Origin of the sequence: Xanthomonas prunicola (assembly GCF_002846205.1) — a bacterium.
Taxonomy (GTDB): domain Bacteria; phylum Pseudomonadota; class Gammaproteobacteria; order Xanthomonadales; family Xanthomonadaceae; genus Xanthomonas; species Xanthomonas prunicola.
Genome location: NZ_PHKV01000002.1, coordinates 280,991 through 338,661, shown reverse-complemented (window position 1 = coordinate 338,661; position 57,671 = coordinate 280,991). Strand labels below are relative to the sequence as shown.

The following is a 57,671-nucleotide window of genomic DNA, read 5'->3' as shown; positions in this document are numbered from 1 at the left end:
CTGCTCGACCGTAACCCGCGCACGCCGTATGCCATCGACCTGACCTTGCACAATCTGCGCACCACCTTGTACTGGCGCTGGGTCGACTGGCAGCTGCAGCAATGCAGCGCCGCCACCGCAGCGGAACAATCCATTGAGAATTCCGCCACGCCAGCGTACGCCGGGCGTGGCACCCTGCACTGATCAACGCATGAGGAGCGATTATGGAACTGGGTATGGTGGGACTGGGCCGCATGGGCGCCAACATGGCCGAGCGCTTGGTCAACGGCGGGCATCGCGTGCATGGCTACGACCCCGGCGCGAACGCGCGCACCAGCGCGCAGGCCAAGGGCATCGTCACGGCCGATGCCTTGGCGGCGCTGGTGTCCGCGCTGCCTAGCCCGCGCGTGGTGTGGCTGATGGTGCCGGCGGGCAAGATCGTCGATGACACCCTGACGCAGCTGTTGCCGTTGCTGCAGGCCGGCGACATCGTCATCGATGGCGGTAATTCGTATTACAAGGATTCGCAACGCCGCGCGGCGCAGTTGCAGGAAAGCGGTATCGCGTTCGTCGACTGCGGCACCAGCGGTGGCGTCTGGGGCTTGAAGGAAGGCTATAGCCTGATGGTCGGCGGCGAAGAGGCTGCGGTGACCACGCTGCATCCGATCCTGGCCACGCTGGCGCCTGCGCCGGACAAGGGGTGGGGACGGGTGGGTCCGAGCGGTGCCGGCCACTTCACCAAGATGGTCCACAACGGCATCGAGTACGGAATGATGCAGGCCTATGCCGAAGGCTTCGCGCTGATGCAGCACAAGACCGATTTCGCGCTGGACCTGCACCAAGTTGCCGAAATCTGGCGCGACGGCAGCGTGGTGCGGTCATGGCTGCTGGATCTCACGGCCGATGCGCTGACGCATAACCCGACCATGGCCGGCATCGCGCCGTTCGTGGCCGATTCGGGCGAAGGCCGCTGGACGGTGGCCGAAGCGATCGATCTGGAAGTCTCGGCACCGGTCATCACGCTGTCGCTGATGGAGCGGCTGCGCTCGCGCGACAAGGATTCGTTCACCGACAAACTGCTGGCGGCGATGCGCAACCAGTTCGGTGGCCACGCAGTGATGACCACGACCTCTGCAGCGCCCACGATCGGCAGCAAGGACGCCTAAGCGGTTCGATGCAAGGGCGGTGCGCGCCCGGGCGAAGGCGCGCACTGTCGGTCTTGCAGAACGTTTCGCATTGCATGCGAACGCACGATTGCGTTTGCATCATTGAGCGGGGTCAGCTCGTCGCCCGTTTGTTGCGCGGCCGATGCAGCGCGACGGCATTGCTGCCAAGCACCGAGCAGCGTGCTTTACATACGGAATGCAGATCGCTTCGCGCTAAGCGGCCAGCATTAAGTAGGGTACTTGCAAAGCACGACGCATCTGGCACATAGCGAACAGGATCGCTCACGTGCAGACGCAGGCAAGCAATCACCACGCACATGCATCCCGCCGTGCCGACTCTCAAGCACTACAGCCCGTGCGCAGCATCCAACCACTGCACCTGCCCACGCGCAGCGCTGCGTTGCGCAAGTTCCACCAGCTGCATCAGCTGTATCGCGTCGCTGCCGCTGACCGGTGCCGGGCCGGTGCCGGCCAGCGCGTCGCGAAAGGCGGCGTAGGACTGCCGGTAGTCACCCGGCAGGTTGTCGGGCTGATGCGTGTGGACACGGCCTTCGTCATCGATGCGGGTCAGCGTTCCCGCGAATGGGTCGACGCCCCAGCCGACCGTGCCGGGGCGACGGCCGGCGCGCAGCTGATCTTCCTGAGTATCCAGGCCGTGCTTGAGGTAACTGCCGCGCGTGCCGTGCACGGCGAAGCGCAGGCTGCCATCGGCCACCAGCGACCCCGCATGCAGAATCACGCGCAGCCGCGGGTAGTGCAGGGTGACGTGGAAGTAATCGATGCTGCGTGCCTGATCGCGCTGACGTTGCAGGTCCGCGCCGATGCCCTGCGGCATACCGAATAACTGCAGCGCCTGATCGAGCAAGTGCGGGCCCAAGTCGTACCAGAGTCCGGCGCCGGGGCTATCGCTCTCGCGCCAACGGTCGCGTACTTGCGGGCGGTAACGGTCGAAGTGCGAATGGAATTCCATCACCTCGCCGAGCTGGCCTTCTGCAATCAAGCGGCGCACGGTGAGAAAATCCGCATCCCAACGGCGATTCTGGAACACGCTGATGATGCGTCCCGCTGCGTTGGCGGCATCGACCATTTGCTGCGCCTGGGCAACGTCTAGTGCGAACGGCTTGTCCACCAGCACATGCTTGCCGGCGGCCAAGGCCTGCAGCGCGAAAGGCGCATGGGTCTGGTTCGGGGTGGCAAGTACCACTGCATCCAATGCGGGATCGGCCAGCGCACTGTCGAGGTCGGCAACCACGTTGATGCCGGGAAAGTCGGCCTGCGGCTGTTGCGGCTTGGACGACACCACGCTGTGTAACTGCAGGCCTGGCGTGCTTGCAATCAGCGGTGCATGAAACGTGCGGCCGACATAGCCGTAGCCGACGACGGCCAGATTGAACGGTTTAGGCATTGAAAACGGTTCATCGCAACGACGAAGGGAACCCGCATGGTATTGCACCTGTGCGTGTGCGCAGGGTTCACACCCTCTCCATGCAACGGTCACGTCTGCTCGACGAGCGCCGCCGCAAGCTGCGCCCACGCTCAACAGTGAGGTACTTGGTATGAAGAACATGATCAATGCACGTAAGTTGCTGGCTCTGTCGCTGTCGCTCGGCCTGACGCTCGGCGCGTCGCAGGCATTCGCGGCCCCGCAGGAACATGCCGACCACAAGGACCACGCTGCTGGCATGAATGAGTCCAAGAAGCCGGTCACCGACACCTGGATCACCACCAAGGTCAAGGCCGATCTGCTGGCCACCGATAACGTCTCCGGCACCGATGTGAAGGTCGAGACCAGGAACGGTATCGTGACCCTGACCGGCGCAGTTGCCACTCAGGCCGAGCACGACAAGGCTGTGGCTGTTGCCAAGGGCATCGAAGGCGTCAAGAGCGTCAAGTCGACCGGCCTGAAGGTCACTGCTGCGAAGAAGTAAGCGCAGCCGCTGCGAATGCCGGGGGCGCCGAGGCGAGGCGGCGCACCCGAGCACAAGGCGCACTCCACGGAGTGCGCCTTTTTTCGTCTGCAGGGACCGGCCGGCGGGCCGATGGACGGCAGGGCACTCGCACCATTTTCACATTTACTGCACGTATGCTATGCCCATTCAGCTATGTCACGGGCGAGTGTGACTTCTCTGAATCATTAATCTGGAAATATGCGCGATCGGAGACAATGCCGACTTGTGCTTGGCCCCCCGTAGCGAGCGGAAACCGATCTAGCAATGCAAACAACGGTCCAAGCAGACAAGTGGGATCGCTGGCGCCTGCCTCTGTTGGCGGTTGCCGTGTGTCTGATCGTGGTGGTGCCGTCGTTGTTGCTGCAGCAGATGGCGCGTAACGCCAACCGCGCTGCGGTGTGGGTCTCGCATAGCCAGGAAGTGCAGGAGACCTCGCAGCGGCTTGAAGCGGCGATGCGCGACACCGAATCGGCGGCGTTGATGCGCGCGTACGGTGTGGAACGCGAGGCGCTGCATGAGCGCATGCGTCGCGGGCGGCGCGAGTCGCTGGCCGCGGTGAATCGGTTGATTGAATTGACCAGGGACAACCCCGCGCAATTGGTGCGCATCGGGCGCATCCAGAGCACCATCGAACGGCGTTTGCTGCTGGCCGAGCGCATTGCGGGGACCACTGCGCCGGAGCAGATCCGCGTACTCATCAACGACATGACCGTGAACAACCCGATCCGTGTGCTGATCGACGACCTGCAAAGCGCCGAAGGCCGTTTGTTGGCGCTGCGTCATGCGCGGGCCGAGACCGAACGCATGCATTACGCCGTGCTGAGCTGGACGGCGCTTGCGGTGCAACTGCTATTGCTGAGCACGGTGACCTGGCTGCTGCAACGGCAGATCCGGCGCCGGCTGGCGGCCGAGCAGGAATACCTGCGCGCCAACGGCCGCGCCAGCTCGGTGCTGCAGACTGTGCGCGAGCCGATTGTGTTGCTGGATGCCAACCAACGCATCGTGTTACACAACCCCGCCTTCGCCGAGCTGTATTGCCTGGAAGAGCGCGGCAACGAATCGATGGCGCTGGAGGATGTGGGCGAGGGCGTGTGGCGCGATACCCAGGTCCATCAGCGGCTGGCCGACGTATTGCTGCGTGGTCGTGAACTGTGGGATTACGAACACGAGCAGCGTGGCGCCGATGGCGTACTACGCACCATGTTGATCAACGCACGCCGCATGCCCCTGCCCGACACCACCGATGAAGATGTGGTGCTGATGACGGTGAGCGACATCAGCCTGCAAAAGAGCGCGCAGATGCGTATCCAGGAGCTCAACCGGCAGATGGAAGGCAAGGTGGAGCAGGTGTCCGAAGTGAACCGCGAGCTGGAAGCCTTCAGCTATTCGGTCTCGCACGATCTGCGCGCGCCGTTGCGGCACGTGGCCGGATTCTCGGACAAGCTGGCGCGCCATCTGGGCGATGCGGCCGACGAGAAGTCGCGTCACTACATGGAAGTGATCAGCAGCTCGGCGCGGCGCATGGCCTCGCTGATCGACGATCTGCTGGTGTACTCGCGCCTGGGCCGCGGAGCGCTGCGCCTGCAGGCGGTGGACATGCAATCGCTGGTGGCCGAAACGCGTGCGATTCTGGATTCCAACGTGCAGAGCGAAAACACCGGTCACCGGGTGGAATGGCATATCGCGGCGCTGCCGGTACTGGTTGCCGACGAAAACATGATGCGCCAGCTGTGGATGAACCTGCTCGGCAATGCAGTCAAATACAGCGCCAAGCGCGAGGTGGCCAAAATCGAGGTCAGCTACACGCCGATGGCCGACGGCGGCCACCAGTTCAGCGTGCGCGACAACGGCGCCGGTTTCGATATGGAATACAGCGGCAAATTGTTCGGTGTGTTCCAACGCTTGCACAAGGCCAGCGAATACGCCGGTACCGGCATAGGCCTGGCCAGCGTGCGGCGCGTATTGACGCGTCACGGCGGCCGGGTCTGGGCCGAAGGCGTCGTCGACGAAGGCGCCACGTTTTATTTCGTGTTACCACCTGCGCTTGAAGCGCCCAACCAAGAGTTCAGTGTATGACCGCCATCCGTACCATTCTTCTGGCAGAAGACAGCCCGGCCGATGCGGAAATGGCGGTCGACGCCTTGCGCGAAGCCCGCCTTGCCAACCCCATCGTGCACGTCGAAGATGGCGTGGAAGCCATGGACTATCTGTTGCGCCGGGGCATGTTCGCCGACCGCGAGGAAGGCCTGCCGGCAGTGCTGCTGCTGGACATCAAGATGCCGCGCCTGGACGGGCTGGAAGTGCTCAAGCAGGTGCGCAGCGACGAGACACTCAAGCGCCTGCCGGTGGTGATCTTGTCGTCCTCGCGCGAAGAAAGCGATCTGGCCCGCAGCTGGGACTTGGGCGTGAATGCCTATGTGGTCAAGCCGGTGGATGTGGATCAGTTCTTCAACGCGGTCAAAACGCTCGGCACGTTCTGGGCGGTCATCAACCAGGCACCGGAGCTGGACTGACCCATGCCGCATGAGGGTGGCAATCTGGAGCAGCTGAAGATCCTTCTGGTGGAAGATTCACCGGAAGACGCCGAGCTGTTGTCCGACCAGTTGCTGGATGCCGGGCTGGATGCGGCATTCGAGCGCGTGGACAGCGAGCCGTCGCTACGCTCCGCGCTGGAGACCTTCCAGCCGGACATTGTGCTGTCGGACCTGAGCATGCCGGGCTTTTCCGGCCATCAGGCGCTGCGTCTGGTGCGCCAGAACGGTGCCACGCCTTTCATTTTTGTTTCCGGCACCATGGGTGAGGAGACCGCGGTCAAGGCGCTGCAGGATGGCGCCAACGACTACATCATCAAGCACAACCCCACGCGCTTGCCGAGCGCGGTGATTCGCGCGATTCGCGAGGCGCGCGCCGATCTGGAACGCCAGCGCGTGGAAAGCGAGCTGATGCGCGCGCAGCGTCTGGAGAGCCTGGCGATGCTGGCAGCCGGCCTGAGCCATGACCTTCGCAATATCCTGCAGCCGCTATTGATCGTGCCCGACCTGCTGGCCGGGCGCACCGACGACCCGCAGCTGCGTCAGTTGGCCAACGTAGTGGCCGAGTGCGGCCGGCGCGGACATGAGATGGCCGAGTCGATGTTGTCGTTCGTGCGGGGGTCCAATAAGCCGCGCGAGCAGGTATCCGTCGCCAGTCTGTTTCAGGCCGTGCAGATGCTGCTCAAGAGCAGCCTGCCTGATGGCGTGCGTCTGCAGATGGACACCATTGCCCCGGATCTGACCATCGAGGCCAACTACACCGAATTGCAGCAATGCCTGCTCAACCTTGGCTTGAACGCGATCCAGGCGATGCCGGCTGGCGGCATCCTGATCCTGGCGGCCGATCGTTATGATGCCACGCGCGTGCGCATGAGCGTGGTCGACACTGGCGTGGGCATGAGCGATGAAACCCGCGCGCGCCTGTTCAGCCCGTTCTTCACCACCAAGGCCGATGGCACCGGGCTGGGGCTGATTTCGTGCAAGCGCATCATTGAGAGCTATGGCGGCAGCATCGTGGTCGATAGCCGGCTGGGCGAAGGCACGCGTTTCGACATGATCGTGCCGATGCGCGCGGTGTCGGTGGCAGTGACGGAAACCGAGCTGCCGCTCGCACTCGGCCGTGGGCAGCGTATTTTGCTGGTGGACGGCGAAGCCACGCGCCTGTCGCTGTTGGGCAATGCACTTTCCAGTCAGGGCTATCAGCCGCAGTTGGCCAGCGATGGTGCCGCGGCCCTGCAGTTGGTGCAGCAGCACGCGATGCCGGACCTGGTGATCATCGACAGCGATATCATCCTGCTCTCGGCAGTGAGCGTGCTGTTGAGCATGCAGGAGCTGGGGTACCAGGGCCCGGCGATCGTGCTGGAAGATGCTGGCGCGCCGCTGCAGCGGGCGCATTTTCCGTCGGATCTTCCGGTGCATGTATTGCGCAAACCGTTGGAAATGCGCCGGGTCTTTCGCGCCGTTTCGCATGCGCTGGAAGTGGCCTGACACCACGTGTCTGCGCACTCGGTGCGGTGCCATGCGATTGCAACAGTTGACGCCCACGCCGGCCGCATGCCCGAATAACGTATGACCACCGTGCTTCTCAGCCTCGGCAGCAACGTCCAGCCGACCTACTACCTGCGCTTGGCGGTCGCCGCCCTGCGTACGCGCTTTGGCCAGATTGACGTTTCCCCCGCGTACCGCACGCCGGCGGTGGGCTTCGATGGTCCCGACTTCGTCAATAACGCGGTGGTATTGCAGACCGATCTGGAGCTGGACGCGCTGGATCACTGGCTGCATGCGCTGGAAGATGCGCACGGGCGCGATCGCAGCGGCCCGCGTTTCAGCGACCGCACGCTGGATGTGGATGTGGTGTTCTTCGGCGATTGCATCGTCGAAGGCCCCAGGCACCTGCGTATCCCGCGGCCCGAGCTCAAGCACGCATTCGTGCTCAAGCCGCTGGCCGATATCGCGCCGGATTTTATCGACCCGCTGAGCGGGAAGAGGTTGGCAGCGTTGTGGCAGGCGCATCCGCAGTACGGCAGCGCGTTTACGACGGTGGAACTGGACACGGCTGCGCAGGAGTTGCGTGCGGCGCAGTAGCATCCTCTAGCGGCGCGGGTGAGCGTGGCTGAGCAAGCGTGCGAGCAGCCATGCGCCGTGCGAAACCTGTATGGCAGTGGCAGCTGGCGATGTGTCGGCCGAACCGACGCGCGCGACCGAGATAGTGAGTCTCCGCGGCGGAAGCACGCGGAGCCGACAAGCGCCGCTCAACTGAGTTGACGGCCACCATCGACGTGCAGGGTATGGCCGGTGACGAAGCTGGCGTCGTCCAACAACCAGCGCACGGCTTCGGCAATTTCCTCGGGCGTGCCGATGCGCGCCAGCGGCGTGCGTGCGAGCAGCGCCTGCTTGGCCTCGGAGGGCTTTCCTTCTTCCGGCCACAGGATCGCCCCAGGCGCGACTGCGTTGACGCGGACGTGCGGCGCCAGTTCCAGCGCGAGCGAGCGGGTCAACATTTCCAGCGCGCTCTTGGACGCGCCGTACAGCGGATGATTGCGCATCGGCTGCTGTGAGTGCAGGTCGGTGAGGTTGACGATGGCACCGCGGTGCTGACGCAACTGGGCGGCAGCGGCCTGGGCAATGAAGAATGGCGCGCGTGCGTTGACTGCAAACAATTCGTCCCATTGCGCTGTGGTGGCCTCACCGATGGGGGTGGGGTAGAACGCCGAGGCATTGTTGACCACCCCGTCCAGGCGACCAAAGGCGGCAATGCAGTCGGCCACCAATTGCGCGGATGCGTCGGGCAGGCACAGATCGGCGTGCAAGGCGTGGGCGCTGCCGGCACGCTGTGCGCATAGCTCCGCCACGCGCGCGTCCAGCACCTCAGCGGAACGGTGTGCATGCAGCGCAACGCGGTGGCCGGCGGCGTGCAGCGTGGTGGCGATCTGCGCGCCGATGCGGCGGGCGGCACCGGTGATCAACACCACCTTGGAACTGTCTGTCATGGCGTACTCGCTCGGCGTTGCAAAGGGCTCGGCTATCCTGTGCATTGTCCCCGCAACCGGTGCCCGCATGCACGCCGACCTTCCCACCCCCGATCCGGACGCGCTGGCGCACAGCGACCGGCTGGCTGCGCATGTGCGCGCCGAAATCCAGGCCGCCGGCGGTGCGATTCCGTTTTCGCGCTTCATGGAGCTGGCACTGTATGCGCCGGGCCTGGGGTATTACAGCGCCGGCGCGAGCAAGTTCGGCGAGGCCGGCGATTTCGTCACTGCCCCGGAATTGGGGCCGTTGTTCGCGGCCACCGTCTCCGGCGCGTTGGCGCCCGTGTTGCAGCAGCTTGGACCACAGGCGCGTGTGCTGGAAGTGGGCGGCGGCAGCGGTGCGTTTGCCGAAGTCACGCTCAAGCGGCTGCTGGAGCTGGATGCACTGCCCGAGCGTTACGCGATCCTGGAACCCAGCGCCGACCTGCGCGAGCGTCAGCGCGAGCGGCTGGGGCGCAGTCTGATCCCGCCGGTGTTCGATCTGGTGGAATGGCTGGATGCGCCGTTCCCGGACGATTGGGATGGCGTGCTGTTCGCCAATGAAGTCATCGACGCATTGCCCACGCCGCGCTTCGCACTGCGCGATGGGCAGGTGTATGAAGAAACGGTAGTGCTGGATGCGCAGCAGCGCTTCGCACGTGGCGAGCAACCGGCCGATGCATTGCTGAGCGCGGCCGTGCGCCACCTTGAGCGTTATCTGGAGCAGCCGTTCGCCGATGGCTATCGCTCCGAGTTGTTGCCGCAGTTGCCATACTGGATCCAAGCGGTGGCTGGCGGTTTGAAGCGCGGCGCGATGTTGTTCGTCGACTACGGTTACCCGCGGGGCGAGTTCTATCGTGCGCAGCGCGAGGACGGCACGCTACGCGCGTTCTATCGGCATCGCATGCATGAAGATCTGTACCGTTGGCCGGGTCTACAGGATCTGACCGCATCGGTGGACTTCACCGCGTTGGCCGAGGCAGGCACCGGCGCAGGTTTCGAGCTGGCCGGTTACTGCACGCAGGCGAGCTTTTTACTCGGTAATGGGCTGGATACATTGTTGGCGCAAGCCGATACGCGCACTGATGAAGTAGGACGCATGCGTCTGCGCGAGCAGATCAAGCGGCTGACCCTACCCAGCGAGATGGGCGAGCGTTTTCAGGTGATGGGCTTCTCGCGCGATGTCGACTTTGCACCTGCTTTCCTGGCCGGCGATCTCACATGGCGGCTGTAACGCAGACGCTGCGCCCGTTTCATCGGCCGCGGTTGTGGGTGGGGTTATGGATCGCTGCGATCGTGGTGGTGATTGCGGTCTGCCTGGGGCCGCCTCCGGAGATTCCGGAGTTGCCGGATAACAGCGACAAGGCCGAGCACTTTTTGACCTTCGCGCTGTTGTGCTGGGGCGCGGTGCAGTTGTTTGCCACCCGTCGCGCGCAGGTCGTTGCGGCTATCGGTCTGGTGGCTCTAGGTATCGGCATCGAGATCGCGCAAGGCGCACTGACGACCAATCGGAGCGCCGACCCCTACGATGCGCTGGCCGACACGCTGGGCATTGCTGCCGGCTTGTGCCTGGCGTGGACGCCGTTGCGTTTTGTGATGTTGCGGATCGATCAGCGCCTGTTTGCGCGGCGTTGAGTTGCGTGTGCGGTGCATGCGTGTACGAACGCACGCCTGTGCCAGGCATTGGCGCTATCGGGCGATGTGCTTGCGATGGCGCACGAGGCGTCGGTAGCGAGCACTGTGTCGTTGTGGTAGCCGACTGCGGTGTCTGACGTCCCAGATCAGGCGCATGCTGGCATCGAGTGGCAGCCATGCGCACATCCTCGGATGAGGCGTCGGTCGCCGCCCGTGGATGGGCGAATTACAGCTTCATGTTCAAGCCAAGATAGAGCTGGCGCCCTGCCGCTGGCGAAAACATTGGCTGCGCCTGCGTCCAGAAGAAGCTGTCGTACCACACGTAGGCATATTCGCGGCCGGTGGCGTTGCGGACCTGCAGATCCACGCTCCAGGCGGGATTGAGGGTGTATCTGGCGGTGAGATCCAGGGTGGCGAAGCCGCCGTATTTGCCGGCCAGGTTGCGCTCCTCCAGATAGTAATCGCCTTGCGCGCGGCCCTGCATGCCGAGGCGCAGCGCAGCGGTCGGGCGGTACTCGACGCCGATGTTGCTGATGTAGCGCGGTGTTGCGGCCACTTCGCGGCCGGCCAGCGACAGGCTGGCATCGCGGTCGTCGCGTTCGATCTTCGCTTCCTGGTACGCGTGCGATGCCCATAGCGTCCACCTGTCGCCCAGCTGCGCATTGATCTGCGCATCCACGCCGCGCCGGCGTGTCTTGCCCAGGGTGACGGTGGTACCGGTGGCGGGCATGTTGGAGACTTCGTTGGCCGCGTCCTGTTGCCAGACCGCGATGCGCGCCTGGCTCCCCTGGAACGGGCTGAATTTCATGCCCAGTTCCATGCCGGTGTTGGTGGAAGGCCGCACGTCCGGCTGCCCGGCGGTGAGGTAAGCCGGCGCCGTGGAGCCGGTCAGCACCTGGAAGCTGCGGCCCCAGTTGGCATAGACGTTGGTGGTCGGGGTGAAGGCGTAGACCAGGCTCAGTTTGGGCTGCTCGATGGTGCCGTAGCGCTGCAGCGGTGCGCGAACGCCGCCCGGCAGTTGGGTGTGGCCATCGAAGCGGTCCACGCGGTAGGCCGGCACGATCTTCAGCGCCTCGATCGGCTGATAGATCGCCTGCACGTAAGCGCCCCAGTTGTCGAAGGTATGGCGGTCGTCGTTCTGGATGCGTGCCGGAGTGGCATTGAAATCGGTGGGCTCGGCGTAGCTGAAGCGCTCGCGTCGGTAGGCGTTGTCCTGATGCTCGTAGTTGACGCCGCCTTCCAGAGTGAGCGTGTCGCTGCTGCGCCAGGTCAGCGTGTTGAGCATGCCGACCTGGGTCTCGTCCCAGATGCGGCGCTGGCGTGGCGCATTGCCGGTGGGCAGGTCGCTGAAGGTCACCTGGCGGTCGTCCAGATAGCGGTTGGAGTAAAGCTTGGTGCCAAAGAACAGTCCTTCTGCCAGCTTCAGATCCAGATGGACGCCGAACTGGCGCATGTCGCGGTCGTCGCCGTCGTTGCGGTTGCGCAGGTCCGAGCTGCGACGGTCTGCCTGCATTTCCGCTGCGGTCATGAAACCGGGTTCGTCGGCCTGGTTGTGATAGACGCGTGCGGTCAGGCCGATGCGCATGCCGTCGTCGAGGTTGCCGTAGAACCATTTGCCGCCCAACGAATACTTGCTGGAGGTGTCGTGCTCGCGGTAGCCATCGGAGGCCTGCACGCCGACGAAATAGTTCTGCGCAAACCCGTCGCGTTCGCGGCCCACGGCCAGCTGCGCATCGCGGGTGTTGAAGCTGCCATAGGTCAGGCGCGCGTCGGTGTAATTGCCGCCCTGACGCGTGCCGAAATTGATGTTGCCGCCGATATTGTGCAAGCCGTAGCGCGGATCATTGGTGCCGCGCACCACCTCGATGTAGCTGATGTCCAGCGGGAACAGCATGTCGATGAAGCGCTGATTGCCGCTGTTGACGTTGCTGGGAATGCCGTCGATCAGGGTCTTGATCGCATTGAGGTAACCCTCGCCGTTGAAAGCGCGAAAGCTGACCTTGCCCGATTCGGCGCCTTGCCGGGTTTCGGTGAGCTGGATGCCGGGCATCTGCCCGAGCAGCTCCCAGCTATAGGACACGTTCTTGTCCTCGATCTGGTCGGCGCCCAGCACGTCCACCGAGGTCAGTACCTGATGCGCGGTGAGTTGGCCTTCGTCATGCTGATGGACATCGACCTTGCCGAGCGTCAGCGCCGAATCGGACGACTGCGCATGCGCTTGGCCGGCCAACAGGACGGCAGCCATTGCCGCCACGAGAATGTGGATCTTCATGGATCGAACGACACCGATGCGACGGAGCTGATCACCCTATGTGTCAGCTAATGCAACATTATAACATATATGAATCGCGTCTCTGTTTCTTGCTGAAGCTGGACAGCGCAGCATGTGTTGCACGCCCGTCTGGGCATGCGAGCGGCACGTCGAGCGCGCTTTGCCCGGGCGCGTAGCCTGGTCAGCCAGGCATGCGCACCGGGCGTTCGCGCAACCACTTCGTAGCCACCCACTTTTCGCCGGCCAGCACCGGTGCCCCAGCATGCAGGCTGCGCGTCATCGGGTGTGGGCGGTCATAGCTGAAAAACACCGCGTTGCCCTTGACCGCTGCAATGTCCAGATGCACATCGGGAAAGCGCGTGGCCCCGCCGCGGTCGGGCGTGTTGAGATACATCACCAGTGAGGCGACGCGTTGCCCGCCGGCCTGCAGCAATACCGGCGTGCCCGCTGCGTCGGGGTCGAAGTAATCGTAGTGCGGCTGATATTCGGCACCCGTGCCGTAGCGCAGAACCTGCAAGCCCTCGCCGTGATCCATCGGCCAGTCGAGCAAGCGCGCGATACGCGCTTCGATGCGTTGGCACAGCACATCCTGGCCAACGCGCAGACACATGCTGTCGCTGGTGCGCGCTGCATGCACCACGTACTCCCCGTTCGCATTGTCCACGGTGCGCGAACGCGCCAGGCACGGTTGTGCCAAGGCGATCAATGCATCGCATTCGTCGTCGGAGAGAAAGCCGCCGAGCACCACCACGCGCGGTAGCAACAGGCTGATCAGCACGCGCACGTCGCGGTCGCCCAGTGCCAGCAGCGATGCATCGTTGTCCTGTTGCAGCGACGGCACGCGCACCGGCACCGGCAGGCCGTGTGCCAGCGCGTGTTGCTGGATGTGGGCACGGACCAGTGCCTCGACTGCATCGATAGCGTCCTGCGCGTTCCAGCCCTGATCCAGTAGCGGCTGTAGCGCTTGCTCGGGCGGATGGCCGGCCACGGCCTGCGCCACGATCCAGTCGGCCAGCGCCGTAGGGATATCAGTATGTGTCATCGCTCTACAGTGCATGTCGCTGTGTGGCATCCGTGTGTCAATTGTGTCGCGGTAAGACAAATGAAACAGATGGCCTCTATAAAAGTGACGGGGATCTTGAACGTGCTCGCCACTGCAGTGCGCGGAACGCCACCAATTCTTGACGACTCCTCTTCATACCGGACCCTTTGACCTGGAGATCAGCCGCATGGCCGTTCGCAACAGCAGCAAGACACTTCTCATGACGTTTGGTACCGCACTGGCGCTATCGGCCTGCGGTGGCGGTGCCGACCGTGTCGCTTCGCCGGGCGAGGGCGCGTTTCCGCCTGCACCGGCTCCCGCGCCGACGCCGGCACCCACGCCTGCGCCGACACCGGCACCGACCGGCCCGGCTGCAGATTGCCCGACCGGTTTTTCCAACGTCGGCACCATCGCCAGCAACACGCTGCGCGCCTGCCAGTTGCCGGAAACCGTCAATGGCAATCTGGTGGTGCCGGCACGCGCGGGCACCGTGTATTCGATCAGCGGTCGCGTCAATGTGGGCACCGACCGCGGCGGCAATGCCACCGCACCGGCCGCTGGCAGCACGCAGGGCATTTTGACCATCGAGCCGGGCGTGACCTTGTTCGGTTCGGCCGGTAGCGACTACATCGTGGTCAATCGCGGCTCGCAGATCTTTGCCGAAGGCAGCGCGACTGCACCGATTGTGTTCACCGCACGTCAGGCGCTGGAGGGCACGGTCAGCGCCAATACCATCGGTCTGTGGGGCGGCATCGTGGTGCTGGGTCGCGCGGCGATCAATAACTGCCCGGGGACCACGGTGTCCGGTACGCCGGAATGCCAGGCGCAGGTCGAAGGGACCAACGCGTTCTATGGCGGCAACAACGCTACCGACAACAGCGGTTCGATGCGCTACTTGCGCGTGATGTACTCGGGCTTCGAAATTTCGCCCAACAACGAATTGCAGGGCATCACGCTGGCCGGTGTGGGTAGCGGTACCAAGCTGGACTATGTGCAGATCCACAACAGCTCAGACGATGGCATCGAATGGTTCGGTGGCACGGTCAACGGTAGCCACCTGGTCATCACCGGTGCCGACGACGATTCGCTGGATACCGACGCTGGCTGGAACGGTGCACTGCAGTTCGGCATCGTGGTGCAGCGCGCCGGTGGCGGCGACCGCATGAACGAGTGGAGCAGCCTGCGTCGTCAGCCGTATTCGCGTCCTAAAGTGGCCAACTTCACATATGTGGGTAATGCGCGCGCCGGTGCGGCGATCATGCTCAACCAGGGCACCCAGGCGTCGTTCTACAACTCGGTGTTCACCCGTCCCGCCGGTGGTACCGGTGATGGCCTGGTGTGCTTGAACATGGCCGACACCGACACCGCCGGTACTTTCCACTCGGTGTTCTTTGCCTGTCCGACTGCATTCGGCAGCGACCCGCGTGCGGCTAGCCAGTTTGCGGCTGGCACCAACAACGTCGCCAACGGCGTGTCCACGCTACAGAACACCTTCGTCAACGGTGCCAACGAAACCGCCGTGCCGGCCTTCCAGGGCTTGAACGGGGTGAGCAGCTTCTTCCAGCAGGTGAACTACATCGGTGGCGTGCGTGATGCCAACGACACCTGGTGGCAGGGCTGGACCTGTGGCCTGACCGCCGACCGTCCCTGCTGAGGCATGGCATCACAAGGCGGCCATTGGTCGCCTTGTGATGCGTCCAGCTTCATCTTTCTGTTGCCAGGGCTCCCACGATGCGAACCTCAGCTGTTGCCCGTCTTTCGCGGACGGGCTTGTCTCTTTCCATTTCCACGTTGCTGATATCCGGCGCCGCCATGGCGCAGTCGACCACCAGCGCTGCCGGCGCCGGCAGCGATACCTCCAGCGCGGCCAGTACCAGTACGCCAAAGCAACTCGACCAGGTCGTGGTGCGTGGCGACTATATTCCCGAACCGATGCTGCAAACCTCCGAGGTGGCCTCGTTCGTGACGCGCGAAGACATGGAGCGCACCGGTGATGGCAGCGCTGCGGTGGCGCTGACGCGTGTCACCGGGCTGAGCCTGTCGCGTGGCAAGTATGTCTACGTGCGCGGCCTGGGCGAGCGCTATTCATCGGCGTTGTTCAACGGTTCGCCGCTGCCCAGCCCCGAGCCGATGCAGCGCGTGGTCCCGCTGGACCTGTTTCCCAGCGACGTGCTGGCCAGCGTGACCGTGCAAAAGACCTATTCGGCAGATTATCCGGGCGAATTCGGCGGTGGCGTGATCGATCTGCAATCGATGGAGATCCCCGACAAGCCGTTCCTGTCGTTCACCGTGGGTGGCGGCGCCAACAGCGTCAGCACCGGCGAAAAAGGTCTGACCTATTACGGCTCGGACGATGATGAGTGGGGCGTTGATGATGGCACCCGCAAGCAGCCTTCCGCATTGCGCGATGCGATCAAGACCGGCCGTCGCGTCGATCTGGGCAGCTTCTCGCGCGATGACATCCGCCGCATCGGGCGCAGTTTGAACAATCCCAACCTGTATGTGCTGCAGGAAAAGGACAGCATCGACCCGGACGTCAACGTCGGCGGCAGCGCCGGTTACAGCATGGATGTGGGCGAGGCGAAGCTGGGCATCATCGCCGTTGCCAGCTACGACAACGAATGGCGCACGCGCACCGGCAAACAGCAGGACGGCATCTTTGTCGGCGACAGTGTCGAGTTCAATTCCAATTACGACTTCGCCACCACCCGCAACAACGTGCGCACCAATGGCATGCTGGGGCTGGGCTGGGAATACGGCCGCCACAGCATCGGCTGGACCACACTGTACGTGCACGACACCTTGAAGGTGGCACGCAGCCGTACAGGTCGCGACGAGTTGGCCGGTTTCGATGTGCGCGACGACAACACCGAGTGGTACGCGCGGCAGTTGATCAACAACCAGCTCCGCGGCACGCATGCCTTCGGCGAATACGATGACCTGAAGATCGAATGGCGCGCTGCAGTGGCCAACGCCAGCCGCGATGTGCCTTACGAAACCGGCATTCGCTACGAACTGCTGGATGGCTATTGGACGCACGATGCGTCGCGTGTGCAGAACTACACGCGTTTCAGCAAGGTCGACGACAAGGTGGCCAGTGGTGGCGTGGATGTCACCTGGCGCCTGCCGATGGAGCACGATCTCACCATCAAGGGTGGTCTGGCCTATCTGGACAACGACCGCCGCGCGTGGAGCCGCGAATTCCGCTTCCTGGCGCTGGATGGCCCGCTGCCGTTCTTGAACCAGTATCAGCGCGTGGACTATCTGTTCTCCGATTACAACCTCAGCAACGATCTGCTGCGCCTGCGCGAAACCACCGGCAGTTTCGGTGCGGCTGCCTACGACGCCACCTTGAAGGTCAAGGCGGCGTATCTGCAGGCAGAGGGCGAAATCGTGCCGACGTTGCGGGCCACCGTCGGCGTGCGTTACGAAGACGCCACCCAGGCGGTGCATCCATACGACATCTTCAGCGGTACGCGCCAGGACGGCGTGGCACCGTTGCAGAACAGCTATGCGCTGCCGTCGGCCACGGTGACCTGGAACTTTGCCGAGAACCAGCAGCTGCGCTTGGGTGCGTCCAAGACCATCGCGCGCCCGCAATTCCGCGAGATGGCACCACAGCAGTACCTGGACCCGGACATCGACCGCCAGTTCTTCGGTAACCCGTTCCTGGTCGATAGCGAGCTGGCCAATCTGGATGCACGCTACGAATGGTTCTTCGAGCCGGGCCAGTACCTCACCGTCGGCGCGTTCTACAAGAACATCGACAAGCCGATCGAAGCCATCGTCAACGACGCGCCCGGCGGCGGCATCGTGCAGAGCTTCATCAACGCGCCCAAGGCCACGTTGTACGGCATCGAGCTGGAAGCCAAGAAGTATCTGGAGGTGCCGGTCGCGGCCGATTGGTGGGGCGACAAGCGCCTGTTCGTGTCCGGCAACTACACGCGCACCAAGTCCGAGGTGAGTGCCAGCGATGGCGACACGGTGCAGCCGTTCGGCTTCAGCGCACCGGTGCAGGCGACGTTGTTCATTCGCGATGGCTCCGCGTTGCAGGGACAGTCGGATGACATCGCCAACCTGCAGATTGGTGTGGAAAGCGAGAGCACGCGCAGCCAGGCCACGTTGATTGCCAATTACGTGGGCGAGCGGGTGTCGGCGCGTGGTCGTCCGGGGCAGCCGGATTACATCGACAAGCCGGGCACCTCGCTGGATCTGGTGATCAAGAAGGGCCTGGTGTGGTCAGGCGATACGTTGTCGGTGAATTTTGCCGCGCGCAATCTGCTCAAGACCAAATATCAGGAATATCAGAGGGTGGGCAGCCACCGGGTGGACCTGTACACCTACCAGCCCGGCATCAGCTATGACATCAGTGTGACGGCGCGTTTCTGATTTCACGTGTCGTTGGACGTAGGGCAAACGCCCGCTGTGCATCGCATGGCGGGCGTTTGCGGTTCTTGTGTGGCGCCGTGTGTCGGTCTGTGTCATCAATTTCTTCGAACTGACACATTGCCGCCGCATTCTGTCATCCAATCGAAATCCTGAGACGGATGTCTGCCTTGCAGCGCGCCTGGCCCTCGTTGAATTCCTTGTTGCTGGCGCCGGGCGTCCGCACTGCGGTGGCGTGCTGGGTGATCGCACTCCTGGTGCTACAAGGCGTGCGCTTGGTGTGGCTGATGCTCACCCCGATCGGGCCATTGGGAACTGGGCACAGTGGCTCGGTTAGCCCTGTCGACGTATCTGCACTGCGTCGCGACGTGTTCTACCGCACCGCGCCCGATGCCAATAGCGATGGCATCGTGCTGCACGGCGTGCGTGCTGGCGGGGCCCAGGCGGCCGCCTATCTCAGCGGCAGTGACGGCCGGCAAGGCGCATATCGCGTGGGCGACACGGTTGCGTCCGGCGTGGTGGTGCAGGCGATCGCGGTCGATCATGTGCTGTTGCGTGCTGGCGGCAGTGTGCGTCGCATTGCATTGAGTGAGGCAGCTGCTACGGGCGCATCGCTACCGGCTGCCGCAACCAGCGCAACCGCGCCGGTCGCCGTTGCCGCAGCAGTGCAATCGAATGTCGCGACGCCAGCAGGCGCCACCGCAGCCACCGCCGTCGACCCGCAGCAGTTGCTCGCCAGTGCCGGCCTGCGCGCCAGCGCCGATGGTGGCGGCTTCACCGTCATGCCGCGCGGCGATGGCGCACTGCTGCGGCAGGCCGGTCTGGCACCGGGCGATGTGCTGACCCAGATCAATGGCCGCACGCTCGATGCAGAACATCTGCGCGAGCTGCAGGACGAATTGCGCGATGGCCAGAGCGCCACGTTGACCTACCGCCGCAATGGCCAGACCCACACCATGACCTTGAAGCGCCCGCAATGACTGCTGTTCGCCCTCTCTGGCTGCTCTCGGCCACGTTGTTGCTCGCACTGCCTGCGCTGCCGATGACTGCACTGCATGCCGCCGATGCGCCGGCAGTCCGTCTGCAGGACGTGGATCTGCGTGCCTTCATCCAGGACGTCTCGCGTGCCACCGGCATCACCTTCATCGTGGACACGCGCGTGCAGGGTTCGGTCAACGTGGCGCGCGCGCAGGCGATGTCGGAAGCGGATCTGTTGGGCATGCTGCTGGCTGTGCTGCGTGCCAATGGATTGATTGCCGTCTCCAGCGGACCATCGACGTACCGCATCATTCCCGACGACACCGCTGCGCAACAGCCGGGTAGCGCCGCCAACGGCAACCTCGGATTCGCGACGCAAGTATTCACCCTGCAGCGCGTGGATGCGCGCAGTGCTGCAGACATTCTCAAGCCGCTGATTGGACGTGGTGGCGTCATCATGGCGATGCCGCAGGGCAATAGCCTGTTGATCGCCGACTATGCCGATAACCTGCGACGCATCCGCACGTTGGTGGCGCAGATCGACACCGACCGTGCAGCCATCGATACGGTGACGCTGCGCAATAGCTCGGCGCAAGAGCTGGCGCGTACCTTGACCTCGCTGTTCGGCCAAGTCGGGGAGCGCAGCAATGTGCTGTCGGTGTTGCCGGTGGAAAGCAGCAACTCCTTGATCGTGCGTGGCGACCCCGCGCTGGTGCAGCGTGTGGTGCGTACCGCAGTGGATCTGGACGGCCGCGCCGAGCGCCGTGGCGATGTCAGCGTGGTGCGCTTGCAACACGCCAGTGCCGAGCAGTTGTTGCCGGTGCTGCAACAGTTGGTCGGCCAGACCCCGGGCAACGAGACGCAGGCAGGGCAGGACACGCGCTCCAACGCAGTGGAGGTGGCCGCGGCCACCGGTGCTGCGCAGACGCAGGTGATCGCACCGGCGGCCGGCAAGCGCCCGGTGATCGTGCGCTACCCCGGCTCCAACGCCTTGATCATCAACGCCGACCCGGAAACCCAGCGTGCCTTGATGGATGTGATCCGGCAGTTGGACGTGCATCGCGAGCAGGTGCTGGTCGAAGCGATTGTGGTGGAAATTTCCGACACCGCCGCCAAGCGCCTGGGTGTGCAACTGCTGCTGGCAGGCCGCAACGGCACCGTGCCATTAATCGCGACACAGTACAGCGGCGCTTCGCCCGGCATCGTGCCGCTGGCTGCGGCGGCGGCCGGCACGCGCAGCAACAACGGCGAAGACGATTCGGTGCTGGAACAGGCACGTCATGTGGCTGCGCAATCGCTGCTCGGCTTGAGTGGTGGCTTGATCGGACTTGCCGGGCAAAGCAACGATGCGGTGTTCGGCATGATCATCGATGCGGTCAAGAGCGACACCGGCTCCAACCTGTTGTCCACGCCCTCGATCATGACGCTGGACAACGAGCAGGCACGCATCCTGGTAGGACAGGAAGTGCCGATCACCACCGGTGAAGTGCTCGGTGCGGCCAACGACAATCCGTTCCGCACCATCCAGCGCCAGGACGTGGGCGTGGAGCTCGAAGTGCGCCCGCAGATCAACACCGCCGGCGGCATCACACTGGCGATCAAACAAGAAGTCTCGGCGATTGCCGGGCCGGTCAGCGCGCAATCCTCGGAGCTGGTGTTCAACAAGCGCCAGATCGAAACCCGCGTGGTGGTGGAGAACGGCGCCATCGTCGCGCTCGGTGGCCTGCTCGATCAGAACGATCGCCAGACGGTAGAAAAAATACCGCTGCTTGGCGATGTCCCCGGCCTTGGCGCGTTGTTCCGGCACAAGTCGCGCAATCGCGACAAGACCAATCTGATGGTGTTCATTCGCCCAACCATCATCCGCGACGCAGCCGATGCCCAACGCATGACCGCGCCGCGCTACAACTACCTGCGCGACCGCCAGCTGGCCGATGGCGACCCGGAAGCCGCGCTCGATGCGCTGGTGCGCGACTACTTGCGTGCACAGCCACCGCAGGTGCCGACGGGCCCGTCGTCGGTTGTGCCGGCACCGGCAGCGACGCCTGCACCCACTGCACGTCCCCTGCAGCGTTGATGCCATGAACACCGCACGCGCCAGCATTTCGTATGCATTCGCCAAGCGCCACGGCGTCGTGCTGCTTGGGCGCGACACTGCTGCACAGATCGGCCTGCGAGAAGGGGGCGATGTGGAGGCGCTGATCGAGCTGCGCCGCGCATTGGGCATGCCGTTGCAGGTGCGCACACTGGCAGCGTCCGTGTTCGACCGGCATGTGTCGGAGATCTACGCCGACGCCGGGCTGGAACACGGTGTGCAGGTGGAAGCGCTGGATCTCCATGGCAGCCTGGATTCGTTGATCGATGACATCCCCACCGCCGATCTGCTCGACAGCCAGGACGATGCGCCGATCATCCGCCTGATCAACGGCATCATCGCCGAAGCCGCGCGGCTGGGTGCGTCCGACGTGCATCTTGAATCTTACGAATCGCGGCTGCGCGTGCGCCTACGCGTGGATGGCGTGATGCGCGAGGCGGCAAGGCTGCCCGGACGCATCGCGCCACTGCTGGTATCGCGCGTCAAGGTGATGGCACGGCTGGATATCGCCGAGAAACGTATCCCGCAAGACGGGCGCGTGTCGCTGGTGATGGGAGCCAAGGCGTTGGATGTGCGTGTTTCCACGTTGCCCACGCGCGGCAGCGAGCGGGTGGTGCTGCGTATTCTGGATAAAGAGCAGGGCACGCTGTCGCTGGCACAACTGGGCATGCCGCTGGCGGCGATGCACACCGTGCAGCGTGCATTGCAGGTGCCCAATGGCATCGTGCTGGTCACAGGTCCCACCGGCTCGGGCAAGACCACCACGTTGTACGCAGCGCTGAGCCTGCTCAACGATGGCTCGCGCAATATCCTCACCGTGGAAGACCCGGTGGAATACGCCATCGATGGCGTTGGTCAGACCCAGGTCAATGCACGCGTCGGCATGACCTTCGCCGCCGGCCTGCGCGCGATTCTGCGCCAGGACCCGGACGTGGTGATGATCGGCGAAATCCGCGATACCGAAACCGCGCAGATTGCGGTGCAGGCCAGCCTCACCGGCCATCTGGTGCTCTCCACCGTGCATACCAACGACGCCGTGGGTGCAGTCACGCGGTTGCGCGACATGGGCATCGAGCCGTTTCTGCTGGCATCGAGCGTGCGGCTGATTCTGGCGCAGCGGTTGGTGCGGCGCTTGTGCCCGCAGTGCCGCACGGTGCGGCCAATCGATGCCGGCACGCGTCAACTGCTGGATGCGCCAGCCGATGCAGTGATCTACACCGCCGTTGGCTGCAGCGTCTGCCACCACAGCGGCTATGCCGGGCGTGTAGGCATTTACGAAGCCATTGCGGTAGACGATGCGATGCGCCGCCTGATCGGCGATAACGCCGACGAAGACGCATTGGCTGCGGTGGCCTTCGCCCGCGCACCGCGACTGGCCGATGCGGCACGCGCTGCCGTGCTGCAAGGTCAGACCACACTGGAAGAAGCGCTGCGTGTGACCCGCCAACAGGACCACGCGCATGCCGCAGTTTGATTACACCGTCCTCGATCTGCACGGGCGCAACCGGCAGGGCGTGATCAGCGCCGACAGCGTGCACAGCGCACGTGCACAGCTGGAGCAGCGGCAATGGGTGCCGGTGCGCGTGGAAGTTGCCGCAGCGACCGCCAGCACGGCCGTGCGCGCAGCCCGCTTCAGCGGCAAGGATCTGGTGCTGTTCACCCGCCAACTCGCCACGCTGGTGGAAACCGCGCCGCTGGAAGAAGCCTTGCGCACCATCGGCACCCAGTCCGAACGCCGCGGCGTACGTCGGGTCACCAGCCAGACGCATGCGTCGGTGGTCGAAGGGTTTCGCTTGTCCGATGCGATGGCACGCCAGGGCAAGGCATTTCCCGCGTTGTACCGTGCAATGGTAGCCGCCGGCGAGAGTGCGGGCGCCTTGCCACAGGTGCTGGAACGCCTGGCCGATCTCCTCGAACGCCAAGCGCAGGTGCGCAGCAAATTGCAGTCTGCACTGGTCTATCCCGCTGCGCTCGCACTGACCGCCGGTGCGGTGGTCATCGTGCTGATGACTTTCGTGGTGCCCAAGGTGGTGGATCAGTTCGATTCGATGGGCCGCGCCTTGCCCTGGCTGACCCGTGCAGTGATTGGCGTATCGCATTTTCTGCTGCATGCAGGCATCCCGTTGTTGATCGCCTTGGTGGTCGCGGTGATTGCCGCGTTGCAGCTGCTTAAACGCCCCGCGCTGCGCCTGGCCGCGGACCGCGCGCGACTGCGTGCGCCACTGCTGGGCCGTCTGATCCGCGATCTGCATGCCGCGCGTATGGCACGCACGTTGGCGATCATGGTCAACAGCGGTTTGCCGTTGATGGAGGGCTTGATGATTGCCGCCCGCACCGTGGACAACCGCGCGTTGCGGCTGGCCACCGACAGCATGGTCACCGCGATTCGCGAAGGCGGCAGTCTGGCTGCCGCCATGAAGCGTGCGGGTGTGTTCCCGCCGACGCTGCTGTACATGGCTTCCAGCGGCGAAAACAGCGGGCGCCTGGCGCCGATGCTGGAGCGCGCTGCCGATTACCTGGAACGCGAATTCGAGTCGTTCACCACCGCCGCAATGAGCCTGTTGGAGCCGGCCATCATCGTGCTGCTGGGCGGCGTGGTTGCAGTGATCGTGTTGTCGATCCTGTTGCCCATACTGCAATTCAATACCCTCGCGCTTGGTTGAGCGCGGCCGCTTATCTCGGAGATCCTCATGCAGTCCATCCACTCCCGCGCACGCGTTGGCGCACTTACCGCACATCGACACAGGCGTGGTTTCACCCTGGTCGAACTGATGGTGGTCATCGTCATCATCGGTCTGCTCGCCACCGTGGTGATGATCAACGTGATGCCCAGCCAGGACCGCGCCATGGTGGAAAAGGCGCGCGCCGACGTCGCGGTGCTGGAACAGGCCCTGGAAACCTATCGCCTGGACAACCTCAGCTATCCGACTACCGAACAAGGCCTGCAAGCCTTGCTCAACCCGCCAAGCGGATTGACGCGCCTGGAGCGTTATCGGCAGGGCGGCTATATCCGCCGGCTGCCGGAAGATCCGTGGGGGCATGCGTATCAATATCGGCGTCCGGGGCGTCATGGCGGCTTCGACGTGTACTCGTTTGGTGCCGATGGCGCAGAAGGCGGCGATGCCGACAACGCAGATATCGGCAACTGGCGCTGAGTGCCGACAGTGTCTGCAGCCACGACCACTGCAAAGAGATCACCCATGTACATGCAAATGCATGCGGCGCGAGCACGTGCGCGCGGCTTCACACTGTTCGAAGTGCTGGCCGTCCTGGTGATGACTGCACTTGCCAGCACGCTGGTGGTGATGACCTTGCCGGATACGCGGCGTGATCTGCACGATCACGCCGACACACTGGCCAGCGCGCTGATGCGCGCGCGCGATGAGGCGATCATGAGCTTGCGCATGGTAGAGGTCAGCATCGATGCCGGCGGCTATGGGTTCCGTCGTCAGGCCCAGCAGCGCTGGATCGCGTTGGATGAAACGCCGTTCGTCGCCGTGCGTTGGCCGCAAGGCATCCAGGCGCAGCTGCCCGTCGGCAGCGAGCAACTGAGCGTGCGCTTCGACCCCACCGGTGCCGCCACGCCGCAAGGCATCGCCTTGGGGGATGGTCGGCAGCAGATGCACGTGGTGGTGGATGCGGCCGGTGTGGTGCAGGTCGATGCGCGATCTCGCTAACTCACGCGCATCGAGCGGATTCTCGCTGCTCGAACTCATGGTCGCACTGGCGATCTTCGGCATGGCCGTGGTCGGCTTATTGAATCTTTCCGGCGAGAGCGCCCGCACCGCCGTGGTGTTGGAAGAGCGCGCGCTGGCTGCGGTGGTGGCAGAAAATCAGGCGATCGAGGCTGCGCTGGCGCCGGCTGCCGCCATCCGTGCGCCTGCGAACGGGCAGGTCGTGCTCGGCGGTCGCAGTTGGGACTGGCAACGTCGGGCGCTGCCAGCCGGCGCGGCAGGCAGCGTGCGGGTCGAGGTGCGGGTGCGCGCCGCAGGCCAGGGGCAGGGGCAGGAAGTCGCCAGCCTCAGCGTCTTGCGGAGCGCCGAATGATCCGCGGGCAGCGCACGCGTGGCTTCACCTTGATTGAACTGCTGGTGGCATTGGCGGTGTTCGCATTGGTGGCCGCAGCAGCGGTCGGGGTGATGCGGCAGAGCATCGATCAACGCGATGCCGTGCGCGTGCGGTTGCATCAGATTCGCGACTTTCAGCTTGCCCACGGCCTGTTGCGCAGCGACCTGCAGCAGGCCGCCGTGCGCCGCACCCGTGCTGGCGATGGCAGCGCCGCACGTAGCGCCTTTGTCGCAAGCGCGGCCGGTACGCACGGGCCATTGCTTGGCTTTGTGCGGCGTGGCTGGAGCAATCCGGATCGGGCGCCGCGTGCATCACTGCAGTACGTGGAATACCGCGTGGTAGACGGACGGCTGGAGCGCAGTGCACGCTCCGCGCTCGACGGCGCAGCAGCCGGCACGCCGCAAGTGCTATTGCGCGGTGTGCGTTCGGCGGTGGTGGCATTCCATTACCGTGCGCAATGGAGCGATGGCTGGAGCGGCGGTCTGGAAGCATTACCCGATGCAGTCGCGCTGGAGCTGGACCTGGAGCACTGGGGGCGCGTGCGCCAATTGTTCCTGTTGCCGGAGGGACGCACATGAGGGCGCTGCATGCACCTGCGAGACAGCGCGGCGTGGCCTTGCTGACGGTGTTGCTGCTGGTTGCCGTGATGACCTTGCTGATGGCTGCCGTCCTGGACGATGTGCGCTTTGGTCTGCGCCGAAGCAGCAATGGCGAAGCGATGACACAGGCGCAGTGGTACGCCCTGGGCAGCGAGGCGGTCGCGCGACAACGGTTGCAGGCTTTGGCCAGGCGCGATCCATTGCGCACCACGCTGGACGGTGGCTGGAACGATCAGCCGATTCGCTTTCCGTTGGACAACGGTGCCGTGAGCGTGCGTGTGCGCGATCGCGGCGGCTGCTTCAATCTCAATAGCGTGGTCGTCGGTGCGCCCGAGCAATGGCAGCGTAGCGATGAGGGGGCACGTCAATATCGCGCATTGCTGGAAGTGCTCGGCATTGCCTCGCAACAGGCGCAGACGTTGACCGATGCATTGGTGGATTGGATCGACAGCGACACACAACCGGGTGCGCAAGGTGCCGAAGATGACCGCTACCTGCGGGCATCCGTGCCGCTGCGCACCGGTGCGACCTTGCTGGCAGGCGTCAGCGAACTGCGCGCCATCGTCGGCTATACGCCGCAGCTGATCGCGCAACTGCAGCCGTATGTCTGCGCATTGCCGGAGGGGCGCTTGTCGCCGGTCAATATCAACACGTTGCGGCTGGAAGACGCGCCGGTGCTGGTGGCGTTGACCGGCGGTGCATTGGCGTTGCCGGCGGCGCGACGCGTCATCGCTGCGCGGCCGGCTGGAGGGTGGCGCGACATCAGAATGTTCTTGAGCCAGCCGGCGCTGATGCAGGCTGAACTGTCCAATGCAGTATTGGAACAGCTCGAACTACGCACGCATTATTTCTCTCTCTACAGCCAGGTCGACCACGCCGGAGCGCAGGTCATGCTGGAAGCGCTGCTGCAACAGGAACCGGCTGGCCGGGTCCGACTGGTGGCGCGCCAATGGGGTTCCGACGAATGAGGACCAGCTTGCTATTGCTGCCAACCGATGCGGCCGCCGAGCCCATTGCGGCGCGCGTGGATACGCACGGGCAGGTGCAGTCGGTGGGAGCCGCCACCACGCCGCGCGCGCCGGCTGCACGCACCATCCTGGTGGTGCCGGGGGTGGATGTGCATCTACGCTGGTTGACCCTGCCTGGCCGCAGCATCGCGCAATCGGTGGCCGCTGCCCGCCTGCAGTTGGCCGAGCATCTGGCTGTCGAAACGCAGGCGTTGCATGTGGTGATTGCCGATCGTGCGGATGCCGATGGCACGCGCCTAGTCGCCGCGGTGGACAGCGGAGTCATGCAGCAGTGGTTGGCGCACGCAATGCAGTGCGGCGTCGTTCCCGATGCGGTAGTGCCAGATTGCCTGTTGCTGGAGCCTGGTGTCGATGCGGCAGCAGTGATGCACTGGGATGGCCGCTGGCTGATCCGCGGCGCAGGCTTGGCCTGCAGCCTGGAGCCGGAGGCTGCGCGCACGCTGCTGGGCGACCGCGTGCCGGCAGTGCCGCCGGCAGCCGACACTGCGCAGTCCATTGCCTGTTTTGCGCGCTGCGCGCCATATGCACCGATCAATCTCCTGCAGCACGCGTTTGCGACCAAGACGGCGGTTGTGCAAACGATCGGTCTGCGCCGGCTGGCGGCCTTGGCTGCATTGGTGTTGCTATCGCCGGTGGTGCTGTTGCTGGCGCAGACATTGCGCTACGAGATCGGTGCGCGGGTGCTGCACGCACGTGCCGCCACGCAGTTGGGTGTGCGCGATGCAGCCGCGGTGCCAGCCGCATTGCAGACGCGTCGGCAGGCCGGGACGGCGACCGATCGCTTGGCGGTGCAATTGAGCACCTTGTTCGCAGCAGTCGATACTCTTCCGGCTGCAGAACTGGATCAGCTGGACTACACCGCCACACGGCCGTTGCGCGCGACGTTGCTACACACCGATGACGCCAGTCTGCAACAGCTCTCGGCGCGGCTGGCCGAGGCAGGCTGGCACGTGGAGCCCGGCAGCAGCCAGGTCGAAGGCGACCGCCTGCGCACGCCGTTCGCACTGGAGCCGTTGCGATGAACGCAGCGTTGCAACGCGGCACGCAGTGGTGGCAGACGCGTGCGCCGCGAGAGCGGCTCATGCTGGGCGTGATGTGCGCAGCGCTGGCGGCATTCGTCGGCTGGTATGCACTTTACACCCCATTGTGGCACTGGCATGCCAGGGCCTGGGCGCACTATGCCGATGCAGCGCAGCTGGTTCTCGATGTATCTACGAAGGCGGCAACAACCAACCGCATTGCCGCACCGGGCCCGGTGGCATTGGCCGGGATCATCGCCAGCAGCGCGCGCGATGCCGGCGTCAGCATTACGTCTCAGCAACGTCGCGCTGCGGGCGGGGTAGACGTACAGATCGACGCGGTCGGGGCTGCCGCCTTGTTCGGCTGGCTCGAGCGGCTGCGGCAAGCACATGGTTTAGCGCCGACGCAGCTGAGCGTCGTGCGCGATCAGGGCCAACTCCGCGTACGCTGCAGCTTTGCGGAATCGGCACCGTGACACGTCTGCGTTGGGCCTTGATCCTCGTGCTGATGCTGGGTGTTGCCTTGATCGCGTCGCTGCCCTTGCGCCTGGTGCTGCCACGCGAAGGGCTGCCGTTCTCGGTGCTGGACGTGGAGGGCTCGATATGGGCCGGCACGTTGCGGCAGGTGCAATGGCAGGGCATCGCGTTCGGCGATGTCGCAGTCCGACCGCGCGTTTGGCCGCTATTGCGTGGCCAGCGTCAGGTGCACTTACAGTCCACGCAGCTGCAACTGCTGTTGGTGGATGGCGCGCAACACGGCATTCGCAATGCACAGGGCCAGCTGCTGTTGCATCAGCCAGGTGACGTGGCGCTGATCGATCTGGTCGTGCAGCTGCAGCAGGTCGATCTGCTATTTGATGCCACCGGCTGCGTGCAGGCGCGTGGGCGGGTCAGCCTGCAACTGCTGGCCAGCGGCACGGGCGACCTTCCTGGTCTGCCGCCGTTGCAGTTGTCCGGGCAGCCGCAGTGCATGGATGACGCCGCCATGCTGACTCTGCTGCCAGACGCGGCGTTGCCTGCCGGCGTGCAGGCCGAGGCGCAGTTGCAACTCTGGCGCGATGGACGCTGGCAACTGCAGTCGCGCGTCGATCCAGCGCAGGACGCGGTGCTGGGCATCGGACTGCAATTGCTGGGCTTTACTGCTACCCCGGAGCGCGGGTTTTTGCGCAATGACCAGGGGCAAGTGCGCTAGAAGCGGTATCACTGGCTGCGCACCATCGCATCGGCCTTCTGCACCATGAGCGTGCATGCGTCGCGGTTGGCGTGTTCGTTTCAGGCGTCTGGCTGGCAGGCTGGCTCGTCCGTTGACAACGTTGTCGTTTTGGCGCGTCACAGAGTCATCGCAGTACGCGTTCGCCTGAGCCAGGACGCGCGATACCTGCTTGGAACACACATGAGCACGCTGCAAAGGACTGTGACGCAGCCCGCACTGACTGCGAAGCTATGACTACAACGTGGATTGCACAGAATTGGTCTGGTCACCAAAAATTGATCAGTGACTGGTCCTGTGACAACGATGCCCAGTACCCACGCAATATCCTTGTGCGAACCGTTGAAGGTCAATGAAGGCAGGGATCGGGTGCGTCGTCAGGGAGCTTTCAAACACTTTCGAAAGTGACTGTTGACACGATCTTTTAGAGACCATAAGAATCAACTTCACTGAATTGGTACTTTCCAGTCAGGGCCGTTGATCAGCAATGGCATGCGGTGTCCGTCCCGGGAGGGACGCGGCATCGGCACCCACGGGGGGCCGTATGGGGTGCTCGCAGACAACAGATCGCAGGCGGTTCCGGACGGCCGGGACTGGTGACCTGTGCGCGTGTGGTTGGGTTGCCAGCCCCGGGATCTGTCATCGCTGATCGATCGGAATGCCAGTCGCGTCGTCGTCCAGCCATTCCACTTCAGGATCTCTCATGTCGCCTCTCCCGCGTGCCTCGCTGCGTTGTTGTTCGCCCTCGTCGCTGTCCCTTGCCATTGCGCTGTCGCTGCTTGCTTGCGGCGCCAACGCGCAGACACAGGACGCAGCGTCGGCAGCATCGGCACAGATCTCCCAGCTCGACACCATCAAGGTCACCAGCTCGTACCAGAAGAGCCTGATCACCGCGATGGACAACAAGCGCGACGATGTGCGCATGACCGATGGCATCTCGGCGCAGGACATCGGCAAGTTTCCTGCCGAGAACATCGCCGAGGCGATCCAGCGCATTCCCGGCGTGCAGATCTCCACCATCAACGGGCGCGGTTCCACCATCAGCGTGCGTGGCCTTGGGCCGCAGTATTCGGCCACCACGATCAACGGCCAGGTGATCAAGAGCGCCGACTTCACCGACGGGTTCCGCTACGACATCATCCAGCCGGAAGTGGCCGCCGGGATCGAGGTGATCAAATCGCCGTCGGCGGACATGGATGCCGGTGGCCTGTCCGGCACGGTCAACATCAACACCACCAAACCGCTGGACTACCAGCAGACCAAACTGTTGTTCTCGGCCAAGACCCAGTACTCCGAATTTGCCGGCGGCTCGCCAACGCCCAAGGGAGTGCTCACTTATATCGATCAGTTCAAGTTCGGTGGTGGCGATCTGGGTGTGTTTCTCAGCGCCGGCTATCAGAAGCTCAAGGACCGCGCCGATTATCTGTGGATCGACCGTTGGTATACGCAAGCCACCGACGTCGGCACGTTGTATATCCCACGCCGTCCGCGCTATCGCTCGATCGAGCGCGAGACCACGCGCAAGATGTTCAATGGCGGGTTGCAATGGAAGCCTAGCGAGCAGCTGGAGATGAACCTCACTGCGCTGTATTCGCAGGACAGGACCGCCAACGACATGAACCAGCTGGTGTACTCGTTCGAGCGCAGTCCGCTGACGGTGCTGCAGACCAACGGGCTGACCGCCACACAGGTGGCGGCGTCGGATTACTGGCTGGAAAACAACCACCAGATCGAACAGCACGATCTGTCCACCCAGTTGCTCACCTACGACTTCAAGTGGAAGGGCGATGCCTGGACGCTGAGTGGCGCGGCCAACTACACCCAGGGCAAGACCGACGAGAACGAGCGCGCCGCGATCCTGGGCCGGATTCCCTCGGCAACGCTGCTGGATACCTCCAATCCCGACGCGATCTCGCTGACCACCGATGCCGACGCCGACGACGCCAGTGCCTGGAACAAGGCCAATCTGGTGCGTAGCGAATATCCCAACGGCTCCATCCAGTCGCTCAGCAACAAGGAATGGTCGCTGCAACTGGATGCCGAACGGTATCTGGACCTGGGCGCGTTGAACGCAGTGCGCTTCGGTGGCAAATACCGCCGCGAAACCTTCGATCGCGATGTGCGCAGGCGCGATTTCCTCTATCTGCTCAGGACCGGTGCGGTCTCGGGCTTCGACATGTTCCCGGAACTGTCGGCCGCCAGCAGCACGGTCAGCAACTTCCTCGACGGACAACTGGCCTCGCAGGACAGCTGGGTCACCCCGGACGTCGCAGCGTATGCGCGCTCGCTGGCGGCCGCGGGCATCACCGTGCCGGTGCTGTTCGCACCGCAGAGCAGCTACAGCATCGAGAACGACATTTCCTCCGCCTATGCAATGGCGCGCATCGACACCGACATCGGCAGCATGCGTCTGCGCGGCAACCTCGGCATGCGCTACGAAAATACCAAGCGCACCACCGACACCTATCTGACTCAGGCGCAAGCCGCGAGCGACGACGCCAATGTGGTGGTGGGCACCGCGCGTGCGCCGTACGAATATTCCAATTGGTTGCCCAGCCTGAACCTGGTGCTGGACATGCGCGAAGACCTGCTGCTGCGTTTTGCGGCCGCCAAGGTCCTGGTGCGACCGATTCTGGACAGCAACACCGCCATCGCGTCGACGATCTCCACCGGCACCAATACCGGCGGCACCACCACCTATGTCGTCACCCAGGGTCAGACCGATCTGAAGGCGCTGACCGCCGACCAGGCCGACCTGAGTCTGGAGTGGTATTACGGCAACGGCGGCGCGCTGACCGTGGCCGGGTTCTGGAAAAACATCAAGAACGGCACCTTCAACAGCATCGTCTGCCCGGCCGCCTTCAACGGCACTGCGCTGTCCAGCAATGCAGCCGGCGACTGTGTGAGCAGTAACGGCGATATCTACGAGATCACCGCCACCACCAATGATCCGAGCAAGGTCAAGATTCGCGGTTACGAGCTGGGATGGACGCAATCGCTGGATGCCTGGTTGCCGATCGATGGCTTTGGGGTCACCACCAACTTCACCCGGGTGATTCCGCAGCGCGATACCGATTTCAAGATCCGCAACCTGTCCGAACAAACCTGGAACGCCACCGCGTACTGGGAGCGCGCGCATTACTCGGCACGCGTGTCGCTCAATCATCGCAGCGAGTACGAACAGGACAGCAGCGACAGCTTCTTCGCGCGCGAAGGCCACATCATGAAGGCGCGCACGCAATTGGATGCAGTGCTTGGCTATCAGGTCAACGACAAGCTGAGTTTCCAGCTGGGCGGCCTGAATCTCACCAACCGAAAGGAAGAAGCGTACAAGGACATCCCCAGCCGCTGGCAGATGACCGGCGTCACCGGTCGCAGCTACTACCTGTCGATGCAGTGGGACATGCTTTGATGCGGGGACGCAATGCCTCGGGCCGCCGTGCACAGCGGCGTGCGGCGGCCAGCAGTGAGGGTAACGGTGCTGGTGCAGGGCAAGCGAGCCGTGCAGTGCTGGCAATGCGTGTGCCACGTGGCGTGCATGCGACGCAGTCGACCGGGTGCTGCCATGCGCCGGCGTGAGTTCCTCGCTGGCAGCGTCTGTGCCTCATCGCTGCTTGGCGTGCCCGCGTTGGTGTCTGGCGCGGCAGCCGCGCACACCCCACGTGTCGGCAATAGCGCCACGGCGCGCCCCATGCCGCAGGCATCGGCGACAGATGTCGGCGGCCAATGGCTGGATCTTGACCAGGGGTGGCGCTTCCATGCCGGCGATGTGCCGTTTCCGCACCTGCTGGAGCAGGATGAGACCTACGCCAATGCCAAGGCTGGCCGAGCCTGGGGCGCAGCGGCGCCGGACTTCGACGATACCGCCTGGCGACAGCTGCAATTGCCGCACGATTTTGTCGTCGAGCAACCTGTGCGCGCCGACGCCAACATCGCGCAAGGCTATCGTCCGCGCGGTATCGCCTGGTACCGACGCACGCTGCGGCTGGAAGAATCCGTGCGCGGCCAGGCGGTGGAACTGCATCTGGACGGTATCGCGAGCCATGCCACGGTGTGGGTCAATGGCATGCTGATGGCGCGGAGTTGGAGCGGCTATAACGGGTTGGTCATCGACCTCACACCGGTCGCACGCTACGGCAATGCAGTGAATAGCATCGCCATCCGCGTCGATGCCGAGGCCATGGATGGGTGGTGGTACGAAGGCGGCGGCATCTATCGGCATACCTGGCTGGTGCTGCGTGCGCCCCTGCATATCGCCGGCGACGGCTTGGCAGCGGTGCCGCGCGAAGGTCCAGGCGATGTCTGGCAGGTGCCGGTGCAGTTGGACCTTGTCAACAGCGGCGAACAGCCCGCTGACGCCTGGGTAGAGGTCGTCTTGCACGATGCGCATGGCGCCGTCGTGGCGCATGGCCAGACGCAACTGCGGCTCGCTGCCTTCGCCACTGCACAGGCGGCGATCAGCATCGCCGTGCCGCAGCCGCAGCGCTGGAGCGTGGAAACACCGGTGCTGTATCGCCTGCAAGCGGAGGTGCGCAGCGCAGACGGTCGCAGTGACCGTGCTGCGTGCGACGTCGGTTTTCGTAGCCTGCACTTCGATGCCGATCTTGGTTTTTTCCTCAATGGCCGTCCGCTCAAGATCAAGGGTGTCTGCCTGCACCAGGACCATGCCGGTGTCGGCGTGGCGCTGCCTGATGCGCTGCATGTCTTTCGTCTGCAGCGGTTGAAGTCGATGGGCTGCAATGCCATCCGTTTGCACCACGCAGTGGCGCCGGAACTGCTGCAGGCCTGCGACCGGCTCGGCATGTTGGTGATGGCCGAGAACCGCTTGTTCAATCCTGCGCCCGACTATGTGGCGCTGCTGCGCAACATGGTGCGGCGCCAGCGCAATCATCCCAGCGTGTTTCTGTGGTCGCTGCTCAACGAAGAGCCGCTGCAAGGCACCGCCACCGGTTACGCGATCATGGCGCGCGCCGCCAGCGCAGTGCGTGCGCTCGACGACACCCGCCCGATCACCGCCGGCATGAACGATGGCATGTTCGCCACCCGCGGCGCAGCCGATGTGGTGGACGTGCTCGGTTTCAACTATCGGCAGTACAACTACGACCGCGTGCATGCGGCACGTCCGCGCACGCCGATGCTGTCCAGCGAAGACACCAGCGCGTTTCAGACGCGTGGTGCGTGGTTCACCGATCTGGAGGCGCACGTGGTGGCCGAAGACGACAGCCTGGCCGCGGACTGGGGCAATACCCATCGCCGCGCCTGGCAGCTGATTGCCGAACGCCCGTTCGTCGCCGGCAGTTTCGTGTGGACTGGTTTCGATTATCGCGGCGAACCCACGCCGTTCGAATGGCCATCGGTCGGGTCGTTCTTCGGCATCATGGACCAATGCGGATTTGCCAAGGGCGCCTATTGGCTGCGCCGCGCGTTGTGGATCGACGATGCGCCGGTGCTGCACCTGTTGCCACACTGGAACTGGCCGGACCATGAAGGCCGGCCCATCAACGTAATGGCGTTCTGCAATGCCGAGCAGGTGGAGGTGTGGCTCAACGGCCGCTCGCTCGGAAAACAAGCGGTGGATCGTGCGCACTCGAATCAGTGGCAAGTGGACTATGCGGCGGGTGTGCTTGAAGCGGTGGCCTGGCGCGATGGACGCGAAGTAGCGCGCACGCGCGTGGAAACCACCGGCGCGCCGGTCGCGCTCAAACTCACCCCCGACCGCAGCGGACTACGCGGCGATGGTCGCGATGCACAACCGGTGACCTTGGAAGCGGTGGACGCGCAGGGGCGTCACGTGCCTGATTGCAATGCAGTGCTGACGCTACAGATCAGCGGTGGCCGGCTGCTGGGTGTCGGCAATGGCGACCCAAATGCGCATACGCCCGATCAACGCACGCAGGTGGCCCTGTTCAACGGTCTGGCGCAGGCAATCGTGCAGGCCGGGCGCGGCGCAGGCGTGTTACGACTACAGGCGCGTAGCCCGGGATTGCGCGATGCAGCGCTTGAGATCGGCTGTACGTCGGTGCCGCTGCCGGCGTCGGTGCCGATCGCGGCGCCGGTGATGGTGGTCGAAAGCTGGCGCCACACCGCTGCATTCGCGCAGCCGCCGGCGCCAGATCTCCCGCGCCGTCCCAACGACAACAACAGCTGGAGCAATACACTGCCCGGTACGCTGGAAAGCGCTCCCGAACGTGCCGGCCATGTGTTGTACCGCACCCACTTCACGCCCTGGCAGGGCGTGCAAACCCACGGCGGCCTGCTCGACCTGGGCCGCCTCAGCGGGCCGGCGCAGGTATTTCTGGACGGCCACGCGGTTGCCCAGGGAGCGGCAGGGACACCGATCACCGTGGCGCTTGCACCCGCGGCCGGCGAGCGCACGCTGGCGGTGATTCTGCAGGTCGCTGCCGATCAACCGTTTGGATTCCACGACGTCGTCACAGTGCATTATCGGAACTCGCCATGACCGCCTCACTGTTTTTTACGTCGTCGCCTGCGCGCCTGTTCGCCGTGGTGCTGGGTGCGTTGCTCGCCACTCCCGTCACCGTGCTGGCCGCACCGCCCGCGCAGGCGGTGCTGCAACGTCTGATCGGCACGCGTGCCGATCAGTTCGAGATGACCGTGGCGCCGCGCGGCGATGGCGCGGACTGGTATCGCATCGACGCAGGCGGCGGCACGGTGCGCATTGCCGGTTCTTCGCAGGTGGCCCTGGCGCGTGGCGCCTATGCGTATCTTGGTCAGGCCGGTGCGGCGTCGATGAGTTGGGAAGGCGATCGCGTGGCACTACCGGCGCAATGGCCGGCCTACAGCAGTGGCCAAGTACGCACGCCATTTGCCCACCGCGCCTACCTCAACACCTGCACTTACGGGTACACCACGCCGTTCTGGGATTGGCCGCGCTGGCAGCGGGAGATCGATTGGATGGCCTTGCATGGCATCGACATGCCGCTGGCGATGGAGGGTCAGGAAGCGATCTGGCAGGCGCTGTGGCGGGAGTTCGATGTCAGCGATGATGCATTGGCGGAGTATTTCTCCGGTCCGGCGTTCACACCCTGGCAGCGCATGGGCAATATCGAAGGCTATCGCGCGCCGCTGCCGCAACAATGGATCGACAGCAAACGCGTGCTGCAGAAGCAGATCTTGACGCGCATGCGCGAGCTGGGCATGCAGCCGGTGCTGCCGGCATTTGCCGGCTACGTGCCCAAGGCGTTCGCGCAGGCGCATCCGCATGCGCGCATCTACCGCATGCGCGCGTGGGAAGGCTTTCACGAAACCTATTGGCTGGATCCACGCGATCCGTTGTTTGCCAAGGTCGCGCGGCGGTTCCTGGAGCTGTACACGCAGGCCTATGGTGCAGGCGAGTTCTATCTGGCCGACGCCTTCAACGAGATGCTGCCGCCGGTGGCCGACGACGGGAGCGACGTGGTCGCCGCCAAGTACGGCGACAGCATCGCCAACTCCGATGCCGCACGCGCCAAGGCAGTACCGCCAGCGCAACGCGATGCACGCCTGGCCGAGTACGGGCAGGCGTTGTATCGCTCCATCGCGCAGGTGAATCCGCAAGCCACCTGGGTGATGCAGGGCTGGCTGTTCGGTGCCGACCGCGAGTTCTGGCAACCGCAGGCGATCGCTGCGTTTCTCGGCAAGGTACCCGACGCGCGATTGATGGTGCTGGACATCGGCAACGACCGCTATCCCGGCACCTGGAAGGCGGCGCAGGCCTTCGACAACAAGCAGTGGATCTATGGCTACGTGCACAACTACGGCGCCAGCAATCCGCTGTATGGCGATTTCGCGTTCTATCGGCAGGATCTGCAGGCCTTGCTGGCCGATCCGGACAAGCGCAATCTGCGCGGCTTTGGCGTGTTTCCGGAAGGGCTGCACAGCAACTCGGTGGTCTACGACTATCTCTACGCGCTGGCCTGGGAGGGCCCGCAGCAATCCTGGTCGCAATGGCTCACGCAATACACCCGCGCGCGCTACGGCCGCAGCGATGCGGCCTTGCTGCAGGCTTGGTCGGATCTGGAAGCGGGCATCTACCAGACCCGCTACTGGTCGCCGCGCTGGTGGAACAAGCGCGCCGGCGCGTATCTGCTGTTCAAGCGGCCGACCGCCGACATCGTCGGCTTCGACGACCGCCCCGGCGACCCGCAACGCCTGCGCCGCGCCATCGACGCGTTGCTGCAGCAGGCCGACCGTTATGCCGACGCGCCGCTCTACCGCTACGATCTGATCGAAGACGCGCGTCACTACCTGAGCCTGCAGGCGGACCGTCAATTGCAGGCGGTGGTGCAGGCCTACAACGCCGGCGACTTCGCGCGCGGCGATGCACAACTGGCGCGTACGAAACAACTTGTACAGGGGCTGGATGCGCTGGTCGGCGGTCAACACGAAACCTTGGCCGACTGGACCGGTCAGGCCGCCGCTGCGGCCGGCAACGACGCCGGATTGCGTCGCACCTATGTCGGCAATGCGCGTGCGCAGGTCAGTGTCTGGGGCGGCGACGGCAATCTTGCCGATTACGCGTCCAAGGCGTGGCAGGGCATGTACGCGGATTTCTATCTGCAGCGCTGGACGCGCTTTCTTGGCGCGTATCGTGCTGCACGTAAGGCCGGTACGCCGTTCGACGCGCCGGCAGTGGATAAGCAGCTTGCAGCATGGGAACGTCAATGGGCCGCGCAGGACGCGTTGCCGAAGCGTCAGCCACCGCGCGATCCACTGGGCTTGCTGCATACCTTGCTGATGCAGGTGGATGCAAGCGATCCAGCGCAAAGCGCTGCGCAGGGTCACGGGCAAGGCGAGCGGCAGGTGAGTGCCTACGGGGCCGTTCAAGGCGCCATGCGAGGCGCCGCTCAATGAATACGTCTGTATTGCACCTGGTGTTGATAGGTGAGCGCAGTTGCGTCGATGTAAGCGCCCAGGCCACGAGCAGTGCGTGCACATGCCGCATCCACCTCGACGACGTGGGCGAGGGAGTGCAATGAGCGCACCCACGCCCGCGGCTGCCACTGCAACCGCGCCACCAAAGCGCGAACGCTTCCTCTCGCTGGATGTGTTCCGCGGCCTGACCATCTTCCTGATGATTCTGGTCAACACCGCCGGGCCTGGCGCCCAGGCATACGCGCAGCTGACCCACGCGGCCTGGTTTGGCTTCACGTTGGCCGATCTGGTGTTTCCTTCGTTCCTGTTCGCCGTTGGTAGCGCGATGAGTTTTGCGCTGGCAACGAACACGCCACATCTGCAGTTCCTCGGACGCGTGAGCAAACGCGCTGCGTTGATCGTGCTGTGCGGTGTACTGATGTACTGGTTTCCATTTTTCCATCTGCAGCCCGATGGTGGATGGGCGTTTACGGCGGTCGATCAACTTCGTCTGACCGGTGTATTGCAGCGGATCGGCCTGTGCTATCTGGCCGCGGCATTACTGGTGCGCTATCTGCCGCCACGCGGCATTGCGCCCGCCTGCGTAGCACTGCTGTTGGGCTATTGGGCAGTGTTGTATGTCTTCGGCCAACCTGGCGCGGAGTTGAGCAAGACCGGCAATGCGGGCACCCGCCTGGATCTGTGGCTATACGGGCGCGAGCATCTGTATCGCAAGGACGGTGGCTTTGATCCTGAGGGCCTGCTCGGCACGCTGTCGGCCACGGTCAACGTGCTGGCCGGTTATCTGTGTGGGCGCTTCCTGCAGCGATACGGCAAGACCATTGCCAGTACGCGCACTTTATTACTGGCTGGCGTGGGCCTGGTGCTGCTGGCGCTGCTTTGGGCGCCCGCCTGGCCATTGTCGAAGAAACTCTGGAGCGGGTCGTTTGTCGCTTGCACGGTCGGCCTGGATCTACTGGCGCTGGGCGTCCTGGTGTACCTGCTGGAGTTGCGTGGCTGGATCGGCGGCAGCGGCTTGTTCACCGTGCTGGGGCGCAACCCGTTGGCGATCTACCTGTTCTCCGAATTGTTCGTGGTGGTGTTGCGGCTGATCCCGGCCGGCAGCTCCGGCCTGGACCTGTATGCCTGGGCCGGGACCCGCGTGTTCCAGACCATTGCGCCGGGTCCATTGGGTTCGCTGCTGTGCGCGCTGAGCTACACGCTGGTGTGCTGCGCCGTGGGTTGGTGGATGGATCGGCGGCGCTGGTATCTGCGGCTGTGACGGCACCGCCAACCCGGCGATGCGCCGGGTTGCAATGCGCTGACCCGCTCTGTCCACGCCTGCACGACGCCGACCAGACCGATGCGGTTTAAGCGTCGCGGCACCGCAGGGCACGCTGTCGCCCACGTTCGCGGTCATCCACGGCCTAGTGCGCGCGGGGCAAATTGGTACTATATTGGACCTAACAAATCCACGTCGGTCCGGAGGACGGGCAATGGCCAAACCGAGAACCAACGCCAGGACGGACGACGACCCCAGGATGGATGCGCTGGCGCTGGATGTTTCTGCGCCGACACCGCTGTATCTGCAATTGGCCGCCAAGCTCACCGACGCCATCCGTGGCGGTCAGTGGAAAGCCGGCGAGGCGCTGCCGGCCGAGCGCCAGCTGTGCGAGCGGCTGCAAATCTCGCGGGTCACCCTGCGCCAAGCGGTGGATGTGCTGGTCGAACAGGGCCTGGTCTCGCGCCGGCAGGGCGCCGGCACCTTCGTCACCACCCAGATCCAGCATCAACTCAGCGGCTTGACCAGCTTCAGCGAAACGCTGCGCATCAAGGGCTATGAGCCCGGCACGCGCTGGCTGGAGCGGCGGCTACGCCCGGCACATGGCGAAGAGATCTTGCGGCTGGGCTTGTCGCCGGATGCGGCGGTGGCCTCGCTGACGCGTCTGCGCAGTGCCGACGACCGCGTGATGGCCTACGAACATGCGGTATTGCCGCAACGCATCGTCGTCGACCCGCAGCAGATCGGCGATTCGCTCTATAGCTATCTGGATGCACAGGGCACGCCGGTGGTACGCGCGCTGCAGTACTTCCGCGCCATCAATTTGCCGGCGCGGTTGGCCGAACACCTGCGCATGAAAACCGGCGAGGCGATTCTGCACGTAGTGCGCGTGGGCTATGCGCGCGACGGCAGCGCGATCGAATTGACCGATACCTATTGCCATAACGATTTCTACGATTTCGTCGCCGAACTGCGCCGCTGACGCCGACGGCATTCCTTACGACAACCTATAGAGCCAGCCGATCCATGACTACCGCCAGGCCTGCAAATCCCGTTGTCTCGATCGCCATCGTCGGCGTGCTGTTTTTCATCATCGGCTTTTTCACCTGGATCAACGGGCCGCTGATCACCTTCGTGCGGCTGGCGTTCGACCTAAACGAGGTCAATGCCTTCCTGGTGCTGATGGTGTTCTACCTGTCGTACTTCTTTCTGGCCTTGCCTTCGTCGTGGATTCTCAAGCGCACCGGCATGAAGAAGGGCCTGGCGCTGAGTCTGGTGGTGATGGCCGTTGGCGCAGCAGGCTTTGGCCAGTTCGCGACGCAGCGCTGGTATCCGGGCGCGCTGGGCGGCCTGTTCGTGATCGGTAGCGGCCTGGCGCTGCTACAGACGGCGATCAACCCGTACATCAGCATTCTCGGGCCAATCGAAAGCGCCGCGCGCCGCATCGCCTTGATGGGCATCTGCAACAAGATCGCCGGCATCCTGGCGCCGATCCTGATCGGCTCGCTGGTGCTGCACGGCATCGGCGATCTGTCCGCGCAGGTGGCCAGTGCCGACGCGGCAACCAAGGAAACCCTGCTGACTGCGTTTGCTGCGCAAATCCACGCACCGTATCTGGTGATGTCCGGGGTGCTGTTGCTGCTGGCCATCGGCGTCCTGTTCTCGCCGCTGCCGGAGCTCAAGGCCTCCGAAGCCAATGCCACGCCGGGCACCAAGGCCGGCGTGCAGAAATCCAGCATCTTCCAGTTCCCGCATTTGTGGCTGGGCGTGCTGTGTCTGTTCGTCTATGTGGGCGTGGAAGTGATGGCTGGCGATGCCATCGGCACCTACGGCCACGGCTTCGATCTACCGCTGGACAGCACCAAGATTTTCACCTCCTACACGTTGGGCGCGATGTTGCTGGGCTATATCGCCGGCCTGGTGCTGATTCCGCGTGTGATCTCGCAGGCGCGCTACCTGAGCGTGTCGGCCGTGCTGGGCGTGCTGTTCTCGCTCGGTGCCTTGCTCACACACGGCTATGTGTCGGTGGGCTTCGTCGCTGCGCTGGGCTTTGCCAACGCGATGATGTGGCCGGCGATCTTTCCGCTGGCCATTCGCGGCCTCGGTCGCTTTACCGAGATCGGGTCGGCACTGCTGGTGATGGGCATTGCCGGCGGCGCGATCATTCCGCAGCTGTTCGCCATTCTCAAACAGCACTACGACTTCCAGGTGGTGTTCGCTGCGCTGATGGTGCCGTGCTATCTGTACATCCTGTTCTATTCGCTGCGCGGCCATCGCGTGGGCCTGCCGGCCCAGGCCAAGTGATCACGGCGGCATGATGCGTTCCGACGGACAAGGTACATCCATGCGCAGGCCCACCATCAAAGATGTCGCCGAACGCGCCAAGGTCTCGTTGAAGACCGTGTCGCGGGTGATCAACAACGAGCCGTCGGTGATGCAGGCCACACGTGCGCGCGTGCTGCGCGCCATCGCCGATCTCGACTACGAACCCGATCCGTCCGCGCGCAATCTGCGCAGCGGCACGCCGTTCGTGATCGGTCTGGTCTACGACAACCCCAACCCGTACCACATCATCGGCATCCAGAACGGCGTGCTGGCCGCGTGCCGCGAAACCGGCTTCGGCCTGCAGATCCATCCCTGCGATTCCACCTCGCCGTTGCTGGCCGAAGAACTGGCCGAATGGGTGCAGCGCTCGCGTCTGGCCGGCGTGGTGTTGACCGCGCCGATGTCCGAACGCCCCGAACTGCTCGCCGGCCTGGCGGCACGCGGCATCAAGAGCGTGCGCATCATCGCCTCGACCGATGATCCGGGCGACGGCCCGTGCGTGTATATCGACGACCGCGATGCCGCCTATGAAATCACCGAGCATCTGATCCAGCTCGGCCATCAACGCATCGGTTTCCTGTGGGGCGGCCCGCAGCATCGCTCCAGCGGCGAGCGCTATGCCGGCTACGAGGCGGCGTTGAAGGACTATGGCATTGCGCTGGACAAGCACCTGGTGATTCCCGGCGACTACACCTTCGACGATGGCTTCCGTGGCGCGCGTCGGTTGCTGTCGTTGCGCGAGCCGCCCACCGCCATCTTCGGCAGCAACGACGAAATCGCCGCCGGCGTGCTGGCCGCGGCCAAGTCCACCGGCATGAACGTGCCGTATGAGTTGTCGATCGCCGGCTTCGAAGACAGCCCGTTCTCGCGGCAGTCGTGGCCGGCATTGACCACCGCCAAGCAGGCCACCGACGACATCGCGCGGCATGCTGCACGCCTGTTGATCAGCCAGCTGCGTAGCGATGCCTACGACGACCAACCCGCGCAATTGCAGAACCGTGGCTTCGTGCCGCAACTGGTGGTGCGCGGCTCTACCGCGCCGGCGCCTGCGTCCACCGGCAAACTCCTTCCCCCCGAATCCGCCTGAGCCACGATGAGCCTTCCCACCGAAACCGACACCTTGATGTTCCGCGAAGCGGCGCAGACCGCCGATGTGGTTGCTGCACAGTTCGCGCGTAACGCCAGCACCATCGCTGCGCTTGCGCAATCGTTGCGTGATAACCCGCCGCCGTTCGTGGTGACCTGCGCGCGCGGCAGCTCCGATCACGCCGCGACCTATGCCAAATACCTGTTCGAGACGCAGCTCGGCATCGTCACCGCCTCCGCATCGCCATCGGTGGGCTCGGTGTACGCAGCGCCGCTGCAATTGCGTGGTGCGCTGTACATCGTGATTTCGCAATCGGGCAAAAGTCCCGATCTGCTGCGCAATGCCGAAGCCGCCAAGGCCGCCGGCGCGCGCGTGGTCGCCCTGGTCAATGTGGAAGATTCGCCGCTGGCGCAGCTGGCCGAGGTGGTGATTCCGCTGGGCGCCGGCCCGGAAAAAAGCGTGGCCGCCACCAAGAGCTATCTCGCCTCGCTGGCAGCAGTCCTGCAACTGGGCGCAGTGTGGAAGAACGACCCAACGTTGCTTGCCGCGCTCGATGCATTGCCGCAGCAGTTGCGCAGCGCTTGGCAGGCCGATTGGTCGGCACTCACCGCTGGCTTGGTGCCTGCACACAACCTGTTCGTGCTCGGCCGCGGCCTGGGCCTGGGCGCGGCGCAGGAAGCGGCATTGAAGTTCAAGGAAACCTGCGGCCTGCATGCCGAGGCCTATAGCTCGGCCGAGGTCAAACACGGGCCGATGGCCCTCGTGGGGCCGGGCTTCCCGGTGCTGGTGTTCGAGCAGCCTGACGAGACCGGTGCCGGCACCCGCGCACTGGCCGAAGAATTCCGCGCGCGGGGCGCGCAGGTGTGGCTGGCCGCACCCGGCGGCGATTTGCCGCTGGCAGAGGCCGCGCACCCGGCGTGTGCGCCGCTGCTGACCGTGCAGAGCTTCTATCGTGCGATCAACGCACTGGCGCTGCAGCGCGGCAACAATCCCGATCTTCCGCCGCACTTGAACAAGGTCACGGAAACCGTTTGAACATGGATGCTTCCCGCACTCAGGCATTGTGCAATGCGCGCGTACTCACCGATGACGGCCTGCAGGATGGCCTGGTCGTGCTGCTGGACGGTGCGCAGATCCAGGCGATCGTGCCGGCCGACGACGTACGCGTTGCGCAGGCCGCAATGCGCGTGGATCTGGGCGGCGCGACCTTGCTGCCTGGCTTCATCGACATCCAGGTCAATGGCGGCGGCGGGGTGCTGTTCAACAATGCGCGCGACCCGCAGGCGCTGGCCACGATTGCCGCGGCGCATCGCCGCTTCGGCACGACGGGCATGCTGCCGACGCTGATCAGCGACACCGCGCAGGTGATGGCCGAAGCGATCGAGGCCACCCGCGCAGCCATCGCGCAAGGTGTCCCCGGCGTGCTCGGCATCCATCTGGAAGGCCCGTACCTCAGTCCTGCACGCAAGGGCACGCATGACGAACACAAGTTTCGGTTGCCGGACGCGCACGAGATTGCCGTCGACACGTCGCTGGACAACGGCATCACCTTGATCACGCTCGCACCCGAGCGCGTGCCGCTGGACGCTATTCGTGCCTTCGTTGCCGGCGGCGCGATCGTGTTCGCAGGTCACACCGCGGCGACCTACGAGCAGGCACGCGACGGCATCGCTGCCGGGGTGAGCGGATTTACGCACGTGTACAACGCGATGTCGCAGCTGGCCGGGCGCGAGCCCAACGCCGTCGGCGCCGCGTTGGAAAACCCGCAGGTGTGGTGTGGGGTCATCGTCGATGGCGTGCACGTGCATCCGGCCAGCCTGCGTGTGGCGCTGGCGGCCAAACCGCGCGGCAAGGTGCTGCTGGTCACCGATGCCATGCCGATGGTCGGCGCCGACAGCCCCAGCTTCGATCTGTATGGCCAAAGCATCACTGCTGTCGATGGGGTGGTCCGCAATGCGGACGGCGCGCTCGCAGGGTCGGCATTGGACATGGCCACGGCGGTGCGCAACAGCGTGCGCTTGCTGGGCGTGGACTTGTCTGAAGCCGCGCGCATGGCCTCGACGTATCCGGCGCAATGCATCGGCCTTGGCGAACGTCTCGGCCGCATCGCGCCAGGCTACCAGGCCGACCTAGTGCTGGTGGATGCCGACGTGCAGGTGCTGGGCACCTGGATCGCTGGGCAGCGCGACTAAGAGCAGCTAGCAAACCTACTGCGCAGCCGCCAGGCGGGCGCGGCCGGTGCTCGGAATCGGCATGTACCACGCGTACACTCCGGTTCCTGCGCGCCGTCCGCGCCCACCTGACGGCTGCTCGCTACGTTTTGTTAGCCGCTCTAAATCCGAAGGACGGACAGCTGCGCGCGCTGGCAGGCGACGCAGCCGTCGCGTACGAGCTCGCTGTCGCTCGCTCTGGTCAGTGCACCCAACACGTGGTCATAGAGCATGGACGTGCTCGGCGACGTGCTTGCTGGCGATCATGATGGTGCCGGATCAAGGAGCCGCGCGCGCCCATATCCGCCGCTATTGTTCGGACTGCACTGAGGTCGGTGCTGCCGCCGATACCGCCAATGCTGAGAAGGTGGTGCGCTGGCGGCGCGCGGCGGCGGTGATGGTGCATGCCTGCTCGTGCTGCTCCGATGCCGGAGCGCTCGGCCTGGACAACGGAGATCGGCATCCCGACTCCGCCCTTTGCACGTTACGGTCCGCTGGGTCTGGACTTCCTTGCTGCGGAGCGTTGCGGGCTGCGGCGCGATGGACTGGTGCGCCACTGAGACGGCACGACCGATCCGCTGCCGGTGCGGGGGTCGTGATGCGGTGGCGGGAGCGCCTGCATGGTCATACCGACCGGTCGTGCATGCTCGTCCATATGCAGGGTCACCGCCTTGGCTGTGGCCAGTTGCTCGGCCAGCGCCTGGCTCGCGCCAAGGGAACGGGCGATCTCGCTGCGCTCCACATTCTTCAACGCCGTACGGCGCTCCTCACCGCTGAAGCGGAGGCGGTTGTATTCGGCCCATCCGATCAGCAACGCGGGACAGCAGATCAGCAGGCCCGGTAGCGCCACGACCATGAACGGGTCCAGGTATCGATCCTGTCCGTGCGCTTGCGCCCAGGTCAGTCGTCCGTTCAACAGTTCCCAGAGCGTGGATGCCAGCGGTGCCCACAGCGAGAGATAGAAGCCCCAGCCGGCCAGGGTCAGAATGCTCCAGGCGACACGTTGCAGAAGCGACTGCTGATGCGGTTTCCGTATCAGGTGCGAATTGAAGCGCTCCGTTTCAGGCTTGGTCGCGTCCGTGTGGGGGGCTTTCATCGGATTCCCCGGTCTGGGCTGACCCAGATTGCGCGCTTGCCGCGGCGCTTGAGCAGGGTCTTGGGCAAGGCGACCACCGTCGTGCACAGGCTGAGCAACCAGTATGCGATCGGGTACCAGATCACCCAGAAATAGTTGCGGCCGATTCGTTTTTCGTAGCGACGGTCGATGATCAGGCTGCTGGCGAACTGCAACAGGCAGACCAGCACCATGGCCGCCCCGTGCCATTGCGGCAGCAGTCCGTGGATGCTTACCGCTGTCGGCAGCGCAAAGAACTGGCGTGGCGCCCACAGGACCGCGATCAACACGATGCTGTAAGCCCACAGGACGCTCAGGATGTATTCCAGCAGCACGCCCCACATGCGTCGTTTGCGCCAACTGAACAGGGAGCGGCCATGGCGCAGCAGCACCTCCACGCCTCCCTGGGCCCAGCGCAGGCGCTGCCGCCACAAGCCCTTGAGGGTTTCCGGCATCAGGATGAAGCACAGCGCATTGGGCTCGTAACGGATGTCCCAGTGATCCAGCTGCAAGCGCCAGCTGATGTCGATGTCCTCGGTCATCATGTCGTCGGCCCAGTAGCCGATGCGGTGCAGCGCGGTGCGACGGAATCCCGCGATCACGCCCGACACGGTGAAAATGCGGCCGTAGACGCGTTGCGCGCGCTTGATCATGCCGATGATCGAGGAGAACTCGGCCACCTGCAGCCGGCCTAGCAGGGTCGAGCGATTGCGGATGCGTGGATTGCCTGTCACCGCGCCCACTCGTGGACCGCTGGACAGGTGCCAGACCATCCAGTGCATGGCGAATTCTTCCAGCATCGCATCGCCATCGATGCAGATCAGGTACTCCGAGCGCGCTGCCAGCGCGCCCATGCGCAGCGCGTTGGCCTTGCCCAGGTTGCGGTCCAAGTGGATCACGCGCAGACGCGGATGCCGTGCCGCCAGTATGTCCAGGCGCGGGCCGGTATCGTCGCGGCTGCCATCGTTGATGGCGATCACCTCGAAGTCCGGGTAGCGCTGGGCCAGTGCGCTGCCGATGGTGTCGTCCAGATTGTCCGATTCGTTATGGCAGGGAATCAGCAGGCTGGCGGACGGGTACTGGCCCATTGGTGGTGGGTCGTTGCGTGGCCGCGACTTCCGTTCGCGTCGGAAGAAGTAGTACAGGCCGCCGGAGATCCAGAAGAACGCCATCATGATCGGATAGAAGAAGGCGAACTGGAACAGGCCGTACAGCCATGCGGACGTGTCCATGTCACTTGTCCGGGTAAGGGAAGTTGCGTGCGGACATCGCCGCGCGTGCGTCCTCCGTCGACGGCCTGTTGCCGATGAAGTCATCCGGATACCACGCAAAATGGCGCACGCCCTGTGACTGCAGGCGGTGGATCTGCGCGATCAGGCGCTCGCCGCTGATCGGCGTCTGGGTGTGCCAGTCCACCGTCTGCAGTTCGAACAGGGTGTGTTTCATTTCCGGGTCTTGCGCGCGGACCGCCGCGACCAGCGTGTCCAGCCAGTGCTCCGGGTCTTTGCTGCCTTCCATCCACGGCATGGCCATCAGGGCGGTACGGTCATAGGCCCGGTTGAACAGATCCAGGCGTTGGGCGAACCAGGCGGCGCTCTGCGGTTGCAGGACCGGTTGTGCGTAAAGATTGCGCACCGTGCCCAGCTTCGGCCGCCAGCGTTGCGCGCTGTCGCGCAGTTCCATGGTGAAGTCGATCAGCGCCTGGGTGCGGAGACCGTCGTGGCCTTCCGGCGGCAACTGCGGTAATTCTGTGTCGCGCAGGTAGCCATCGTCATGGAACAAGATACCCTCCATGTACGAGTTGATGGCGAGGTCTTCGTAGATGTCCTTGATGATCTGTCGCGCCTGCGGATTGGTGAAATCCAGGCGGTACATGCCGTCGCGTTCGGTACTGTGGATGCGCAGCGCCTCGCGTTGCTTCAGGTCGGGCAGTTCATAGCCCAGTACCGGCAGCCAGGCGTAGACCTTCACTCCGGCACGGGTCTTCAACTGCCAGGCGACGCGATTGAACAGATCCTCGCGCATCGGCATGTGCCGGTTGGGGAAGTACAGCGCACTGGCGGTGTTGTTACCGTCCGGATCGGCGAAGGCCTGCAGATAGACGTGGGTCGGGCCGATGCGTTTGACCCTGTCGATCAGCGTGTCCAGGTTGCGGGCCTGCTGCGCCGGATCGCTGTCGTAGAGCGAATCGAGATCGATCTGCAGCGCGCGGGTTCCATCCAGTGCAGGGTTGCGACGTAGTTCGAACGCCAGTCCTGTCACGGTCGGATTGTTGGTCACCAGCAGGCGCGCCAGGCCATGCAGGTCGTGAGTGACCGGCGTGCTACGGCCTTCCAGATCGAAGGAGACCGGCATGCCGAGTTGCTCGGCGATGTCGTTGCTCATCTGATTGTAGGCCGCATATGGCCACACGATCGCCCGTGGGCGCACGCCCAGCTCATGCTCGATGCGTTGCACGCTGCGGCCGAGGTCCTGGCGCAGGCGCTCGGCATATTGCCCGACGTCCTCGTAACGTTGTGTCGTGGGGTCGTAGATCCGGGTATTCACCGCCGGGGCCTGGTTACCGTACGGATTGGACTGCACGCCGTGATGCAGGTTGTCGGTATGGCTGGCCACTTCGATCAGGCCGCTGGCCCGCATCTCGCGCAATTGGTCCCAGGTGAGGAAATCGTCGTGGCCGAACGGGCGGTAGCCATAGTCGATGGTGCGATCAGGCGCCATGTCCACGTAGTCGGTGATCACCGCCACCAGCGCCGGATAGTGATAGGCGCGCAGTAGCGGATAGACGCGGGTGTACATGCTGCGCAGTCCGTCGTCGAAGGTGAGCAGCACCGCTCGCGGCGGCAGTGTGGCTTTGCCCTGCGAGGCCTTGATCAGTTGCGAGAGCGAAATGGGGTGGTAGTCGTGCGCCGACAGCCAGTCCAGGTGCGCGGCGAAGTTCTGGGTGCTGACTGCGTAGGCATCGGCATCGGCCTTCTCGCGCACATCGTCGCGGATGTCGTGGTAGCTCAGGACCAGCAGGCCATTGTCGACGGCATCCGGGTCGACCGGCGACTTGGCCTGCACGGGCAGGATCGACATCAGCACACCCAACACAAGTACGCGCATCAGATTGCGAAGCGTTGTTTCCATCTCACTCTCCCCAGTGCATTGCGGCATCGACGCCGAGATGACGTTCGCGCCGGCCGTCATAGACCGGACGTGACCAACTGGCACCGTATTCAAATGTCCGGCCCTGGCCGAGCTGCCATTCGTGGCGATAGCCCACGCTGGGAATCAGCGAGCTGCCGTACCGCTGCTGCCAGTAGTCTCCCACCGAGACGGTCAGGCGCTGGCGGAAACCGCGTTCGTAGTGGCGCCATAGCTGCTGGTTGATGCGCAGACCGAGCTCCATCGAGCGGTCATGCGAAGGGTTGAAATAGGGCGCATCATCGCGACTGCCGCGGCTGGCGTAGACGCTGCCCAGGCCATCGATGAGCAAGCGTGGCTGGCTCAGTAGCCGCTGCTCGATGGCGCTGCTGATGGTGTCGCGGCGGTTGCCGTCGTCGTAGCGGAACTGACTGCCGCCCAGCCGCCAGTGCATGCGTTCGTCCCGGGTGTAGTCCAGGGCCAGCGCCATAGTGTCGGCGGTGATGCCCGATATGCGTGCCTGCATGGAGGCTTCCGGATCGTTGCGTGCGGCGGCCATGCGGGCATGCCACTGGTCGTTGAACTGCCAGCCCAGACTGGCGCGCAGGCCGGTCTCTCCGATGTTGTCGCTGGGATGCGCCATGGCGGCTTCGGCATCGATGTGACCGAAGCGATAGCGCACGCCGCCACTGAGCCACAAGGGATCGATGTAGCGGCTCTGGAAGGTGACCGAGCGCCGATCGGCGGAGGCGAACAGGCGCCAGCGGTCGTCCAGGATCGGCGAGTCCGCTTCCATGCCGTAGTGCTGGTCGTTATTGCCCAGTGGCGAGTTCCCGCCGCCGCTCGAACTGTGGCTGCCTTCGGCGGCGGCCTGTAGTTGCCAGCCACCGTGGGCGCGCCAGTCGCGGTCCATGTGCAGCACGGAAGGCTGGTTGGGATAGCGGGCGAGCAGGCTGTCATGCAGGGGGCGGGCCAGGTCGTCGCGCTGCAATTGGATATAGGATTCGTACATGCCGACGCGTGGCGAGACATCGCGCGGGTCCAGCGTGTAGGCCATCTGATGCCGTTCCAGCGCCCGGCGTGGCCAACCACGCATCTGATACACACTGCCCAGTGCGGTCTGCAGGCCGCCGTTGCCGGGGCCGACCGCCAGCAGGCTTTCCAGCGCCCGCTGTGCGGTGGGCAGGTCGCCGCTGTAGGCGTGGATCATGGCCATGTTCAGGTCGGCTTCGTAACGGGCCCAGTTGGCATAGCGGCTCTTGCCGCCGCCCCAGCGCCACGCTGGCTCGTCCTTCTTCCAGGATTGCAGGTAGTCGATTGCTTGTTCCGCCTGTTCGGTCTCCAAGTATGCGTAGACAAGCTGGGAGCGTGACTGGGAGCGCCCCGGGTCGTTCTTCAGGACGGTTTTCAGCAGTGGGATCGCTTCGGCCGGGTGCCGGGTCGCCATCGTCGAATCGCTCACCGCCGGCAGCACATAGTCGGGGAGGGGATGGCCTTCGCGTTGCAGGGCGTTGGCTTCGTCGCGCACCTGGGAATGCCTGCCCAGACGGTTGAGTAGGATCAGGCGATCCATGCGGATGCGCAGTGGTACCTGTGCCGGCGGGCGGGCCTCGCGCTGCACGTACTGCTCCATCTGCGCCAGCGCGTCTTCGGCCTCGGTCAGACGGGTGTCTTCGCTTTCGCCATAGGCCAGACTCCAGTTCACCAGCTTGGCCAGGTAGTTCGACTCCAGGTGCGCTTTCTGGTCCTGGTCAAACAGGTCCGGGCGCGCCTTGCACAACTGCCAGGCGAGCCAGGCATTGCCGATGTCGCTCAGCGTCAGCGTCTGCAGCTTGTACAGCAGGGCGTCGTCGGATTGTTCCGATTGGGCGCGCTCGACCGCGGCGAGTGCGTCGATCCAGCGAGCCTGATCGCGGTAACGGCTGATCTCGGCAAGCCGGTCGGCACGCGACGCGCCGAGGCTTGAGGTGGCTGCGTGTCCCCTGGGCGTCACCGTGGCGCATGTCAGGCATACGCAGACAGCGAGCGGGAATTTTCCAACAGTCATGAAGATTCCAAGCGCCGCTATCTTGCGAATTGAAGGATCGGAAAAAGAGCAAAATATGTGCCAGTTGCGACATTCCGATGTTTATCGCGCTTTTCGCCCGGTGTCGCATCGAATACGGTGGTTTTGCGCCATATTTTTGTCGTTCATGGCCTTCGATTCGAGCTGGCGATGACCGTGGTGGGGCCTTGCGACCGTTTTCTGTCGCGGGTGGTGATTTCGGGGTGACGCATGCCGGGCATGAGGCGCGTCAGGTTCTGACCTCCTGTGTCATTCGTTGGTGCCGGTTCTGTGGAGAGGCAGGCAACGCCGCATCATTTCGCGGATCGTGCGCAAGGGGGGCGAGCGTAGCGATGAGCGCACCCAGGTCCGGCTTGCAAGTATGGGCAAGCTTTGCGTTCGCTTCGTCTGCATGCAGATACCTGGCCGGATCTCGTTCTGGAAGTGAACGACCGCGCCGTCAATATGTGCACGAATACATTTTTACAGATGTAAATTCCACAAAGTTAAAGCAGGTCCGGCAATTATTTCTGCAACGGTCTGATTCTCGGCGACGCTGCGGCTTGCTGATGGCGTCATCGCCGGAAGCACGCACTGGGTGATTGGGATGGCGATTGCGACGACATGGCCGGTTCGCTTGGCAAGGTGTCCGGTGACCGCGCAAGACTGGGCTGCAATGCAGACAGTCGTCATCCCTTGGCGAGGTTCCAGGCGTCGTTGCTGGTCAGTCGACATGATCCGCGCAGCCGCCCGCTTGCGGCGATCGCACCGACAACCATAGGCACAAGACTCCGGCACATCATCACGATCGGCATCTTGTGCAACCAGGTGCAGAAGGAAAACGCTGAATACTGAAAATTTCGGCGGCTATCAGCACCTGGTACGGGCGCGCGCAACGATGCTCACCCGCAGCTTCGACGATGCCCCGGCCAAAGCTGCGGGCCACGGATGCAAGAGATGCAGCTGACGTGCATCGACCAGGCAGACGTGCCACGAGCAAGGCCGACAAGCCGACATCGACATCGACACTATCCCCCCCACTCTCCCTGCACGTCCGCCGGTTGCCGCCATCGGGCGCACCGCGCAGGCAGTGGGCCTGCTGGACCCGGTCGCCTGCTCCCTTCTTCTTGAGGATCCGCGCAAGAATCACGCTAGTGTTCCGTCGCGGCCAACGCAAGTAATACTTCTTGTCTGAACTCGCCCGCTGGCAGCGTCAGGTTGACAGTGCCACTGGTGGAAGGCATCTTCACTGATAACGTTATCAGTGATCAGGAGTGTCTTCCGTTCCATCAATCCACCGCCGGCCGATCTGCATCGACTGGCGTTTCGATCCTTGCGCGGCAAAGGCGGCGCGGATCGCTGGCTGCGGTCCGGCACAGGGGACGGATCGTGGCATGCGCGTGCATCGCGCGTCCTAGTGCAACTTGAGGGTTGCGACCTGACGTATCAGCCACGAGGTCAACACAATGCTGTTTCCCCGTTTGTTTCCGTTGTCTGCTGAATCAATCCGCACAGCCACCGCGCAGCCGATCCAGGCGCATGATCGTCCCTGCGCAACGTCGCAGGTCGCAAGTAGACGGCGTTTTCCGAGCGCCGCTGCAGCCAACGCCCTGCAGGCGCGTGGCGTTGCTTCGGGCAATGCGGCCCATAGGCAGTCGCCACTACGCGCGCCATTGAGCGCGGCGGTCCGCGGCTTGCTGATCGGTGGCGTAGGGGTTGGTGGCGCGATGGCGCTGCCGGCGTCTGCACAGCAACCGCCCGTACCAGCGCCCTCACAACAGCAATCCGCACCCGCATCTGTGCAGGAACAGGCGCCGGCCAGTCCCTCGGTGTCCACGCTGGACGAAATCAAGGTGGTGGGCTATCAGGCCAGCCTGGGCAAGGCGCTCAACGTCAAGCGCAATGCCGATGCGATCGTCGATGCGATCAGCGCTGAAGACATCGGCAAATTTCCCGACACCAACGTCGCCGAGTCGCTGTCGCGGCTCTCGGGCATCACCGTCGACCGCCAGTTCGGCGAAGGGGAGAAGGTCAGCATTCTCGGCACCGACCCGGCGCTCAACCGCGTGCTGCTCAATGGCCAGACCATTGCCTCCACCAGTTGGGGCGGCGACCCCAACGACCCGGACAGCCGCTCGTTCAACTACAGCACACTGGCGCCGGAAGTGGTGGGGCTGATGGAGGTCTACAAGACGCCGGAAGCGCGCATCGACGAAGGGTCCATCGGCGGCACGGTGATCGTGCATACGCGCAAACCGCTGGATCTGGAGCGCAATGCGCTGACTGGCACGGTGAGCTACGGCTATAACGACCGGTCTGAAGAAGGCAAGCCCAACGCATCGGCGCTGTATAGCTGGAAGAACCGGGACGAAACCTTGGGCGTGCTCACCTCGGTGATGCATTCCCAGCGGGTGCTGCGCCGCGATGGCGTGGAAATCTTTGGCTACGACAATGTCGCGGGCGCAGCGTTTCCACCTGCAGTGGTGGGCAACAACACCGGTGTGTTTCCCACTTCGATCAACACCGCGTTGTTTCAGCAGACGCGCAAGCGCGATGGCGTCAGCGCAGCGCTGCAATGGAAACCCGATAGCGATTTCGAGCTCAACCTGACCGGTCTGTACGTCAAGGAGAGTTTCGACAATTACAACCAGAGCCGTTACGGCTATTGGGGCTCCAATCCCGGCGACGCACAGGCATTGGGCTTCGAAAACGGCGTGGCCACTTCGGGCACCTTCGGCGACCAGTCCAATACCTATCTGGACGGCTACCTGCGCAACAGCGATGTCACCACCGGGAGCATCCATTTGCGTGCCGACTGGCACGGCGATGGCTGGAATGCGTCGAGCCAGGTGGGCTACACCAGCTCGCAAGGCGGTGCCGAGCGCATCTACGGCATCCAGTTCCGCAATCTTGCCGGGTACAGCTACAACATCGACGGGCGTCGTACCGCGATGGACTACAGCACCGACCCCACCAATGCGGCAGCGATGCAACTCAACAATGCCTCGGCCAGCCACAGCCCGCAGTACGACAAAGAGCGCTATCTGCAGCTGGATTTCGATCATGCGGTGGAGTGGGGTCCATTTACGCAGATCCTCACCGGCATCAAGCTCACCAATCATGCCACCGGGCAGTCGTCGTACAGCCGCACCTGGGCCCCGAACGATGGCAGTACGCTCGCGGCATTCTCGCCGGGCACCACGCCGTCCGGCTATCTGGATGGGCTATCGACCAGCGCCGACATGCAACGCTGGTCGACCATCAACAGCGGTGCGATCAGTCGGTATATCAACGGATTGGAAGGCGATGACGGGTTGCCCATCAGCTATGCCGCCAACTACAGCATCGAAGAGCAAAACCGTGCGTGGTTCCTGCAGGGCAACTTCTCCGGCGAGCGTTATCGCGGCAACATCGGTGTGCGCTATGTGCATTCGCGCGATTCCACCGATGGCTATAGCTATGCGCCGGGCGGCGGCTATACGCCGGTCAATTACCTTAGCAGCTACGGCAAATGGCTGCCTTCGTTCAACATTGCCTACGACCTGCGCGACGACCTGATGCTGCGCTTTGCTGCGTCCAAGGTGATCGCGCGGCCGCGCTACACCAACATGACCCCATATGTGGCAACCGACGACACCACGCTGACCGCGTCGACGGGTAACCCGGGTCTGAGCCCGTACGAGTCGACCAACCTCGGCGCATCGCTGGAGTGGTATTTCTCCGACAGCAGCTTGCTCAGTGGTGAATTCTTCTCGCGCGACATTTCCAACTACATCCTGACCACCGTGCAGGATCGCGTCTTCTTCAACAACGCTACTGGCGGGGCGAGCACGTATCAGACATCGGTGCCCACCAATGCCGGCGATGCCAAGGTGCGCGGTGTCGCGCTCAATCTGCAGCACAATTTCGGCAATGGCTTCGGCGTGGTGGCCAACTACACCTATTCCGATTCCAACACCGATGGCGACTACAGCCTGCCGTACAACTCGCGCAATGCGTACAACATCAGCCCGTACTACGAGCAGGGCAAGTGGAGTGCGCGCGTCAATCTGGGCTGGCGTTCGGAATACTTCACCCAGATCGGTCGGCTCAATGGCCAGCAGATGACCGATGCCTTCACCCAGGTCGATGCCTCGTTCGGCTATCAGGCCACCGAGCGGCTACGCGTGGCGCTGGAAGCCACCAACCTGCTGGACGAAACCTACTTCAGCTACATCGGCAACAAGAACCAGCCGTACTACATCTACAAGAACGGCCGCTCCTTCATGCTGAGCCTGAATTTCAAGATGTGAGGGATGCCGAGCGGCTGCGCGATGCAGCCGCTCGTTGCCAAGTAGTGGGGTGGCGGACGAGAACGCCTGGAGTCGGCACCTTCGGGTGTCCGTCAAGGTCGGGTCGTCCAAGCTTGGCAGCACGGCACGACGCCGCGTGGGCGCTTGCTTGATCGAGAGGGCGGTCGAGAAGGTGTGCAACCGCAATGCCGCACACCAGCGGCGCACACGTGTCCCTGAGGCGCATCGATAACGCGTTACGCGTAAAGATGCCGATCAGGAACGTGCAGAAGCATCGTCGCTGCTGCTGCCATCGTTGTGCTTGTTGGGGTTACGTGCGTCGGCAATCGCCGCGATGCGCGCCTTGGTCAATGCCTCGCCGATTTGCGGGCCTTGCAGACCGTCGGCTGCCAGGTCGCGTGCGTTGATCGCCAGGGCGGCGGCATGTAGCCGCTTCAGTTCTTCGCCTTGTGGATAGGCAGCCTCTTCGCTGCCCAGCCTGCCGCGCTTGTCGGCCTCGCACACCAATGCCAGTTGCGCAATGCGCTCCGGTCGACGGAATGCATCGCAGCGCACCAGCAGCTCGTGCACCGTGCGGTTGCGCAGTTCCGCCAGGCGGTGAATGTTGAGGTGCTCGCGACAGGCGGTGACGGCAAGTTGCCGATAGTCCTGCGGCACCTTGAGCCGCTCGCACAGCGCCTGCAATGGCGCGACGCCGCGTTGTTCGTGCATGACGTGGCGCGGCCATTGCTCTGGCGGCGTGAGTGCCTTGCCCAGGTCGTGGGTCAACGCGGCAAAGCCGATCAGCGCATCGCCCGGTGCCAGCCGCGCGGCCATATCGCTGACCATCTCCTGATGGATGCCGGTATCCACTTCCGGATGGAATTCGGCGCGCTGGGGCACGCCGTACAACGCATCGATTTCCGGCAGGATGACGCGCAGTGCATCGGTGTCGTGCAGCGTGCGCAGAAACGCCGAGGGGTGTGCGCAGGTCAATGCGCGCCGCAGCTCCTGCCAGACGCGCTCTGGCACCAGACTATCCAATTCGCCGCTGGCAGCCATTTCCCGCATGAGCGCCGCAGTTTCCGGCGCGATGGTGAAGCCCAGCGGCGCAAGCCGTGCCATGAAGCGCGCTGCACGCAACACGCGCACAGGATCTTCGACAAACGCCGGACCAACATGCCGCAGCACGCGCGCATGCAGATCGCGCGCACCGTTGTACGGGTCGAACAACTCCCCTGTGTCCTCATCGCGCGCGATCGCGTTGATGGTGAAATCGCGGCGCAGCAGATCCTCTTCCAGCGTCACCGACGGATCGGCATCCACCACAAACCCGCGATACCCGCGGCCGGACTTGCGCTCGGTACGCGCCAGCGCGTATTCCTCGCCGCTGCGCGGGTGCAGAAACACCGGGAAATCCTTGCCGACCGGTTTGAAGCCCTGCGCTTGCATCTGCGCCTGGTCGGCACCGACCACCACCCAGTCGCGGTCGCCAGCCGGCTGACCAAGCAATGCATCGCGGACTGCGCCGCCAACAAGATAGATCTTCATCAGCACATGATGCCCGATGCAGTGCGCTGGTCGCAGTAATCCTCAGCTATAGCTGTCGGATGTTTTGCCGGGCTTGGGGATGGCCAAGCCATGGCAGTGGAGCATCTTGCTCGTGTCGCGGTGGTTGGGGGTGTGGATGAATCGGCTGTACAGCAGCAGGTCTGCGTGTCGGCTGCAGGGCCGTTGCCCGCCCAGCATCGCGGGACACGTCGCAAGCACGTCCTTGTGGGCTCCGGAGCGGCATCCCTGCCGTCAACGGTCCCGCGACGGTAAGCGGGCAAGCACCGGTTGAGTTGGTCGGTGCGCAGTTTTCAGCAAAGCAGAAAGCAAACCCGCGACGCTGTGTGCGCGTTCTTCAACAGGGCACGAGTCAGCTGTCTGGTGCGGTGTCCTTGCCGATTGCCGGACCGTTGGCGACATGGATGCGCCATGCGTCCACAGGGATGGGCTGAGGGCGTGTCCCGTGAGCGGGAAGGGCAACGCGCCTTCGACCAGATCCAGCGGCCGAGCACGTCGCCTGGCTTGGCTCAATCCTGCGCCGCGTTATTCGCAGCCTGGCCCGGTGTACACACCGGTTTGAGGCGCTTGTCTACCAGCTTGCCCATCAGTCGGTCACTGAGCGGCAGCATGTCGCCGTTGAGGCGCCAGTCGTAGATCACGCTGAAGGCCAGCACGCGCGCGACATATTCGCGGGTTTCCTTGTAGCTGATGGTCTCGATCCAGAAGTCCGGCTCGAAATTCGGCCGCTGCGACTGCCAGCGCCCGGTGGGACCGGGACCTGCGTTGTAGGCGGCGATGGTGAGGTAGGGCAGCCCATAGGTGTTGAGCAACTGGCGCAGA

General features: G+C 64.1%; 44 protein-coding genes and 1 other RNA gene (2 of these 45 running past the window's edge). 35 read left to right on the top strand and 10 right to left on the bottom strand.

Annotation, left to right across the window (positions count from 1 at the left end):
- Positions 1-183, top strand: the 3' end of a protein-coding gene (locus XpruCFBP8353_RS07965; RefSeq protein ID WP_243391087.1) for a hypothetical protein. 1,095 nt of this gene lie to the left of the window's left edge; 183 of the gene's 1,278 nt are visible here — the last part of the coding sequence; its start codon lies beyond the left edge, outside the window; the stop codon is at positions 181-183.
- Positions 184-203: 20 nt separating this feature from the next.
- Positions 204-1,145, top strand: coding sequence for a phosphogluconate dehydrogenase (NAD(+)-dependent, decarboxylating) (gene gnd, locus XpruCFBP8353_RS07960; RefSeq protein ID WP_101362749.1), 942 nt, complete (start codon positions 204-206; stop codon positions 1,143-1,145).
- A gap of 346 nt (positions 1,146-1,491) precedes the next feature.
- Here the strand turns inward: gnd and XpruCFBP8353_RS07955 are convergent, their stop codons facing one another.
- The gene (locus XpruCFBP8353_RS07955; RefSeq protein WP_101362748.1) at positions 1,492-2,550 is read right to left on the bottom strand and encodes an oxidoreductase; all 1,059 of its coding nucleotides are present in this window, start codon (positions 2,548-2,550) and stop codon (positions 1,492-1,494) included.
- A 151-nt stretch (positions 2,551-2,701) separates the two neighbouring features.
- Between XpruCFBP8353_RS07955 and XpruCFBP8353_RS07950 the strand changes: the two genes are divergently transcribed.
- The 5 genes from XpruCFBP8353_RS07950 (at position 2,702) to folK (ending at position 7,710) form a co-directional block, all read left to right on the top strand.
- Positions 2,702-3,073: a BON domain-containing protein gene (locus XpruCFBP8353_RS07950; RefSeq protein WP_162300980.1), complete on the top strand. Its 372-nt coding sequence runs from the start codon at positions 2,702-2,704 to the stop codon at positions 3,071-3,073.
- 285 nt (positions 3,074-3,358) lie between these two features.
- Complete coding sequence (locus XpruCFBP8353_RS07945) at positions 3,359-5,170, top strand: sensor histidine kinase (protein WP_101362747.1); 1,812 nt, start codon at positions 3,359-3,361, stop codon at positions 5,168-5,170.
- Positions 5,167-5,607 (top strand): response regulator, encoded by a 441-nt coding sequence (locus XpruCFBP8353_RS07940; RefSeq protein ID WP_003482689.1) that lies wholly within the window; start codon positions 5,167-5,169, stop codon positions 5,605-5,607. The genes XpruCFBP8353_RS07945 and XpruCFBP8353_RS07940 overlap by 4 nt, the downstream gene beginning before the upstream one ends.
- Positions 5,608-5,610: 3 nt before the next feature.
- Complete coding sequence (locus tag XpruCFBP8353_RS07935; protein WP_101362746.1) at positions 5,611-7,113, top strand: ATP-binding response regulator; 1,503 nt, start codon at positions 5,611-5,613, stop codon at positions 7,111-7,113.
- Between the two features lie 81 nt (positions 7,114-7,194).
- Entirely contained in the window at positions 7,195-7,710 is a 516-nt protein-coding gene (folK, locus tag XpruCFBP8353_RS07930) for a 2-amino-4-hydroxy-6-hydroxymethyldihydropteridine diphosphokinase (protein ID WP_101362745.1), read from the top strand.
- Positions 7,711-7,877: 167 nt separating this feature from the next.
- Here folK and XpruCFBP8353_RS07925 read toward each other — a convergent pair whose 3' ends face one another.
- The gene (locus tag XpruCFBP8353_RS07925) at positions 7,878-8,615 is read right to left on the bottom strand and encodes a pteridine reductase (protein WP_101362744.1); all 738 of its coding nucleotides are present in this window, start codon (positions 8,613-8,615) and stop codon (positions 7,878-7,880) included.
- Between XpruCFBP8353_RS07925 and XpruCFBP8353_RS07920 the strand changes: the two genes are divergently transcribed.
- Together XpruCFBP8353_RS07920 and XpruCFBP8353_RS07915 are read left to right on the top strand one after the other, a co-directional pair.
- On the top strand, positions 8,614-9,867 hold the full coding sequence (locus tag XpruCFBP8353_RS07920) for a class I SAM-dependent methyltransferase (protein ID WP_207759602.1): 1,254 nt from the start codon (positions 8,614-8,616) through the stop codon (positions 9,865-9,867). The genes XpruCFBP8353_RS07925 and XpruCFBP8353_RS07920 overlap by 2 nt on opposite strands.
- Positions 9,855-10,268 carry a VanZ family protein gene (locus tag XpruCFBP8353_RS07915; RefSeq protein ID WP_101362742.1) on the top strand — a complete coding sequence of 138 codons (414 nt, stop codon included), beginning with the start codon at positions 9,855-9,857 and terminating at the stop codon, positions 10,266-10,268. Before XpruCFBP8353_RS07920 ends, XpruCFBP8353_RS07915 begins: the two co-directional genes overlap by 13 nt.
- Positions 10,269-10,494: 226 nt before the next feature.
- Here XpruCFBP8353_RS07915 and XpruCFBP8353_RS07910 read toward each other — a convergent pair whose 3' ends face one another.
- Both XpruCFBP8353_RS07910 and XpruCFBP8353_RS07905 read right to left on the bottom strand, forming a co-directional pair.
- The gene (locus tag XpruCFBP8353_RS07910) at positions 10,495-12,540 is read right to left on the bottom strand and encodes a TonB-dependent receptor (RefSeq protein WP_101362741.1); all 2,046 of its coding nucleotides are present in this window, start codon (positions 12,538-12,540) and stop codon (positions 10,495-10,497) included.
- A 181-nt stretch (positions 12,541-12,721) separates the two neighbouring features.
- Entirely contained in the window at positions 12,722-13,582 is an 861-nt protein-coding gene (locus XpruCFBP8353_RS07905) for a 2OG-Fe(II) oxygenase (protein WP_101362740.1), read from the bottom strand.
- Between the two features lie 187 nt (positions 13,583-13,769).
- Here XpruCFBP8353_RS07905 and XpruCFBP8353_RS07900 point away from each other — a divergent pair, with 187 nt between their 5' ends.
- From XpruCFBP8353_RS07900 to XpruCFBP8353_RS07785, 24 genes are all read left to right on the top strand, one after another.
- Positions 13,770-15,236: a hypothetical protein gene (locus XpruCFBP8353_RS07900; protein ID WP_162300979.1), complete on the top strand. Its 1,467-nt coding sequence runs from the start codon at positions 13,770-13,772 to the stop codon at positions 15,234-15,236.
- Positions 15,237-15,313: 77 nt separating this feature from the next.
- Positions 15,314-17,971, top strand: a complete 2,658-nt coding sequence (locus XpruCFBP8353_RS07895; protein WP_101362738.1) for a TonB-dependent receptor domain-containing protein — start codon at positions 15,314-15,316, stop codon at positions 17,969-17,971.
- A gap of 158 nt (positions 17,972-18,129) precedes the next feature.
- Complete coding sequence (locus tag XpruCFBP8353_RS07890) at positions 18,130-18,948, top strand: type II secretion system protein N (protein ID WP_101362737.1); 819 nt, start codon at positions 18,130-18,132, stop codon at positions 18,946-18,948.
- The gene (gene gspD / locus XpruCFBP8353_RS07885) at positions 18,945-21,023 is read left to right on the top strand and encodes a type II secretion system secretin GspD (RefSeq protein ID WP_101362736.1); all 2,079 of its coding nucleotides are present in this window, start codon (positions 18,945-18,947) and stop codon (positions 21,021-21,023) included. The genes XpruCFBP8353_RS07890 and gspD overlap by 4 nt, the downstream gene beginning before the upstream one ends.
- Positions 20,968-22,515 (top strand): type II secretion system ATPase GspE, encoded by a 1,548-nt coding sequence (gspE, locus tag XpruCFBP8353_RS07880; RefSeq protein WP_101362735.1) that lies wholly within the window; start codon positions 20,968-20,970, stop codon positions 22,513-22,515. Before gspD ends, gspE begins: the two co-directional genes overlap by 56 nt.
- On the top strand, positions 22,502-23,704 hold the full coding sequence (gene gspF / locus XpruCFBP8353_RS07875) for a type II secretion system inner membrane protein GspF (protein WP_101362734.1): 1,203 nt from the start codon (positions 22,502-22,504) through the stop codon (positions 23,702-23,704). The genes gspE and gspF overlap by 14 nt, the downstream gene beginning before the upstream one ends.
- A gap of 27 nt (positions 23,705-23,731) precedes the next feature.
- Positions 23,732-24,196, top strand: coding sequence for a type II secretion system major pseudopilin GspG (gene gspG, locus XpruCFBP8353_RS07870; protein ID WP_101362733.1), 465 nt, complete (start codon positions 23,732-23,734; stop codon positions 24,194-24,196).
- A gap of 51 nt (positions 24,197-24,247) precedes the next feature.
- Positions 24,248-24,718: a GspH/FimT family pseudopilin gene (locus tag XpruCFBP8353_RS07865; RefSeq protein ID WP_101363076.1), complete on the top strand. Its 471-nt coding sequence runs from the start codon at positions 24,248-24,250 to the stop codon at positions 24,716-24,718.
- Positions 24,702-25,088, top strand: coding sequence for a type II secretion system minor pseudopilin GspI (gene gspI / locus XpruCFBP8353_RS07860; protein WP_101362732.1), 387 nt, complete (start codon positions 24,702-24,704; stop codon positions 25,086-25,088). The genes XpruCFBP8353_RS07865 and gspI overlap by 17 nt, the downstream gene beginning before the upstream one ends.
- Positions 25,085-25,687 (top strand): type II secretion system minor pseudopilin GspJ, encoded by a 603-nt coding sequence (gspJ, locus tag XpruCFBP8353_RS07855; RefSeq protein WP_101362731.1) that lies wholly within the window; start codon positions 25,085-25,087, stop codon positions 25,685-25,687. Before gspI ends, gspJ begins: the two co-directional genes overlap by 4 nt.
- Complete coding sequence (gene gspK / locus XpruCFBP8353_RS07850) at positions 25,684-26,676, top strand: type II secretion system minor pseudopilin GspK (RefSeq protein WP_101362730.1); 993 nt, start codon at positions 25,684-25,686, stop codon at positions 26,674-26,676. The genes gspJ and gspK overlap by 4 nt, the downstream gene beginning before the upstream one ends.
- Entirely contained in the window at positions 26,673-27,758 is a 1,086-nt protein-coding gene (gene gspL, locus XpruCFBP8353_RS07845) for a type II secretion system protein GspL (protein WP_101362729.1), read from the top strand. Before gspK ends, gspL begins: the two co-directional genes overlap by 4 nt.
- Positions 27,755-28,231 (top strand): type II secretion system protein GspM, encoded by a 477-nt coding sequence (gspM, locus tag XpruCFBP8353_RS07840; RefSeq protein ID WP_101362728.1) that lies wholly within the window; start codon positions 27,755-27,757, stop codon positions 28,229-28,231. Before gspL ends, gspM begins: the two co-directional genes overlap by 4 nt.
- A 5-nt stretch (positions 28,232-28,236) precedes the next feature.
- Positions 28,237-28,947: a type II secretion system protein N gene (gene gspN, locus XpruCFBP8353_RS07835; protein ID WP_165786159.1), complete on the top strand. Its 711-nt coding sequence runs from the start codon at positions 28,237-28,239 to the stop codon at positions 28,945-28,947.
- Positions 28,948-29,668: 721 nt separating this feature from the next.
- Positions 29,669-32,377 carry a TonB-dependent receptor gene (locus XpruCFBP8353_RS07830; RefSeq protein WP_101362726.1) on the top strand — a complete coding sequence of 903 codons (2,709 nt, stop codon included), beginning with the start codon at positions 29,669-29,671 and terminating at the stop codon, positions 32,375-32,377.
- A gap of 153 nt (positions 32,378-32,530) precedes the next feature.
- On the top strand, positions 32,531-35,425 hold the full coding sequence (gene galA / locus XpruCFBP8353_RS07825) for a beta-galactosidase GalA (protein ID WP_101362725.1): 2,895 nt from the start codon (positions 32,531-32,533) through the stop codon (positions 35,423-35,425).
- On the top strand, positions 35,422-37,818 hold the full coding sequence (locus XpruCFBP8353_RS07820) for an alpha-N-acetylglucosaminidase (protein ID WP_101362724.1): 2,397 nt from the start codon (positions 35,422-35,424) through the stop codon (positions 37,816-37,818). Before galA ends, XpruCFBP8353_RS07820 begins: the two co-directional genes overlap by 4 nt.
- A gap of 121 nt (positions 37,819-37,939) precedes the next feature.
- Positions 37,940-39,100 carry an acyltransferase family protein gene (locus tag XpruCFBP8353_RS07815; RefSeq protein ID WP_101362723.1) on the top strand — a complete coding sequence of 387 codons (1,161 nt, stop codon included), beginning with the start codon at positions 37,940-37,942 and terminating at the stop codon, positions 39,098-39,100.
- Positions 39,101-39,359: 259 nt separating this feature from the next.
- Positions 39,360-40,082 carry a GntR family transcriptional regulator gene (locus tag XpruCFBP8353_RS07810; RefSeq protein WP_162301007.1) on the top strand — a complete coding sequence of 241 codons (723 nt, stop codon included), beginning with the start codon at positions 39,360-39,362 and terminating at the stop codon, positions 40,080-40,082.
- 44 nt (positions 40,083-40,126) lie between these two features.
- Entirely contained in the window at positions 40,127-41,404 is a 1,278-nt protein-coding gene (locus XpruCFBP8353_RS07805) for a sugar MFS transporter (protein WP_101362721.1), read from the top strand.
- Between the two features lie 40 nt (positions 41,405-41,444).
- The gene (locus XpruCFBP8353_RS07800) at positions 41,445-42,512 is read left to right on the top strand and encodes a LacI family DNA-binding transcriptional regulator (RefSeq protein ID WP_101362720.1); all 1,068 of its coding nucleotides are present in this window, start codon (positions 41,445-41,447) and stop codon (positions 42,510-42,512) included.
- Between the two features lie 6 nt (positions 42,513-42,518).
- Entirely contained in the window at positions 42,519-43,547 is a 1,029-nt protein-coding gene (locus XpruCFBP8353_RS07795) for an SIS domain-containing protein (protein WP_101362719.1), read from the top strand.
- Between the two features lie 2 nt (positions 43,548-43,549).
- The gene (gene nagA / locus XpruCFBP8353_RS07790) at positions 43,550-44,704 is read left to right on the top strand and encodes an N-acetylglucosamine-6-phosphate deacetylase (RefSeq protein ID WP_101362718.1); all 1,155 of its coding nucleotides are present in this window, start codon (positions 43,550-43,552) and stop codon (positions 44,702-44,704) included.
- Positions 44,705-44,765: 61 nt separating this feature from the next.
- Positions 44,766-44,841: non-coding RNA, sX9 sRNA (locus XpruCFBP8353_RS07785), on the top strand.
- Between the two features lie 365 nt (positions 44,842-45,206).
- Here the strand turns inward: XpruCFBP8353_RS07785 and pgaD are convergent.
- From pgaD to pgaA, 4 genes are read right to left on the bottom strand one after another with little or no spacing between them, the layout of a single operon-like run.
- Positions 45,207-45,818, bottom strand: coding sequence for a poly-beta-1,6-N-acetyl-D-glucosamine biosynthesis protein PgaD (pgaD, locus tag XpruCFBP8353_RS07780; RefSeq protein WP_101362717.1), 612 nt, complete (start codon positions 45,816-45,818; stop codon positions 45,207-45,209).
- A complete protein-coding gene (gene pgaC / locus XpruCFBP8353_RS07775) occupies positions 45,815-47,068 on the bottom strand; it encodes a poly-beta-1,6-N-acetyl-D-glucosamine synthase (protein WP_101362716.1) in 1,254 nt (417 codons plus the stop codon). Before pgaC ends, pgaD begins: the two co-directional genes overlap by 4 nt.
- A 1-nt stretch (position 47,069) precedes the next feature.
- Positions 47,070-48,917 (bottom strand): poly-beta-1,6-N-acetyl-D-glucosamine N-deacetylase PgaB, encoded by a 1,848-nt coding sequence (gene pgaB, locus XpruCFBP8353_RS07770; protein WP_407071309.1) that lies wholly within the window; start codon positions 48,915-48,917, stop codon positions 47,070-47,072.
- 52 nt (positions 48,918-48,969) lie between these two features.
- On the bottom strand, positions 48,970-51,012 hold the full coding sequence (gene pgaA, locus XpruCFBP8353_RS07765) for a poly-beta-1,6 N-acetyl-D-glucosamine export porin PgaA (protein ID WP_101362714.1): 2,043 nt from the start codon (positions 51,010-51,012) through the stop codon (positions 48,970-48,972).
- Between the two features lie 621 nt (positions 51,013-51,633).
- Between pgaA and XpruCFBP8353_RS07755 the strand changes: the two genes are divergently transcribed.
- Together XpruCFBP8353_RS07755 and XpruCFBP8353_RS07750 are read left to right on the top strand one after the other, a co-directional pair.
- On the top strand, positions 51,634-51,864 hold the full coding sequence (locus XpruCFBP8353_RS07755) for a hypothetical protein (RefSeq protein ID WP_101362713.1): 231 nt from the start codon (positions 51,634-51,636) through the stop codon (positions 51,862-51,864).
- Positions 51,865-52,736: 872 nt separating this feature from the next.
- Complete coding sequence (locus tag XpruCFBP8353_RS07750) at positions 52,737-55,301, top strand: TonB-dependent receptor (protein WP_101363075.1); 2,565 nt, start codon at positions 52,737-52,739, stop codon at positions 55,299-55,301.
- 255 nt (positions 55,302-55,556) lie between these two features.
- Here the strand turns inward: XpruCFBP8353_RS07750 and XpruCFBP8353_RS07745 are convergent, their stop codons facing one another.
- Both XpruCFBP8353_RS07745 and XpruCFBP8353_RS07735 read right to left on the bottom strand, forming a co-directional pair.
- Positions 55,557-56,831: a multifunctional CCA addition/repair protein gene (locus tag XpruCFBP8353_RS07745; RefSeq protein WP_101362712.1), complete on the bottom strand. Its 1,275-nt coding sequence runs from the start codon at positions 56,829-56,831 to the stop codon at positions 55,557-55,559.
- A 527-nt stretch (positions 56,832-57,358) separates the two neighbouring features.
- Positions 57,359-57,671, bottom strand: the end of a protein-coding gene (locus XpruCFBP8353_RS07735; protein WP_101362710.1) for a transglycosylase SLT domain-containing protein. The gene runs 1,661 nt beyond the window's last position; the window shows 313 of its 1,974 coding nt (coding positions 1,662-1,974); its start codon lies off the right edge, out of view — the gene reads right to left on this strand; its stop codon occupies positions 57,359-57,361.

Excerpts from the sequence above, each read along its gene's own strand:
- gnd (WP_101362749.1), top strand. The coding sequence starts at position 204 with ATGGAACTGGGTATGGTGGGACTGGGCCGCATGGGCGCCAACATGGCC.
- XpruCFBP8353_RS07955 (WP_101362748.1), bottom strand. The coding sequence starts at position 2,550 with ATGCCTAAACCGTTCAATCTGGCCGTCGTCGGCTACGGCTATGTCGGC.
- XpruCFBP8353_RS07950 (WP_162300980.1), top strand. The coding sequence starts at position 2,702 with ATGAAGAACATGATCAATGCACGTAAGTTGCTGGCTCTGTCGCTGTCG.
- XpruCFBP8353_RS07945 (WP_101362747.1), top strand. The coding sequence starts at position 3,359 with ATGCAAACAACGGTCCAAGCAGACAAGTGGGATCGCTGGCGCCTGCCT.
- XpruCFBP8353_RS07940 (WP_003482689.1), top strand. The coding sequence starts at position 5,167 with ATGACCGCCATCCGTACCATTCTTCTGGCAGAAGACAGCCCGGCCGAT.
- XpruCFBP8353_RS07935 (WP_101362746.1), top strand. The coding sequence starts at position 5,611 with ATGCCGCATGAGGGTGGCAATCTGGAGCAGCTGAAGATCCTTCTGGTG.
- folK (WP_101362745.1), top strand. The coding sequence starts at position 7,195 with ATGACCACCGTGCTTCTCAGCCTCGGCAGCAACGTCCAGCCGACCTAC.
- XpruCFBP8353_RS07920 (WP_207759602.1), top strand. The coding sequence starts at position 8,614 with ATGGCGTACTCGCTCGGCGTTGCAAAGGGCTCGGCTATCCTGTGCATT.
- XpruCFBP8353_RS07925 (WP_101362744.1), bottom strand. The coding sequence starts at position 8,615 with ATGACAGACAGTTCCAAGGTGGTGTTGATCACCGGTGCCGCCCGCCGC.
- XpruCFBP8353_RS07915 (WP_101362742.1), top strand. The coding sequence starts at position 9,855 with ATGGCGGCTGTAACGCAGACGCTGCGCCCGTTTCATCGGCCGCGGTTG.
- XpruCFBP8353_RS07910 (WP_101362741.1), bottom strand. The coding sequence starts at position 12,540 with ATGAAGATCCACATTCTCGTGGCGGCAATGGCTGCCGTCCTGTTGGCC.
- XpruCFBP8353_RS07905 (WP_101362740.1), bottom strand. The coding sequence starts at position 13,582 with ATGACACATACTGATATCCCTACGGCGCTGGCCGACTGGATCGTGGCG.
- XpruCFBP8353_RS07900 (WP_162300979.1), top strand. The coding sequence starts at position 13,770 with ATGGCCGTTCGCAACAGCAGCAAGACACTTCTCATGACGTTTGGTACC.
- XpruCFBP8353_RS07895 (WP_101362738.1), top strand. The coding sequence starts at position 15,314 with ATGCGAACCTCAGCTGTTGCCCGTCTTTCGCGGACGGGCTTGTCTCTT.
- XpruCFBP8353_RS07890 (WP_101362737.1), top strand. The coding sequence starts at position 18,130 with ATGTCTGCCTTGCAGCGCGCCTGGCCCTCGTTGAATTCCTTGTTGCTG.
- gspD (WP_101362736.1), top strand. The coding sequence starts at position 18,945 with ATGACTGCTGTTCGCCCTCTCTGGCTGCTCTCGGCCACGTTGTTGCTC.
- gspF (WP_101362734.1), top strand. The coding sequence starts at position 22,502 with ATGCCGCAGTTTGATTACACCGTCCTCGATCTGCACGGGCGCAACCGG.
- gspG (WP_101362733.1), top strand. The coding sequence starts at position 23,732 with ATGCAGTCCATCCACTCCCGCGCACGCGTTGGCGCACTTACCGCACAT.
- XpruCFBP8353_RS07865 (WP_101363076.1), top strand. The coding sequence starts at position 24,248 with ATGCAAATGCATGCGGCGCGAGCACGTGCGCGCGGCTTCACACTGTTC.
- gspI (WP_101362732.1), top strand. The coding sequence starts at position 24,702 with ATGCGCGATCTCGCTAACTCACGCGCATCGAGCGGATTCTCGCTGCTC.
- gspJ (WP_101362731.1), top strand. The coding sequence starts at position 25,085 with ATGATCCGCGGGCAGCGCACGCGTGGCTTCACCTTGATTGAACTGCTG.
- gspK (WP_101362730.1), top strand. The coding sequence starts at position 25,684 with ATGAGGGCGCTGCATGCACCTGCGAGACAGCGCGGCGTGGCCTTGCTG.
- gspL (WP_101362729.1), top strand. The coding sequence starts at position 26,673 with ATGAGGACCAGCTTGCTATTGCTGCCAACCGATGCGGCCGCCGAGCCC.
- gspM (WP_101362728.1), top strand. The coding sequence starts at position 27,755 with ATGAACGCAGCGTTGCAACGCGGCACGCAGTGGTGGCAGACGCGTGCG.
- XpruCFBP8353_RS07830 (WP_101362726.1), top strand. The coding sequence starts at position 29,669 with ATGTCGCCTCTCCCGCGTGCCTCGCTGCGTTGTTGTTCGCCCTCGTCG.
- galA (WP_101362725.1), top strand. The coding sequence starts at position 32,531 with ATGCGCCGGCGTGAGTTCCTCGCTGGCAGCGTCTGTGCCTCATCGCTG.
- XpruCFBP8353_RS07820 (WP_101362724.1), top strand. The coding sequence starts at position 35,422 with ATGACCGCCTCACTGTTTTTTACGTCGTCGCCTGCGCGCCTGTTCGCC.
- XpruCFBP8353_RS07815 (WP_101362723.1), top strand. The coding sequence starts at position 37,940 with ATGAGCGCACCCACGCCCGCGGCTGCCACTGCAACCGCGCCACCAAAG.
- XpruCFBP8353_RS07810 (WP_162301007.1), top strand. The coding sequence starts at position 39,360 with ATGGATGCGCTGGCGCTGGATGTTTCTGCGCCGACACCGCTGTATCTG.
- XpruCFBP8353_RS07805 (WP_101362721.1), top strand. The coding sequence starts at position 40,127 with ATGACTACCGCCAGGCCTGCAAATCCCGTTGTCTCGATCGCCATCGTC.
- XpruCFBP8353_RS07800 (WP_101362720.1), top strand. The coding sequence starts at position 41,445 with ATGCGCAGGCCCACCATCAAAGATGTCGCCGAACGCGCCAAGGTCTCG.
- XpruCFBP8353_RS07795 (WP_101362719.1), top strand. The coding sequence starts at position 42,519 with ATGAGCCTTCCCACCGAAACCGACACCTTGATGTTCCGCGAAGCGGCG.
- nagA (WP_101362718.1), top strand. The coding sequence starts at position 43,550 with ATGGATGCTTCCCGCACTCAGGCATTGTGCAATGCGCGCGTACTCACC.
- pgaD (WP_101362717.1), bottom strand. The coding sequence starts at position 45,818 with ATGAAAGCCCCCCACACGGACGCGACCAAGCCTGAAACGGAGCGCTTC.
- pgaC (WP_101362716.1), bottom strand. The coding sequence starts at position 47,068 with ATGGACACGTCCGCATGGCTGTACGGCCTGTTCCAGTTCGCCTTCTTC.
- pgaB (WP_407071309.1), bottom strand. The coding sequence starts at position 48,917 with ATGTCGATCCTGCCCGTGCAGGCCAAGTCGCCGGTCGACCCGGATGCC.
- pgaA (WP_101362714.1), bottom strand. The coding sequence starts at position 51,012 with ATGACTGTTGGAAAATTCCCGCTCGCTGTCTGCGTATGCCTGACATGC.
- XpruCFBP8353_RS07755 (WP_101362713.1), top strand. The coding sequence starts at position 51,634 with ATGGCCGGTTCGCTTGGCAAGGTGTCCGGTGACCGCGCAAGACTGGGC.
- XpruCFBP8353_RS07750 (WP_101363075.1), top strand. The coding sequence starts at position 52,737 with ATGGCGCTGCCGGCGTCTGCACAGCAACCGCCCGTACCAGCGCCCTCA.
- XpruCFBP8353_RS07745 (WP_101362712.1), bottom strand. The coding sequence starts at position 56,831 with ATGAAGATCTATCTTGTTGGCGGCGCAGTCCGCGATGCATTGCTTGGT.